Raw genomic sequence first — 57,671 nt, 5'->3', positions numbered from 1 at the left:
TCCCATTATCATCGGCCAGTTGGGCACCATCGTACTCGGTTTTGCCGATACGCTCATGATAGGTCATCACAGCACAGAAGAACTGGCTGCCGCCGGCCTGGTCAACAATATCTTCGGTCTTGTTCTTATCGCCTATATGGGTTTCTCCTACGGACTGACGCCTGTCGTAGGACGACTCTATGGTATGGGGCAAAACGAAGCCGTAGGAGGAAAAGTGAAAAACTCTCTTGTGGCCAACGGTGTTGTCGGCTTGCTGTTTACAGCCGTCATGACCTTCCTCTATTTCAATCTTGAACACATCGGACAACCTGACGAACTGCTGTCGCTCATCCGGCCGTATTTCCTGGTCAATCTGGCGAGCATCCTCTTTGTCGGTCTCTTCAACACGCTGAAACAATTCTTTGACGGTATTGCACAAACCAAAGTGGCGATGTGGACCATGGTGGGCGGTAACCTGCTGAATATTCTCTTCAACTGGCTTCTCATCTATGGCGTGGGCGGTTTTCCTGAAATGGGACTCCTGGGTGCCGGTATTGCCACATTAGGGTCGCGTGTCTTCATGGCTCTCGTCCTCGTTGGCGTGATGCTCTCCTGCCGACGCTACAAGACCTATCGCCTCCACTTCCTCTCCTATCCTATCAACAAAGTGGATTTCATAGAAATGAACCGCTTGGGCTGGCCTGTTGCCTTGCAACTCGGCATGGAGAGTGCTGCGTTCAGTCTGAGTTGTGTGATGGCAGGATGGTTGGGTACGATTCCTTTGGCTGCCCATCAGGTGATGATTACCATCTCGCAACTGTTCTACCTGATTCTGTCGGGATTGGCAGCTGCCATGGCGATACGCGTCAGCCATTTCGTGGGACAACGCGACTTTGCTGCCGTGAAGGCTAATGCGATGGATGGTTTCCGTCTGAACCTCTTTATCTCCTTCGTGCTGAGCATCCCAATCTTGCTGTTCCGCAACCATATCGGCGGTTTGTTCAGCGAGAATATCGAGGTGCAACTGTATGTGTCGGGGTTGATTCTCATCTTGGCGCTCTATCAGTTTGGCGACGGCATGCAATACGCGTTTGCCAATGCCTTACGTGGAATAGCCTGCGTACAACCGATGGTGACCTATGCCTTCATCGCCTATTTCGTGGTCAGCCTGCCCTTGGGATATACCCTCGGCTTTATCTGCGATCTGGGCATCTATGGTATCTGGACGGCTTTCCCCTTTGGTCTGACCATCGCGGGATTCCTATACTACATCAGATTCAAAAAGGAACTCAATAAAATGTCACATGGATGAAATCATCGGAACTTAGATGGATTTTTTTAGTTGCCTACGGCAAGAAATCTTTGGAGGAAATCTTGTTTAAGATGTTGCCTACGGCAAGAAATATTTTAGGAAGATAACAATATTATTAAATAGATTTCTGGACTGTTTAGGTCCTTAGATTTTACATGAAGATTTCCTCTAAGATTTCTTGCGTAAGCAACACAAAACAAAATCTTTAACTAGAATTTTTTCCGTGTGTTCCGTGTAATCCGTGGATAAAAAAATACCGTGTGACCGTGTAAGATAAAACAACGAATATGAAAAAGAATGAACGTGATGCTTTGATTTTTGCGAGATTTCGCGAGAAGATGCCCAATCCAACAACGGAATTGCAGTTTGGCAGCATCTTCCAACTACTTGTGGCGGTAATGCTTAGTGCACAATGTACCGACAAACGCGTTAACCAGGTTACGCCTGCTCTTTTCAAACAATATCCTGATGCACGCAGTCTGGCAGAAGCAGAAGCCGATGAGGTCTATGAGTACATCAGGAGCGTATCGTACCCCAATGCCAAAGCTGCCCATCTGGTTGAGATGGCTCGTGAATTGATGACGCATCACAATGGGGAGGTTCCTGCGACGATGGAAGATCTTCTGACGCTTCCCGGCGTGGGTCGTAAGACGGCTAATGTGCTGTTGAGTGTGGCATTCGGACAGTCTGCCATGGCTGTAGATACCCATGTGTTCCGCGTCAGCCATCGGTTAGGTATCGTCACGCGGTCTGCCTCTACTCCTTTGTTGGTTGAGCGTCAACTCTTGCGCATCATCCCTTCTGCCGATATTCCCCTTGCTCACCATTGGCTGTTGCTCCATGGTCGTTACGTTTGTACGGCTCGCAAGCCCCATTGTGCTGATTGCTTCCTGCGTGACCTCTGCCCTTCTGCCATCCGGTGAAAGGTTGCACACAGATGATGCGGATGCTTCTAATGTCGCACGGAAATCAATCATCGGAATTTAAACGGATGTTAGACGGATGTTTTTTGGGTTGCGCGAGCGCAAGAAATCTTTGGAGGAAATCTTGTTTAAGATATTGCTTCGCAAGAAATCAATCATCGGATCTTAGACGGAGTTTATGCGGAAACAAAATCTTTAACTAGAATCTTTTCCGTGTGATCCGTGTGATCCGTGGATAAAAAAATTCCGTATGTTCCGTGGATAAAAAATTCCGTATGACTTTTTCGGGGGAGATAAAAAAGGAGCGGATTACGGGACTCGAACCCGCGACCCTCGGCTTGGGAAGCCGATGCTCTACCAACTGAGCTAAATCCGCATGGAGAAAAATAATGTGCCTTTTAAGACAACAGGAGTCAGAACATAGGTTCTAACTCCTGTATGAAATGAGCCGATAGCCGGACTCGAACCGGCGACCCACGCATTACGAATGCGTTGCTCTACCAACTGAGCCATATCGGCAACATTCAAAGAACGCCTTTTTGTTTAAGCGGATGCAAAGATACTAATAAAAAACGAAATCACAAAACTTTTCTTTATAAAGTTATACGTGAAAAGGTTCTCCCTACCCCAACTTCCAACCGTTGAAAACGAGGATTACAAACGATATCGTCTCTCGTCGTTCATTCTTTGTTTCAGTCTATCGAGACGGTTGGACCGCCTTGTTATGAACAAACGAGGCTGTAAAGTACGGCACAGAAGGCTGTCAGGACAAGGACAAGGACGGGTATCTCGCAGAAATACATGCCATAGGCTACGGGTTTCGCAACACGGAGATAGAGGCGATAGACGCCATAGCCTACCAGTCCGCCCCAGAGCAGACCGACAAGGATGTCGCCAGGATAATGCACGCCAAGGTATATGCGTGTCCAACAGTTGACCAACGACCAGCCTATCAGAAAATACGATAGGATGCGGTTGCGTGTCAATAACGAGAAGAAGACCGCCAAACTAAACGTATTGGCGGCATGGGCGGAGAAGAAACCGTAGTTGCCTCCTCGATAGTCGTTGACGACATCAACGAGGATACCTATCTGTGGGTCGTGGGTAGGTCGCCATCGGGCTACCAACGGTTTGACAATGGTGTCGTCGATGGTTCCTGCCAATACCACACAGAGGCCTGCTGCGCCTAATACCAAAAGCACCTGTGAAACGCTATTGTTGCATCGCAGCACCATATAGAATAATGCGATATAGAGTGGAATCCACGTACGGGCATTGGTCAGGATTACAGCCAGTTGGTCAACAAACAACGAGTCGCTACCGTTGAGCATCAACAACAATTGCTGGTCAAACTGAATGATTGTTTCCATGTGGGTTGCAGCCTAAATAATCTCTATGGTTTCTACGGCAATCCATCCGCGCTTTCCATCTGCCAAGCGTATCTCGCGCCATCCCTTCATCGTATTGTCTGTGATGGTGACACGTGTTCCTTCGTGGATGGTAAACAGATCGGTACCGTTTTTCGCCGGGGTACTCTTGACCGAAACGGTAGGCGCCACGACGATGGCTCCATCACGATGCAGGAGCTTGTCGCGCTGTTGCCAAGCAAAGAGGTTGGCCAAGAAGAATATCATCAGCAAGGCGAGAGCGCCGAAGAATCCCGTCTTTCGCATCCACACGCGATCTACGAAGAGATAGACCAACGCCAGTATGATGGCAAGCGCCAACGAGACAAGCGCCAACCATGCCCATGCGTCAACACTCATGAGATTGACCAGGGAATGGTACCAGGTGACGAAGAACATCTCCGTTTCCGGTGTGATGCGATCGATGGTTTTTGATTGTGCCATCTGTAGGTTGAAACGAATATCCTCGTCGCCAGGCGAAAGGAGTAGTGCACGCTCATAATTGAGAATAGCCCGTGTGATATTATCGGTACGATACCAGGCATTACCCAGGTTGTAGTAGAGGTCGGCATCCTCCCCTTGCTTGAGCAATTCCTCGTAGATATGGATGGCCTGCTGGTAGCGCTCATGGGTATAGGCGCTATCGGCATCAGCCTTCGTCACCTTTTGCGCTTGTAGCGTCAACGGCATCATCAACATCAGCGTGAGACAGCATCCCAAGGCTATTGTTCCAACAAAGCGTTTGGCAGCTGTGGTATGTTGTATAGCATATTTTATCATGACTTCACCTCTCTTCCTTTTTCGATATATGTAATAGCCTCTATGGCAGCTTCATACACCTTGTTCATATTACCATGCGCATCACCTGGAGCGTAGCGCGCAAACTCACATTCATCAAGGGCTCCGATGAAGAGTTTGATAGTTTCGCCATCTACCTGACGATCGCCAAGGCGCTGGCTGATATTCTCGCGTGAAAGTTCGGCAACAGGAATATTGAGTTTATCGCCCACGTATCCCCAAAGGGCACGCAACACCTCGTCGTAGAACTCATTCTGCTTGTCGGCCTTCAAGAGTTTGGCGGCTGTACGAAGTCGTCGTATGGCCACCTTGTTGGCCCGTTTGCCACGCATCTTCACTACGTTAGCCTGATCGATGGCTCGCTGGCGGAATGCTACAAACAAGGTAACGAAGATGCCCAGCAGGACAACAAGGATAGTCCAGTAGGCTGTTGACGCGAAGAAGGTGTCGCCCAACATTCTGGGATTGACCTCTCCGGTCTTTATAAAGCGGATGTCTTTATTGACTTGTTGCAGTTCTTCGCTAGCAAAGGTTGCCGACGAACTGCCACTACCCTTAGCAACCTTCAAGGTAAAGGGTTGTGAGCGTAACGTCTTATAACTGCCTGTCTTGGTATCGAAATACACAAACTCGATAGGTTTCAGTTCGTAATTGCCTTGATGGCGAGGTACGATGAGGATATCGTAGATCATGCTACCCTCAATACCGTTGGTAGAGAGTTTTGTCTTATCGGTAATCTTCGCATCATACTGGTCGAAATCCTTGGGCAGTTCGACAGCCGGTTGCTTGATGAGCTTCATATTACCCACTCCACTCACGACAATACGCATGGTCACGGGATCGTTGGCCTTGACCTCTTGTTTGTCGAGAGAGGCAGATAGCGAGAACGTTCCTACTCCACCAGAGAAATTGGTAGGACGTGCAGGCAACGGATCTACGGTAATGGTCAGTCCCGGCGCTTTGATAATCTTCTTGACCTCTGTATATCCCGAACCTCCGTTGAAGAAGGCTTCAAAGGGATCGACGTCGCGGTTTTCAAGCATCACCATGCCCTCGTAATCCAAACTTGGAATTTCAAGGCGTCCTGTGGTCTGCGGGAACATCACATACTGTTGCCAGGTAACGGTACGATAAGGACGTCCGTTGAGGGTCTCGACATGGAAACTCTTCTGTTGTGGTAGCGGAACCTCACGGGTATAGAAGCTCTTCAGATCAGGCATCTTACCATTGAGCGAGGTCAGATTGACCAAGGTATAGACCTTATAGGTCAGCAAGATAGGCTCTTGTTCGTGGACGCGTCGCTTGTTGGCGCTAACCTTCATAAAGAGCGTATTACCCGTGATGCGGTTGCTCATGGCAGAACCATGATTCTCCGAGCGTTGTCCACGACCTTGCTGTGAAGACGAGGCAGAGCCCGACACCCTGATGTGTAATACGTTGGAGTGGATCTGCTTTCCTGCTGCCACAGCACGTGCGGCAGGAATGGTATAGTTTCCAGCTTTGTTAGCACAGACGATATAGGTAAAGGTAACCGACGAAGAGCTGGAAGTCTTTCCGTTGATCATCTGAAAACTCGACTGCGTACTGGTACGCGGTCCCATCAGCACCTCCAGGGCTTCCGGGATATTACCTGCACGAAAATCGTTTACATCATCCGTATTGACCGTATAGGTAAGACGGAACTGTTCTCCTACGGCAACTTGCGAGGGAGCACGTCCCACCATGTGCTGTCCGAATGTCGTTACCGACATGAGCAGCATCGCGACCAATGGGATCAGCCATTGTGCATGTTGAATAGTTCTATCTGTGGTATTGTTCTTCATTTCTTTCCTGTTCAATGGGTCTTGACTTTGAAACTGAATAGTTGTTATGTAAATAGCTTGTATCCATTACCAGTTTTTCTGCAACCTGCGTTTCTGCTGATGCTGCTGTTGAGCTTTCTTGATGCGCTGTTGCGTATTCTTTTCTTCCTGCATGGCAGCATTCAACAGTTGTTCTGCATTTTCCTTACTCATCTGTGGTTTCTGCTGTTGCTGTTGTTGCTTCTGCTTGTCTTGCTTCTGCTTGTTATTCTCCTGTTTTTGCTGCTTTTGCTTATCGTCTTTTTTGTCTTTATTGTTTTGTTGAGGTTGCTGCTGTTGCTTCTGCTGTTTCTGTTGACGTTTGCAGAGTTCAAGGTTGTAACGCGTCTCGTTATCGCGAGGATTATTGCGCAAAGCCTCCTTATACGCCTCTATGGCATCGCCATACATCTTGAGCGTCTGACAAACGGTACCTATGTTATGGTAAGCCTGCGCACGACGATACGGGTTTTGTTCCAGTTTGGCAGCACTCTGAAACTGCTGTATGGCAGCCGAGTCTTTGCGTTGCATCAGGAGGGCATTACCCAGATTATATATAGCCTGAGGATTGCGGTCGTTGCGTTCCAATGCCTTGCGATAGCTGGTTTCCGCTTCAGCATAATTGCCAGCCCTGAACTGTCGATTGCCCTTTCTGACATAGTCGCGGTCGGACTGCGCCTGCACGTTGAGCGTAGCCGCAAGAAGCAAGAGCAGGAGCATCATGGGTTTATTTCGGCTGAAGAGGTGAAGCTTGCTGAGATGAGGATTGCGAACCTCAAGGATACAGATTTCTATGATCAGCAAGAGCATGACGAGGATGGCAACCGCCTGAAACTGTTCGTCGAAATCGCTATAGATAGTTACAGCCGTTTCCTTCTTTGAGAGTTTGTCGAGTTCTGCGTTGAGTTGCTCTTGCGCGTTGGAATTGTTTTCCACGTGAATATAGGCTCCGCCTCCAGCTTCAGCCACCTGTTTACACATATCTTCATTCAAAGCCGACATGACGGTCTGCCCTGTTTCGTCTTTGATGTAATCGTTACCGCCGCCGATGGGGATAGGCGCTCCTTTAGGAGATCCTATGCCAAGAACAAACACACGCATGCCTTTGTCTTTTGCCTCACGTGCAGCCTCAAGCGCCCCACCCTCATGGTCTTCTCCATCTGTTATCACGATGATGGCCTTGCCAATACCTTGTTCCTGCGTAAAACTGTTTGTTGCCATTTTAATGGCGGCAGCAAGGTCGGTACCCTGTACATCAATCATCGAGGGATCGATATTGCTCAAAAACATTTTAGCAGAAACGTAGTCGCTCGTAATAGGCAGTTGCACAAAGGCGTCGCCGGCAAATACGATCAGTCCGATCTTGTCGTTGGTGAAATGGTCAACAAGGTTTTCTACCATCATTTTGGCTCTGTCGAGACGACTTGGTACCACATCTTCCGCCAACATAGAATTGGAAATATCCATGGCGATGATGGTTTCAATACCCGTTCGCTTCTCATGGTTGATCTTGGTACCCATCTGCGGACGCGCCAGCATCACGATCATGAGCGCCAAGGCTGCAATCAGCAATATGAATTTCACCCGTGGACGATGGCGAGAAACGTTGGGCATCAACTCGCGTACGAGATTGATATCGCCAAATCGTCTGAGGCGTTTCTTTTGTTGATACACCATCCAGAATTGCATCAACACCAGAATCGGTATCAATATCAGCAAATAGAGATATATGGGGTCTTCAAATCGAAACATAATGCAGTTCTCCGATAATTTTAAGGTAGTTTTCTGAATATGGTAAGTCGTAAGAGCAATTCGAGAAGCAACAGGAGGCATGCTGCCAAGGCAAAGGGCTGATAAGCCTCATAGCGTTTGCTGAACTGCGTCACGTTGAGTTTAGACTTTTCGAGTTTGTCGATTTCTCGATAGATATTCTGCAACTCCCGGTTGTTTGTTGCGCGATAGAAGCCGCCATCTGTTGCTGCGGCAATTTCACTCAAGGTCTTACTATCTATTTCTACAGGGATATTGACATACTGCACACCACCGGCAACAGGCATGGGATAAGGAGCCACCTTATTGGTACCTACACCGATAGTATAAACTCTGATGCCTAGACTTTTGGCAATTTCAGCAGATGTCATGGGCGACAAGTCGCCACGGTTGTTACTACCGTCGGTCAGCAGAATGACAACCTTGCTTTTCGCCTTAGAATCCTTCAAACGGCTGACAGCATTGGCAAGTCCCATTCCGATGGCTGTTCCATCCTCGATAAGTCCTCTCGTTGCCAAGTCGGTTCTGACACCCCGTAGCAGGTTGAGTACCGAAGCGTGGTCGGTCGTCATAGGACATTGTGTAAACGCCTCACCCGCAAATATCGTCAGACCAATATTATCGTTGGGTCTGCCGGCAATAAACTCAGCAGCCACTTGTTTGGCAGCCTCAATACGATTAGGCTTTAGGTCTTCTGCCAGCATAGATCCAGAGACGTCCATCGCCATCATGATATCGATACCCTCCACCGATTTGTTTTTCCAGGAGTTATGGGTTTGAGGTCGTGCCAATATCAATACCAACAGTACGAAAATCGCCAGCCTCAACAACAATTGTATCGGCATCAAAGTCACCTTCCAGCTCCGTGCTGCAAACCTATAGGCATGGGTATCGCTCAACCGCACGGTAGGTTCGGTTTTCTTCCGATACATCAGATACCATATCACATACGGTATCAGCAGTAACAGCAGCAGGAAATATTCTTTATTTGCAAATTCCATTCTAATTCATTATTTATATCCACTCGCCGAGAAGCAACACATGATAAACGGCATAAACGAGCATAGCCACACATGCCACGACAATCAGGCTGATAACGGTTTTGAGCAGTCGTCTTGTTTTCAGAGAGCGTTGGTCAGCTTCTGTCAACTCAGGTTTCTGGACTTCCTCTGTGGCAACCGCCTCCTGTTTCGTCTGGTCGATAAAGGCAATAGCGTTAACCAGGTTGGCATCGTTCTCGTTGATGAGTGTAGAATATTTGGCAAACTTCACCAGATCGGCCGTGATGAACAGCTGGCGGAGTTCGTCGATCATAGCCTGGTCGCCCGAAGACGTCAGGCGTTCTATAATCTCTCCACTTGTCATCTCCATGGCAGAGAAATGGTAGCGCTCCTCTATATATTTACGAAGCGTATCGGTAAGTTTCGTATAGTACTCCTTCGGATTATCCGACGACACCATACGTTCTGCCTTGATCTGCTCTATCTCCTTCATGGCCTTCTGGTGTGGCAACAGTCGCTTCACGATACGCAAAGTCTTGATGATAGGTTTGTTGTCGCGCAGGCGAAGGTAGAGGTAATAAGCCACAGCCATCAGGAGCAAAGAGAGAATGCTCAACCAAAAAGGAAGAGCCCACTCAGCCCATGAGAATGGGTTGTCCTGTACATCCTTCGGACCATAGAACTTATCGAGTTTGGTTGTATCAACCTCAACTTCTATCACCTTTAGTGCCAGACTCTTAGTAGGATATACTTTCCCGTTTACTTTAACGCGAAATGCGGGCAGATAATAGAGTTTACCGTCGAAAGACGTCAAGGTATAGATGCTTTTAACCTGCATGCGTCCATCGCTCACATCTTCAGTCTGTTCGTCGCTTACAGCCAACACCTCCACTCCCGGTACGATATTCTCACGCGGTTTGAAAGTCGGCATGTTGACCTTAGACTGCTGTGGAACTGTTGCGGTCACAGTCACATGCACCTGCTCTCCTATCATCATCTCAAGTGAGTCGATACGAGCTTCTACATCCACCTGCGCCAAGATCGTAGCAGGCAATAATGCAAGGATAAATAATATCAGGTGTTTCATGCTTATCAACTTCTCTTTTTAAATAGCAGCAACAGGTGTTTGACAAAATCATCACCTGTGGAAATGCTTACCATGTCAACATTACTCTTGTTCATGGTCTCTCGCAAATGCTGTTGCATCCGATTCCAATATTGCTCGTGAGCACGTCGCAAGCGCTTGCTGCTGGTATCAATATACTGTTCATAGCCGGTTTCAGCATCAACCACACGCATCAATCCCACATCGGGTAATGACTTGGCAAAACGGTCATAGACCTGAACTGCAACAACATCATGTTTTCTGTTGCAAATCTGAAGGGGATGCAAGAAATCCTTCTGGTCGTAAAAATCGCTCAACACGAATGCGGTACAACGATGTTTAACAACACTTGTAAGAAACTGCAACGCTCCCTCTATGTTCGTTCTCTTGCTTTCGGGGTGAAAGTCGAGCATTTCGCGTATGATATAAAGGATGTGTTTACGTCCTTTCTTCGGAGGGATATACTTCTCGATATGGTCGGAAAAGAATACCACTCCTATCTTATCATTATTCTGAATGGCGCTAAAAGCAATGGTGGCAGCTATTTCTGTCACCATATCGCGCTTCATTTGGCTTTGCGTGCCGAAGTCGAGCGATCCGCTGACGTCTATGAGTAGCATGACGGTGAGTTCGCGCTCTTCTTCAAAGACCTTGACATAAGGGCGATGGAAGCGTGCTGTCACATTCCAGTCGATATCTCTGACATCATCTCCGTACTGGTATTCGCGCACTTCGCTGAAAGCCATTCCACGGCCCTTGAAAGCAGAGTGATACTGGCCTGCAAAGACGTTAACGCTCAGTCCTCTGGCCTTGATTTCTATCTTTCTTACCTTTTTTAGTATTTCAGCGGTTTCCATTTGTTTGATCTGATTCGTTGTTTATAATCACTTCAATAAGACAGGCGACAATCAAGGTACTTCCACCTTATTGATGATCTTTGAAACAATTTCCTCACTTGTCACATTGCTTGCCTCTGCCTCATAGGTCAGACCGATACGATGACGCAATACATCGTGTGCCACGGCGCGTACATCCTCAGGAACAACATATCCGCGACGCTTGATAAAGGCATAAGCGCGGGCAGCCTTCGCCAGATTGATAGACGCACGCGGACTTCCGCCGTATGCTATGAGGTCTTTCATGTCTTTCAGTCCATAGCGATCAGGATAGCGAGTGGCAAATACGATGTCGGCAATATACTGTTCGATCTTCTCGTCGATATAGACCTCGCGTACCACGTTTCTTGCATTAAGGATTTCCTGAGCCGTAGCGACAGGTTTCACTTCAGGAAGTTTTCCTGCGATATTCTCGCGGATGATGCGTTTTTCCTCTTCGAGTGTAGGATAGTCGATCACCACCTTCAGCATGAAACGGTCCATCTGTGCTTCTGGAAGTGGGTAGGTACCTTCTTGTTCGATGGGGTTTTGTGTAGCCATCACAAGGAATGGTGTGGGCAAATCAAATGTTTCTTTGCCAATAGTCACCTGTTTTTCCTGCATGGCTTCGAGCAACGCACTCTGTACCTTGGCAGGAGCGCGGTTGATCTCATCTGCCAATACGAAGTTGGCGAATACCGGACCTTGTTTCACCTGGAAGCGCTCGTCTTTCTGCGAATAGATCATCGTACCTGTCACGTCGGCAGGCAAGAGGTCTGGTGTGAACTGTATGCGGCTGTAAGTTGCATCAATCAGTTGTGAAAGGGTCTTGATGGCAAGTGTCTTTGCCAGACCAGGCACACCTTCGAGCAATATGTTTCCGTCGCTGAGAAGTCCGATGAGCAACGACTCTACGAGATGCTTCTGTCCTACTATTACTTGATCCATTCCTGTCACGAGATTGGTGACAAATCCACTTTGCTGTTCAATCCGGATGTTAAGCTCCCGGATATCAATTGATTCTGCCATAGTTATATTCTATTTTTGTTTATTTCTGTTTTACGTGTTGCAAAAGTAATCAATTCCTATAGGAAAGTTCTCATGCAAGTATCTAAATAATATTAAAAAAGTTTCCTACGTCTTACAATTTAAGAAACTTTTTCATATCATAACATTTTAGCTGTATATTTGAGATTTATACCAAATCAAAAATGCCTGTCGGGCTCTTTCTTTTGAGTACTTCCAGTTGCAGGTCGGCACCCGCCACGATACCATGGCTACGCAAAATGGCCTCAACGGTCTTACGAGCAAGTTCCGGATGGTTGTTCTCTTCACTCAGGTGACAAAGCCAGACATGCTTCAGGTGTTCGCTCATGTTCTCCACAAGTGCTTCTCCACATTCTACATTACTGAGATGTCCGGTATGCGAGAGTATGCGCTCTTTAAGAAAAGCCGGATATGGGCCGTTTTTCACCATTTCAACATCGTGGTTAGCCTCGATGACGAGATAATCTGCTTTGCTGATGTATGCTTTCATTTCATCGGTTACATAACCAGCATCAGTAATCACACAGAATGCGGTTCCTTCCGCTTCTACCATATACCCCACATTATCGCTACTGTCATGTGGAACGCCAAAGGGAGTAATCTTGAAGTCGCCTATGGTAAAAGAAGTGCCCTTTTCTACATAATTTACATAGTCTGAGGGGACTTTCTGTTGGACACAATAATTTTTGGTAATACCTTCGTGCACCACCTTCGTCGTATACACAGGAACGTGTTGGTCTTTGCTGAACGAACCTACCGATTTGATATGGTCAGCATGATCATGGGTCACAAGTACATGATGCACCTGTGAGAAACTTAATCCATAATCTCTGAAGTTCTTTTTCAAACTTCTAAGTCCTACTCCGATATCTATCAATAGTCCATCCGTCGGCGTAGTCAACAGATAACAATTTCCGCTACTGCCGCTTCCAAAGGATATAAATCTTAGCATTTGGTTTTAAATTTATCTGCAAAAGTAATAAAAAAAAGTCACATTTTTCTTATCTTTGCAACGATTTTTGGATATTTTAAACTTATGAAGAAAATTGTATTATACATTTGCACCATGATTATGGCGTCTTGTAGCCTGATAGAAGTGCATCAAAAGGAGTCTGAAGTTGCAGCAAAATCATGGGCTGAAGCCTTTTTCAGCTTCGACCTTGCACGTGCCAACCAACTGACAGTTGAAGAGAGTCGGCCTTGGTTACATTTCATGGCTTCTAACATTACAGACGAAGATTTGGATTTCGCCAATTCAGAGGATGTCTCCACGTCGGCACATATCGACGATGTGACGGAACTTCCGGGTGATACGATGTGCCTGATAAAGTTGGTTGTGGATAATGCCTTTGTTGCCGACTCCATAGGTTCCCGAGCTCATCTCGTTGACGAATACCACACGACCGTTACTGTGGTAAAACGTCATGGCCATTGGATGGTTAGAATGGCAGGCCTACCGCGAAATGAAATGCAAAATCGCGACTAAAATCCGGATGTAACAGAGGGTAATGTTCCTTTGATGTAGTATAAGCAGGATTAACGGCTTTCATACCCATATCAAAGCGAAGGATGAAGTATCCAAAATTCAATCGGAATCCCATTCCGTAGCTTACTGCGAGTTGTTTCAAGAACTCGTCAAACTTGAATTGTCCACCCGGTTGGTCGTCGTAAGAACGGATGGTCCAGATGTTACCGGCATCAACAAAAAGCGCACCTCCTATTTTCCAGAACAGATGTGTGCGATATTCCATGTTGAGGTCCAGCTTCATGTCTCCCGTCTGGTTGATGAAGTCGATACGTCCGTCCTTGCTGATATACGAACCAGGACCAAGTCCGCGAACACTCCATCCGCGCACGCTATTGGCTCCACCCGCGAAATATCGTTTTTCAAACGGCAGGATAGTACTGTTTCCATAGGGATAAGCAATGCCAAATCCGGCATGGAATACGAGTTGGTTGTTGTAGTCCAACTGTATGTTACGTGTGAAGTCAACATCCCCCTTCACGTATTGTGCATAGGCAATATCAAGGAAAGTGTATTGTCCCTGTGCATTTTTATGGAAATTCAACGCATGTGCTGCGCCATGAAGCAGATTGCCTGCTGTTTCTGCATTGGCTTTAATGGCAATACGTCCGTTGTTATAGGTATAACCCATACCTATTTTCATAATGAAAAGGTTCTCGTAATTATAGCGCAGGATGGCATTCTTGCTTTCGGTATCGTTAAGATACTCATTACGAAACGTTTCACTTATCCATGGCATGGAGATATAGTTGAGATCAAGCAGGTCTATGCGATAACGGTCATGATGCCTACTGTCATTCCATTTGTATTTCCATGCTACAGAAAAGACTCGTCGATGGAACTCCGGTCGGTTTTGAAGGTCGTATAGCATCGACACTTCACTTGTGGCATTAATGCGACGTCTGAAGCTGTTGGCAAGAAAAGGTGCGATGAATCTTGGGAATGTCAATTTGGTTTCTACGCTATACTCTTCAAAATTGTCGTTACCATAGCCTTCCAGCCCCTTGATAGCCTCAAACGCGCCACGCAGTTCTATGGTAAGGTTTTCTGCTCCCTTGAAGAGGTTGCGGTTCTGATAGGTTAGCGCAACAGCAGCACCAAAATCTCCTGCTGTATTCGTTCCTTCGGGTTGAAAAGAGATGGTGGAGGGTTTGTTGGTACTCAGATGGATATTACAATCGAGAAGACGTTCTCGCTGGTGTTCTTCCCATGAAATACTGGTGTATTTGACGGCTCCGAGTCTTCCGAAATGTGCATAGGTATCTTGCAATTTCTTTGCCGAATACAATTCTCCCGAACGTATAAAAGTATTGCGTTGCAAGACTCTTTTTCGAAGATGAATGATACTGTCTTCGCTATCTCCACTCAGATGGTTGACTTTCCCTATCCTATAACTGAGGTGTGGTATTTCATTCCCGTCATGGTCGGTATTGGCATGGATGACAAGTGTCAGGTTGATAGCTTTTTCACCCGGCATAGAATCGGCTCGAAAGGTGATGAAATCCTTGTTGAATCTGAAATATCCTCTGTTGGCCAATTCGCCGACTAATCGGTTGCGTTCGTTATCTAAATTCTCAACGCTAAAGCGCATATTCTCTTTCAGCCCTCTATGCTCAGGCAGGTCCAAACGCAACAGATTGGCAATGGCAGTATCCCGTACTTCATAATTCACCTTTCCCAAATAATAAGGCTCACGAGGGTGAACATGGTACGTCACGTTGATCTTACGTTTCTTTTCTTTGAATGTCGCATCTACAGAAGCACGCAGATAACCCATATTCTGCAATCTCATCTGTAAATCCTGCATGGAGCGTGTAGTACTCAACGTGTCGTAAATGACAGGAGCCTCTCCTATGTTTTTTAGGGTACGGTTGATCCATTTCGACGAGTCTTTACCTGCCAACGAGTAGGTTGACAATGGTAGTTTGAACGACGAGAACCATCTTGTATTACCTTTTTGGCGTACATACGATTTGAGATTGGCGGAATTTACATCTCTGTATTTTCCGTCACTTTCCACCTTGACTCTATTGAGCAGGTATTGGCCTTCTGGCACATATTTGGTTTCTGAGCAGCCACAGAGCATCAACCCTATGACTCCTGTTATTATCATGATCGTATGTCGCATTCTGTTTACAAAGGTAGTGCAATTCAGGTGAAATACAAAACAAACCAACAAAATTTTGTCTGTTCAACAACCAACTTGCGTTCTGATTTTACCATAATCAGGCCGTTTGGCTGAACAGACAAATGTATTTGAACGGTTCAAAGAAATATGTCCACTCTCTCTTGTTAATGCGAACCAATATACAGGAATATCATTCCCAGCAGCACCAACGCCAAATCGACAGCCTTGGCGCGAAGGTTCTTCTCATGGAAGAAGGCAGCACCAAAGAGGAACGACACGATAACCGAACCACGACGCACCATCGACACGATAGATATCATGGCATCGGGCAACGAGAGGGAATAGAAATACACGAAATCAGCTGTAGAAAGGAAAATGCTGACTCCGATAATTGACCAATGCCAATGAAATGGCGTGGTCTGCTTGTGTTTGGGCCACCAGAGAATGGCAAGCATGATGAGCATCATACCACATTGATAGATGTTATACCACGACTGTACCATCATACGATCAAGCCCAACGCCTCCGCTTCCTTCGGGAGCCATCAGGTACTTGTCGTAAAGTCCGCTAATCGCTCCAAGAACAGCAGCACCAACTATCATCCAGATCCAATGGTTGTGCTGGAAGTCTATTCCTTCTTTTTTACCACTCCTACTCAACATCATAAACGACATGACGGCCAACAAGACTCCCATCCATTGCCAACCGTTAAGATGTTCTCCAAATACGAGTAACGCTCCTACAAGTACCATGACCGGACGTGTGGCGTTAATCGGACCTACTATCGTCAAGGGCAGATGTTTCATGCCGAAATAGCCTAACACCCAACTGCTCAGCACGATCAAGGATTTGAGGACGATGTATTTATGCATCTCCCATCCGCCTGAAGCAACATGGAATATGGTATTGTCGAGAATTTCTGTCTGACCACTCAGAATGATGAATGGTAAGAAGATTATCGACGAGAACAGGGTGTTGAGAAACAACACAGGAATGACGGCATTTTCGCGTAGAGCTTCTTTCTTGAATGCATCATAGAAGCCCAATAATGTTGCCGACAAAAAAGCCAATAATAACCAAGTCATCTTTTTAACAATCTTTTATGTGTTTATTATTTGAAAAAATGTATCGTTGTTTGAAATACTTAATATTCTACCCGTTCAAGAAACAATGCTTTGGCGGGCATCGACTCGCCTGCTTGGGTACGATGTCCACTCTCAATAACCCGTCGAAACTCCTCAAGGGTCATGCGGCCTCGCCCCACTTCTATGATCGTACCGACAACGGCCCTTACCATATTCCGAAGAAATCTATTGGCACGTATCTCGAAATACCACTCATCTGGAGCGGTTTGATGCCATTGTGCATGGGTTACCTTACAGAGCGTGGTCTTGACGTCGCTTCCGGTTTTGCAAAACGAACCGAAATCGTCATATTCCATCAGTATAGCCCCAGCTTGATTCATGAGTCCGAAATCGAGCTGATAATGCATCTGCAGGCTAAACTGCTGGCAAAAGGGATTCTTGCCGTAGTGGATATAATAATGGTAGGTTCGGGCGGTAGCCGAAAAACGAGCATGTTTATCGGCTGCAACCGCCTCTACCTTAGAAACTCCTATATCGTATGGCAATACGCCATTGAGGCGCTTGACCATGTGTACACAATCGAAAACAACCTCAGTATCGAAATGTGCAGCCATTTGGCGTGCATGAACTCCTGTGTCAGTTCGTCCTGCTCCTGTCACGTGAATATCCTCACGGAGAAGGAGTGAAAGTGCACGTTCCAATTCTTCTTGAACTGTAATACCATTGGGCTGATACTGCCATCCATGATAACGTGTTCCATCATAACCAAACCATACGAAATATCTCATTTTCTTAACTTGTTTGATTGTTTCTTTTCTTTAGCTTAAACCATCTATTTCACCATCTACCAAGCGAATATGTAATGCCTGAGGAGATTTTGGAAGTCCTGGCATTCGAATCATGCTTCCTGCAATAGCCACAATCATCTCGGCTCCGGAATTGATGACGATGTCACGGATTTCAAAATCAAATCCGTCGGTCACTCCGTATGCCTTCGGGTCTTGCGAGAACGAATACTGGGTCTTGGCAATACACACGGGGAAGGTTCTGCAACCTAATTGCTCTGCGCGTTTCATCTTGCGCTGGGCATCTGCTGAGAATGTCACATGCGAGGCGCCATAGATTCTGCGTGCAACAGCTTCAATCTTTGCACTTATGTGACTCTCGTCTGCATACATCAGCTGGAGTGGTTTTGACGGTTTCTGCTCTATCGTCTCGACCACCAGACGGGCAAGGTCTTCAGCACCTGCGCCCCCTTGTGCATAGGCGTTATTTAAGGCAAAGGGTACGTCCTGTTCCTTACAATGGCGACGTACCATTTCTATTTCCTGTGCATCATCATCTGCATATTGATTGAAACAAACGAGTACGGTCTGACCGAATTTCTGGAGGTTGTGAATATGCTTGTCGAGATTGCGCAAGCCGCGACAAACTCCTTCTGTATGAGGCAGACGGATTGCCCTCTCTTCCACTCCACCATGCATTTTCAATCCGCGTAGCGTAGCCACAAGGACCGTCAGTCTGGGTTGAATATGGGCTTTACGACACTTGATATCAAGGAATTTCTCTGCACCCAGATCAGCACCAAATCCTGCTTCTGTCACTACATAGTCGCCATACGTCATCGCCATCTTTGTAGCTATAATAGAATTGCAACCATGTGCGATATTGGCAAATGGTCCTCCATGGATGAAGGCAGGCGTATTTTCTGTGGTCTGAACGAGATTAGGATTGAGTGCATCTTTCAACAATACTGCGATAGCGCTCCCTACTCCCAAATCGCTCACATAAAACGGTTTGTCTTCGAGCGTGTAACCCAGTAGGATGTGATTGATTCTTCGTTCTAAATCTTCAAGGTCAGAGGCAAGACAAAGGATTGCCATAATCTCGCTGGCAGGAGTAATGTCGAATCCGCTTTCCTGCGGACAGCCGTTGACATGAGGTCCAAGTCCTGTTACGATGTGTCGGAGCGATCGGTCGTTCACATCCATGACTCTTCGCCATAGTATCTGTTTCATTCCGAAACCTTCAGTCTGGTGCTGATAGATGTAATTGTCGAGCAAAGCGGCAATCATATTGTTTGCCGTGGTAATGGCATGGAAATCGCCTGTGAAATGCAGGTTGATTCTATCCATGGGCAACACCTGTGCGTAGCCTCCTCCGGCAGCTCCACCCTTTTGTCCGAAACACGGACCGAGTGATGGTTCGCGGAGTGCCAGAACAGCTCTTTTTCCTATACGTGCCAATCCGAGCGAGAGACCGACGGAGACGGTTGTCTTGCCGATTCCTGCCTTTGTAGGAGTAATGGCTGTTACGAGGATGAGGTTACTCTTTTCAACTCGTTCTTCATCAATCAGTTTGCCTGGCACTTTGGCAATAAATTTTCCATACGGTTCAATCAGGTCTTGGTTGATGCCCATCGTGGCAGCAATCACGCTGATTGGCTTCAATGTTGCTTCGCGTGCAATTTCGATGTCTTGTTTCATGCGGTCAGGTGGGTTTTAAATGATTATATATTTGTTGATATAGTCCTGCTGTGTCACCATGTAATCGATTGTTTCTTATTGTTTTTATTGCACCACTTTGAAACGAACCCGGAATACCTTGTTTTCTTCGTCCCAATTCGTTCCAAGTAATTCAAAACGGCCAATCTGACTGGTTGATCGCACGTGTTTGCCGATACACGGACAAACGTCATAATCGCCTATGCGTACGAGTCGGATGGTTTCCGACGCATCTTCTGGCAGTCGGTCTGGCGAAACGCCCTCTGGCAGATTGTTGCGGTCAACAAATTCAAACTCCACAGGCAAATCCTCTTCAATAAGTCGGTTCATCGTCTGTTCTATTTCCTTCTCCTCTTGGCGCGAAGGTTTATGACTCAGATGAAAGCTCATCTTGCTCTTTTTGCGCTCGATATGTGCGTTGAAAGAACGTTCACAACCGAATATGCGCATCATGGTCTGATTGAGCAGGTGTTCGGCTGTATGAGCCGGAGGAAATTCCTCTTTGTGGTGTTCGTTGAGAATGATATTTTCCATTGTTTTATGATTTTCAGATACTGTAACTTTCATCTTCATCACCACGCCCCCATTGGCACCTACCTGCAGTCGAACGGCCTTATCTGGCTGCAGGTCAATGTTGGTTTTTGTTTTGCTCCACAGTTCTGTGGCAATATATTCGCCTGAGGCAACTTGCAAGAAGTCGAAGGCGTGTTTCGGCAGATTGACATCAACATCAACTTCGTGGTCTTCAAAATTGACTACCACCAAGAGCAGGTCATGTCCGATGTGGCGGAGGAACGCATATTGACGGTGCAAATGTGGATTCACATACATCAGGTCGAAGAATGTGCCTTCGCTTATGGCTTTCTCGCGACGAGCAATCTGCATGGTTTGTTCATGTTGTGCATAAACCAGTTTTTCGTCGGCGGTCAATTTTCTGGAGGCTGCCCGACATAGGGTATCGATACTCCAGTAGTCGAATATTGTGGTTCGTCCATCGCATCCGCTAAATCCTTCGTGGTCCATTCCGCGCTCTCCATACTCTTCTCCGAAATAGAGCATAAAAGGATTCTGTTGCATGAGCATGGATGCCATCATAGCAGGGACACCGCGACGGGCTTCGCCTGCAAAGAATGTGCTTGCAATACGTTGTTCGTCGTGGTTTTCCAAGAAGTACAACATGTGTTGACGAATATCGTCTGTTTGTTGCCAGGCAGAAGTAATTGCCGAGGTAGCAGCCTGTCCGGTTATGACGGCGCGCATCGTATCATACATGCCTACTTTGTCGTAGAGTAAGTCAAAGCCGGCTGAAATATAACTACGATATAATGACGGATTATATACCTCACCGATGAACTGTATGTCGGGATATTGTTCTTTGACCGCTTTTGTAGCATAGCTCCAAAATGCTGCCGGCACCATCTCAGCCATGTCGCAACGGAAACCGTCTATACCTTTGGCTGCCCAGAACAAGAGGATGTCGGTCATTTTCTTCCAGGTATTGGGCATGGGATTGTCGTACAATACTCCACCTGCGTAATAGTCAACACCATAATTGAGTTTTACCGTTTCATACCAGTCATTCCTCCCTGGCGCATTGTCAAAATGGTCGTTGCCCGTGGCTTTGGCAGGATATTCTTCGTAAGGTGTTGCTTCGCCGTGATAAAGGTCAAAACAAGGTACGAAAGCTTGTCCTGGACAGTAATAGAAATTGTTATCTACCGGGTCGAAGCCTCTATCCACATGATCGTCTTCTCCAAGGTCGCTAACATTTGCTGGCTTGCAAATGGAATGATACTGGCGTGCAACGTGGTTGGGCACAAAATCGATAATCACTTTGAGACCAGCCTCGTGGGTGCGCTGAAGCAAGGCTTCAAACTCCTCCATTCTGTGGTCAACATCTGTTGCGAGATCTGGATCAACATCATAATAATCGGCAATAGCGTATGGCGAACCGGCACATCCTTTGACAACTGCAGGATGTTGTTTTGGGATTCCATATGCTGAATAATCTGTCCTCGTCGCATGACGAATAACCCCCGTGTACCAGACATGAGTAATGCCCATTCTTGCCCATCGGTTCAATACCTTTGGGGTGAAATCATCCATTTTTCCGCAACCATTCTCTTCAATGGTTCCGTTCATGTGACGGGTGATACTACGATTGCCGTAAAGGCGAGTAAAAACTTGATAGATAACCTGTTTACCTGTCATAAAGATTTAACGAGTAAAGATAATAGGCGCAGGTATAGCCCACGCCTATTATTTATTTAATTCTGTTTTAGTATCATTAGGATTAAGCAATGCCATGAGCACTTACTTCCTTATTGATTTTTGCAATCATACCCTGAAGGGCTTTACCTGGACCGCACTCTGTAAAATCGTCTGCGCCAACGGCAATCATGTTCTGCACAATCTGTGTCCAACGAACCGAACTTGTCAGCTGAGCAATCAGGTTTTGCTTGATTTCAGCAGGATCGGTATGTGGCTTGGCATCTACATTCTGATAAATGGGACATTTGGGAGCGGCAAACTCAGTTTTCTCGATAGCGGCCTGAAGTTCGTCCTTAGCAGGCTGCATCAATGGAGAGTGGAATGCGCCACCCACCTTCAAAGGCAGAGCACGCTTAGCGCCGGCGGCTTTCAGCTGTTCGCAAGCCTCGTTGATGGCTTCGATGTTACCAGAGATGACCAGCTGTCCGGGGTTGTTATAGTTGGCAGGAACCACAACACCCTTACCCATCTTGCTTACTTCTTTGCAAATGGCTTCAATCTTATCGTCGGGCAAACCGATGATGGCTGCCATGGTAGAGGGCTGAGCCTCACAAGCTTTCTGCATAGCCATGGCACGAGCATAAACCAGTTTAAGACCATCTTCAAAGCTCAATGCTCCAGCAGCAACAAGTGCCGAGAATTCGCCAAGAGAGTGTCCTGCAACCATAGCTGGTTGGAATGCGTCTCCCATGCAGATGGCAGAAATAACAGAGTGAAGGAAAACGGCGGGTTGCGTTACCTTGGTCTGTTTGAGGTCTTCGTCAGTACCTTCAAACATAATGTCGGTTATACGATAGCCAAGAATCTCGTTGGCTTTTTCAAAAAGTTCTTTTGCTTTAGGATTGTTGTCGTAGAGGTCTTTGCCCATTCCTACGAATTGAGCTCCCTGACCGGGAAATACAAATGCTTTCATTTTCTTATATATTTTTATTATGGAATTCTTTCCGCGTGCAAAGGTACGAATAAGCGAGGGAAAAACCAAACTTATTTGAGTTTTTCCGAGCGGAAGTACCTAAAATCCGAAGGATTAAAGGTACGAATAAGCGAGGGAAAAACCAAACTTATTTGAGTTTTTCCGAGCGGAAGTACCTAAAATCCGAAGGATTAAAGGTACGAATAAGCGAGCAGAATCCAAAAGAAAAACACATTTTCTTTTGGATTATCGAACGAAAGTACCCAAGAGACAACAGTCTCAGAGGTACGAATAAGCAAACAAAAACTTTTATCTTCGAGTTGCATTCGGGATGCGTTCAGGTAATCGTCCTCAACTTTGTTAAGTCAAATGATCCGTTCGAGATTTTCCGTGAAAAAAGCGAAGAACAGAAATCGCGTAACATGTCCCAAGAAGCTCCCAAGTAAATCCCAAGTAAGTCCCAAAATCATGTCCACAACAATAGGAACATGATAGGACCATATAGGTAAGAACTGCCGATGTGCTAACCTTATTATATTATGAGATAAAAAAAGCAGATAAAAGTCTTTGAACACCAAACATAATTGAATAATTTGAATCTCTATCAGATTATTTTTGTTGAAATAGTTTGGAAATCTCAAATATATTGATTACTTTTGCAGCCGATATTAATCATTCCCTTGTTTCCATTCGAGAAACAATAGTATTGCGACAAATTCCTGTCGCACACATTCATACCAAGAATACTTAGAAATAAATATGTACTTAAAAGAAGATTTGGAAAAAATGGAAATCTCTCAACTTATGGAGATTGCCCATGAAGTAGGTGTAAAAGTGTCACCTGACGATTCTTTGGAAAGCGTAATCTATGCCATACTCGATAAACATGCCATAGATTCTGCTGCGGAGTCTGTGGCTAACACCAAACGCAAACGCACACGTATAGCTAAAAAAGAAAAAGATAAAGTATATACTGTCAGCGGAAAAGACGGAGAAAACCTTGATACAAAGCCTGCAAAACGCGAGAAGAAACCTTCTCTCGACACACTCCTTGCTACTGCCGCACAACAAGCTATTCCCACAGAAGAAAATGACAACAGCGAAACCATTGCACCACAATCTATAGAAACAGCAAAAGATGCTGAAACAGAAACAGCACCTGTGGAAAAGGCAGAAAAAGAAGCTACAGATAAGCCTGCTCCTAAAAAACGAGGAAGGAAATCGAAAAAGGAACTCGAAGCTCTCGAACTGGAAAAGGCTGCAAAAGAAGCGGCCCTTATTCAGCAACAACCCGAAACTAACGAGCCCCAAGAGCAGATTGAAAACGTAGACCCCAATACTGTTGCACAAGAGGAGCCTGTGACAGAACCACAGTCCGAAGCTCAGAACATGGAGCAAAACAATAACACAGACTACAACGAAGGTCCAATGACAGAAGATGATGTTTGGAGTGGAGACCCAGGAGACGGTACTGATTTTATTACCGTTGTCGACCTGCCCATAGAAGACCAAGAGGCACTACCTTCACTCGACATCTTCGACAGACCCATCAGCAGTAACGCCCCAACAGCCAGCACTTTTGTTGCACCACAACAACCTGCACAGGATAAATACGACTTCGACGGTATTATCTCTGGTAACGGAGTACTCGAAATACTACAAGATGGATACGGCTTCCTTCGTTCAAGCGACTACAACTACCTTTCATCACCCGATGATATTTACGTAAGTCCACAACAAGTAAAAGGCTATAGTCTCAAAACAGGCGACGTGGTGGAATGTACTGTAAGACCACCGCACGATAACGAGAAATACTTTGCTTTAACAGAAATAAAAAGCATCAACGGAAGAAACCCACAAGAGGTCAGAGACCGCGTAAGCTTCGAACATCTCACCCCACTCTTCCCTGATGAAAAATTCAACCTCTGCGGCAATAGCGCCACCACAAATCCAAGTGTACGCATCGTTGACCTCTTCTCACCTATAGGAAAAGGACAGCGCGCACTCATAGTGGCACAGCCAAAGACAGGTAAGACAGTACTGATGAAAGACATTGCCAACGCAATAGCAGCCAACCATCCAGAGGCTTACATCATGATGCTCCTCATTGACGAAAGACCTGAGGAAGTCACAGACATGAGCCGTACTGTCAACGCAGAAGTAATTGCATCTACCTTTGACGAACCAGCGGACAGACATGTAAAAATTGCCGGTATCGTACTGGAAAAAGCAAAAAGAATGGTTGAATGTGGACACGACGTGGTAATTTTCCTCGATTCCATCACAAGATTGGCACGTGCCTATAATACCGTAAGTCCTGCATCAGGAAAGGTACTCACAGGTGGTGTTGACGCCAACGCACTACAGAAACCAAAGCGCTTCTTCGGAGCTGCACGTAATATAGAAAACGGAGGTTCACTCACTATTATAGCCACAGCTCTTACAGATACGGGCTCAAAAATGGATGAGGTAATCTTTGAAGAATTCAAAGGAACCGGTAACTCCGAATTACAACTCGACCGCACATTGGCCAACAAACGCATATTCCCTGCTGTCAACCTCGTCCTCTCTTCTACCAGACGCGACGACTTGTTGCAGGATCCAACCACACTCCAGCGTATGTGGATTGTACGCAATTTTATTGCAGACATGAATCCTCTTGAAGCCATGAATACCATGCGAGACCGCATAATTAAAACCATGGACAACGAGGAATTCTTGGCCACAATGAATGGATAACCTTTAAATCATCCCAATAATTACAACTATGCAAAGAGACAACACGATTTTCGAGCTCATCGAAAAAGAGCATCAGCGCCAACTCAAAGGCATCGAACTGATTGCGTCAGAAAATTTCGTCAGCGAACAAGTGATGGAAGCCATGGGCAGCTATCTGACAAACAAATATGCTGAGGGCTACCCTGGACACCGATACTATGGTGGCTGTCAGGTCGTGGATGAAGTAGAACAACTCGCCATCGACCGTGTTTGCAAACTCTTCGGAGCTGAATACGCCAACGTACAACCCCACTCAGGAGCACAAGCAAACGCTGCAGTACTACTCGCCGTACTGAAACCAGGTGATACATTCATGGGCCTTAACCTGGCTCACGGCGGTCACCTCTCACATGGCTCACTCGTCAATACCAGCGGTATTCTATACAAACCCGTAGGATACAATCTTGATGAGAAAACTGGACGTGTAGATTACGATGAAATGGAGCATTTAGCACTCGAGCACAAACCAAAACTCATCATCGGTGGCGGATCAGCATACAGCCGCGAATGGGACTACAAGCGCATGCGCGAAATCGCAGATAAAGTTGGGGCTTTGCTCATGATCGACATGGCACACCCAGCAGGTCTCATCGCCGCAGGACTCCTCGAGAACCCGGTGAAATGGGCTCATATCGTAACCTCTACCACACATAAAACCCTGCGCGGTCCACGCGGAGGTATCATCTTGATGGGTAAAGACTTTGAAAACCCATGGGGACTCAAAACGCCTAAGGGTGTCACCAAAATGATGTCACAACTGCTCAATTCAGCAGTATTCCCTGGACAGCAAGGCGGTCCTCTGGAACACGTTATTGCTGCTAAAGCAGTAGCTTTTGGCGAAGCACTACAGCCAGAGTTCAAAGAGTGGGCCAAACAAGTACAAAAGAATGCCAAGGTATTGGCTGAAGAACTCATCAAGCGTGGTTTCACCATCGTAAGCGGCGGTACAGACAACCACTCTATGCTCGTTGACCTTCGTACAAAATATCCCGATTTGACCGGTAAAGTAGCAGAGAATGCCCTCGTTGCTGCAGATATCACAGTCAACAAGAACATGGTACCATTCGACAGCCGTTCTGCCTTCCAGACATCAGGTATTCGCCTCGGCACTCCTGCCATCACTACACGTGGTGCAAAAGAAGACTTAATGGTAGAAATTGCCGCTTTCATCGAAGAAGTACTCAACGATCCCGAAAATCCAGATGTTATTGCAAGTGTTCGCAAACGCGTCAACGAACGCATGAAGGAATATCCACTCTTTGCCTACTAAACTATTGAAAAGCAAGAGGTTTTAACCCTTCAAACAACTAAATACAAAGCAGTTCTGCTGACAGCAAAAGTCACGCAGAACTGTTTTTTTTATCAGAAACATGAAAAATAATGTTGAGCAAACCTCGTGCTCTCCATTTTTTTTCGTATCTTTGCAAACAGAAAGAGAATGGCCGTATCGGTTCGATAGGGATACTCATCAAATTACTATGAAAACAGGGCGTATTTCCTGTACAATGGCGGGCCACAACTCCTAAGGAGCAGTTTGGCAACAGACCAGTGGATTACAAAGGCAGGAGAACCCCATATCTTCTAAAAAAGGAGTTTTCATCACATCACCGGTGCGGCCTCTTTTTTCTTTTTCATCAAAATAATCAAAGAAATATTAAACCAACATTAATAATATGTTTTCCGGAATAATCGAAGAAACCGCAACAGTTGTTGATATCATACGCGACCGCGACAATATCGACTTAAAATTACGTTGTCCGTTTACTAACGAGTTAGGTATCGACCAAAGTGTAGCACACAACGGAACATGCCTTACCGTAGTAGCCATTGACAACGATTGCTACACGGTAACAGCCATGAAAGAAACGTTAGAGCGCACCAACTTAGGACTACTTCACATAGGCGACAAAGTCAATGTGGAACGATCGATGATGATGAACGGACGTCTCGACGGACATATTGTACAAGGACACGTCGATCAGACCGCTGTGTGCATCGCAAAAGAAGACGCCAACGGCTCTACCTATTTTACTTTTGAATACCAAGAAAACCAAGAAATGGCTCTCAATGGCTATTTTACAGTAGATAAAGGCTCGGTTACCGTCAATGGTGTATCCCTTACCGTTTGCAACCCTACCGCCAACAGCTTTCAGGTAGCCATCATCCCCTACACCTTTGAACATACCAATTTTTGTAATATCGAAAAAGGAAGTGTTGTCAATATTGAGTTTGACATTATAGGCAAATACATCGCACGGCTACAACAGTTGAAATAACAAAATTCACAGCAGAACACACCTATAATATAAGGTGTAAGACCACAAAAATAGCACAAAAAATACTGATTATCAAAAAAAAACGAAAATATATTTCCGTTTCACGCTGAAAATCAGTATCTTTGCACTCCGAAATAAAAATTATAATCACAGAAAGAAAATAAAATCGTTAGAAAACATGACGAAAGCAGAAATTATCAACAAGATTGTCCTTGAAACAGGAATCTCGAAAAAAGATGTTGCAGGCACCATTGAAGCATTCATGGAAGAAATACGCCAGAGCATGTCAGTGAGAAAAGAAAACGTATATCTCAGAGGTTTCGGTACATTTACCGTTAAACACCGTGCCCAGAAAACTGCACGCAACATTTCCAAGAACACCACTCTTGTTATCGATGCACACGACTTCCCTGCATTCAAGCCTGCAAAGAGCTTTATCGCCAAAATGAAATAATTATAACAACAACTTAATTTATACACATTATGCCAAACGGAAAGAAAAAGAAGGGCCACAAGATGGCTACTCACAAGCGTAAGAAAAGACTGCGCAAGAATCGTCACAAGAGCAAGTAAGCCATAAGCATATAAGCTCAACGAGAAAAATGAAAGGAGTGTACCGAGAAAATGTCGAGTGCCGACAATTCTCAGTACACCCCTTTCTGTATTTCAAAATACAAATACAAAAAGTTTTTAAGAATGACAAGTGAAGTTATCATTGACGTACAACAGAAAGAAATCTCCATTGCACTTCTCGAAGACAAGAACTTGGTAGAATACCAAAACGAAAAGCGTGAGATGTCGTTTTCTGTAGGCAATATCTATCTGGGAAAAGTACACAAACTCATGCCCGGACTCAACGCATGCTTTGTCAATGTCGGTTCGGAACGCGACGCTTTCTTGCATTATCTTGACTTAGGAACACATTACTGTTCGTACGAGAAATACCTTAAACAAGTACAAAGCGACAGAAGAAAACTCTTTCCCATCTCTAAAGCTACACGACTGCCAGACTTACCCAAAGAAGGAAGCGTGCAAAATACGCTGAAGCCTGGTCAGGAAATTCTTGTCCAAGTGGTGAAAGAACCCATTTCAACCAAAGGACCACGACTTACCTGCGAGTTAAGTTTCGCGGGACGATATATGGTACTGATGCCTTTCCAAGACAAAGTATCAGTTTCCACAAAAATCAAAAAAGGAGAAGAAAGAGCCAGACTCAAACAATTGGTTCAGAGTATAAAACCAAAAAATTTCGGAGTTATAGTCAGGACATCAGCAGAGGGAAAACGTGTCGCAGAACTTGATGCAGAACTGAAACAACTGTTAAAACGATGGGATGAAGCCATAGAAAATGCACAGAAGGCCACAACATCGCCACAACTCATACACGAAGAAACAGGTCGTGCGGTAGCTTTGCTACGCGACCTGTTTGATCCTACTTACGACGGAATCTACATCAACGACAAAGAGGTATTTAAGCAAATCAAGAACTATGTCGAGATTATTGCCCCAGACAAGATAGACATTGTCAAACTCTACACAGGAAGCGTCCCCATTTTCGACAATTTCAACGTAACCAAACAGTTGAAGTCATCATTCGGCAAAACTGTCAACTACAAACGAGGAGCCTATCTGATTATTCAGCATACAGAAGCCATGCACGTGGTGGATGTAAACAGCGGAAACAGAACAAGGGCTGAAAACGGACAGGAAGCCAATGCACTCGAGGTAAATCTCGGAGCGGCCGATGAATTGGCAAGACAATTGCGACTAAGAGACATGGGAGGTATCATTGTTGTCGATTTCATCGACATGAATTTGGCAGAAGATCGACAATTGCTCTACGAAAGAATGTGTAAGAACATGCAGAAAGATCGTGCAAGACACAACATTCTTCCGCTTAGCAAATTCGGCCTCATGCAAATTACACGACAACGTGTACGCCCTGCTATGGATGTGAATGTGGAAGAGGTGTGCCCAACATGTCTCGGAACAGGCAAAATCAAGTCCTCAATACTCTTTACCGACCAATTGGAAAATAAGATTGACCAGCTGGTCAACAAGATTGGAATCAAGCAATTCACCCTCCATGTCCATCCCTATGTGGCAGCATACATCAATCAAGGAATGATTTCCATGAAGCGTCGCTGGCAAATTAAATATGGACTTGGAGTGCGCATAATCCCTTCGCAGAAACTGGCATTCCTGCAATACGAGTTCTATGACAAAAAAGGCCATTTCATCGACATGCGCGAAGAAGTGGAAAGTAAAAACTAAACAACAGACACAATATCATTTCTTATGCTTTTACTGAAAATCGTATTCTGGTCAGCTATAGCGCTGGTATTTTATACCTACTTCGGATATGGAATCTTACTTTATATCATAGTCGGAGTGAAACGGCTTTTAAGTAAAGGCAAAAAGGAAGAGACGAAACTGCCGGAAGACAACAAGCTTCCTGAAGTGACGCTTATGATATGTGCATACAACGAACAGGATATTGTCAACGACAAAATGAACAATACGTTGGCAATCGATTATCCGAAACTAAAAACCGTATGGGTTACAGACGGATCGGATGACGATACCAACCTAAAGCTGTCTTCCTACGACGTGAAGGTGATATTTTCACCTGAGCGTCGTGGAAAGACCGCAGCACTTAATCATGGCTTGGCATTGGTTGATACAGAACTTGTAGTGATGACAGACGCTAATACCATGCTCAACAGCAATGCCATACGCGAAATCGTGAAATGCTTTCTTGATCCAAAAGTAGGATGCGTAGCAGGAGAAAAGCGTGTTGCTGCCAACGAGCAAGGCCCACAACAAGCAGCAGCTCAAGGTGAAGGCCTCTACTGGAAATATGAAAGCAAACTTAAACAACTTGACAGCGAACTCTATTCAGCCATGGGAGCAGCAGGCGAGCTTTGTGCCATTCGCCGCTCTCTATACGTACCCATGCCAGAGAACGCTTTGCTTGATGATTTTGTCATGTCGTTGAGAATGCTGATGCAAGGCTATCGTATTGCTTATACTCCAAAAGCCTATGCACTTGAGCACGGATCTGCCAATTTAGCAGAAGAAGCCAAAAGAAAAAAACGTATTGCAGCAGGTGGACTACAGAGTATCTGGTGGCTTCGTCAACTCATGAATCCCCTACGCTATCCCATAGCTTCTTTTCAGTTTGTTTCACATCGTGTACTCCGTTGGACCATTACCCCTTTCGCACTTTTCTGTTTGATTCCACTTAACATTGCCCTTGTCTTGATGAAAGCAGGCATGGTTTACAACGTGATTTGGATATTGCAGATAGTTTTCTATCTTGCAGCATTGTGTGGCTATATGCAAGAACTCAATGGAAAGAAGAACAAATTTCTATATATCCCTTGCTACTTTGTATTTATGAACCTGAATGTATTCTACGGAATATCTTATCTTCAATCACATAAGAATAGTGGAAAATGGGAAAAAAGCAAACGCGCTTAAAATATATACTCCCCAGGTTTGGCGGAATAAAAAAAAAATTATATCTTTGCAGAAGTATATTACAAACAAGAACTAATTACATCTTGAAAAATTAAATATTATGAACCAAGATGAACGCAAAGAGCTTATAGCAAAGATAAACGAAGCAAATTCCAGAGCTGATGCTGCTGAAATCAAATTTTTGAGTCTCCAGAAAAAGATAGGCGAATATGAAGCAAAAGCAAAAGAGGCCGAACGGGCAAACCGCATGAAATCGTTGTTTTTGGCCAATATGAGCCATGAAATAAGAACACCGCTCAATGCAATCGAAGGTTTCTCAAGAGTCATGTGTGAAACTGAATCACAGGAAGAACGCATGAAATACATGGAGATTATTGAGAGCAACAATTCGCGTTTGCTGACACTTATCAATGAAATTCTTGACCTTTCACGAGTAGAAGCCGGAGAAGTTTCGATAAAGAAGTCGTTAACAGACCTCAACGAACTTTGTAGAACACTCAACAACACATTCAAGTTTAGATGTCCTGATACTGTCAACATGGTGTGGGAAGAACCTAATATGACTGTCATGCTCAATACTGATGGTAACCGTATTTCGCAGGTATTCTCAAACTTAATCAGCAACGCTCTGAAGCATACCACACAAGGTAGCATTTCTTATGGATACAGACTGATTAACGACGGGCAAGACGTAGAATTTTATGTGAGCGATACCGGTTCAGGTATTGACCCACAAGACATAGACAACATTTTCAAGACCTATGTTTCGAAAGATGCCGACTTTATTCAAAACGGATTTGGCCTCGGTTTGCCTTTAAGCAAAATTATTGTAGAAAAACTTGGAGGAACCATCAGCGTATCTTCCAAGCTCGGCCAAGGTTCGACCTTCCGCTTTACAATACCTTTCGATGGATCAGTTGGAGGACTTGCCAAAAACTCACGCATCACCACTAATTCGCGAACCATACGAGTTAGTACACATGGCAATTTGCAAGATGCTCCACTTATTCTCGTTGCAGAAGATGAAGACAACAACTATGAGCTGGTTAAGGTCGTGCTTTCCAAACGCTATCGCTTGCTACGCGCCCACAATGGAATAGAAGCCGTAACATTTTGTGAAGACGAGCATCCCGACCTTATTCTCATGGACATCAGAATGCCGGAAATGGATGGACTCGATGCCACTCGAATCATCAAAGAAGTAAATCCAGACGTACCCATTATTGCCCTCAGCGCCTATGCCTTTGAGGAAAATATAAGAGAGGCCCAAGCTGCAGGATGCAACGGATTTCTTTCAAAGCCATTCCGCGTGGAAGACTTGTTGGATAAGATTCACAACTATTTGACCGAATAAGTATATTCTAAATCTTTTGACACAAATTATATGGGAAAACTTGCTGTTTATCGCTATGTGGCTATGATGTTTCTTATAATGCAGATTATAGTATCTATCTTCACGATTCTCGGTTTGTTTGGAGGAAACTATTCGCCAGTAGGAAATAATGCAAAGGCAATGATAGTTTATATCTTGCCCCTGCTCATCCTTGCCAACCTACTATTGTTGGTATATTGGTTGATTAAACGGAACTGGCTGTTGACATTTGTACCAATCATCACATTACTTTGTTGCATTCCCTATATTGGTACGCTAGTCCAATTCCGGTCTGACAACACCAAAGCGGTTGCAGCTCAAGACGGTTTAACTATCGCCACATACAACGTTGCCATGTTTGGAAGGGAGACATCAGGTTTCATCTCTCAAGACATCTTGGCAGAAATGAAAAACCAAAAAGTAGATGTGCTTTGTTTTCAGGAGTATCTTGATGCAAGTGGCGATAAGAAAGTGTCTGATTCATATAAGAACTACTTTCCTTACAAAGCTTATGGACGTGATGATATGATCATCTACAGCCGCTATCCAATCCGTAAAACGGATAAGATTCTCTTTGAATATTCCAACAATAGTGCCATGTGGGCAGACATAGAGGTAAACGGAAAAATCATCCGCGTTTATAATGTTCACCTGCAGACAACAGGTATCAACGGCACACTCCATCAAGTTGCCAAAGCTAACTATCACGGAATAAATGTAGATAAAAGTTCTATTTTGCGCGCCATTTATGGCAATTACACTTTAGGTCTGATGATTCGTTCAGGCCAATCGATGACTATAGCTAACAATATGCGACAGACAGAACACCCACGTATCATCTGCGGCGACTTTAACGATGTGCCCTACTCTTATGTATATAAGACACTTTTAGGCAACATGATTGACGGATTCAAAGAATGTGGTTTCGGCTGGATGAGTACCTTCCGTGGTGGAAAGAAAAGTGTCCGCATTGACTACATCTTCCATGATGAGATGCTCAAAGGTCTTACCTATTACAAACGTGAGCTTACATACTCTGATCACTATCCCGTATTTATGAAAATTGCTTTATAGAATAATTTCCTATATACAAACTGGCAGTACTACACAGACAACCCTATAGTACTGCCGGTTTTGTATTTTATCCCTTCATTAAATATTCCACATACTCATTATCGATAATTATAAATCTGCCGGTTCCTCTTCAAAATGACCTTCACGATTGATATGGAATTTACGACTTTCTTTCCATTCAAAATCAGCATCCGGCTTATTGTCCGAACGAAAGAAGCGCATTAATGTCACTTCGTAACGGCTCGTCACAGAATATTCAAGTTTCATACTTCCAATTTCACCATTCAGATCACCATCGGCACGTTCGTAAATGGTCAACCGGTCTTGCATGACGTTATCGTGATCAAAAACACAAAGGTATAAAGTTGGTGGAGTTATAGAATCCATACGCTCTGCCAACAGTACCATATTAAAATGAGGGGTTGGTGGAAGAATCGCAGCTTTGAGTTTCTGGTCTCCCTCACACCCCATACTACTATTGAATAGTTTTGGAACAGGCGTCATCTGGGGAAGATATTCCACAAACTCAGGGGTATAATGCAAAGGTAACGCAATCATAGAAAGACTGTCGAAAAATACAGTCAAAGGTTCACGGTTATCGGGTACAGGCAACATAGCTTTCGTGGTTTCCGCTTTTTTAATACTGTCTATCTTACGCTGATACTCCGCCATTCGATTGTGATTGCGACAACCGAACGCCATCATCAGTAAGACAGCACTTACCCAAATTATAGATTTCTTCATCATGAATGCAAATGTAGCAATTTTTTTTCAATCTATTCTGTTTTCTAACAAGAAATTACTAAATTTGCGCCATTATGATGAAAACGTTCAATTGCAGAAGGAACTTTTTTCTATTGTTCCTATTCCTGATAACAGCAATTTCTACAGTTGCCAATGGTCAGCATTTCCAAACGTCAGGTCCTGGCGAGTGGGTAAATTCTACGCGACTATATGTTTCGCAATTAAAATCCCTTACCGCTATTGTGAATGACAATTGGCAAACGTTGCCCCTACTCCATCTTCATGCAACAAACGAAAGAATGACAGTTGGCTTTGATGAAATGTCTCACGAAGTCCACGACTACATTTGCAGACTGGAACGGTGTGAACCCGACTGGACTACTTCTCAATTTGTTTTTGAAAACGACTGGATGCAAGGATTCTCAGAATTTCCGATATTGGATTACCAACATTCCATCAATACCACCATCGACTATACACACTATACGATTACGATTCCCAACGAACAATGTCAGATTACGATGAGTGGAAACTACCGATTAAGAATATTCGACAGGAATCATCGCCTTGATCAACCCGTAGCAGAAGTTTGCTTCATGGTTGTTGAACCGAAGGCTAAGGTAGCCTTGACTATGACAACCATTACCGATAAGGACGTAAACGGAAAACATCAGCAGATTTCTGCGACCTTAGAATATCCATCACTTAATATTTCCGATCGAGAACGACAGTTATATACCGTTATGATGCAGAACTGGCATTGCCCACGAATCAACGTTCCTCCTACATATCAAATGAAAAGCGGAATGAAATGGGACCACGATGAAAACTACATTTTCTTGGCAGGCAACGAATATCACAAGTTTGAAATACTTGCCACCAGCCACCCAACAATGGGCATAGAACGTATCGAATGGAATGGCCATCAATATGACGCTTATCTCCATCCCGATGTTCCCAGACCGTTCTACCTAACCGATGAAGCCGCTAAAGGTTTTTCACTTGTTCGTAATAGCGACCGACAGGAAGATGATGTAACGTGCGACTATGTTTCTGTAAACTATCAATTACAAGCCCCCTATCATGGCAACAGATACATTTTTGGGCAATGGACCAATTCGTCAGACAGTCGAGACTATTTGATGTACTATGATAATACCACATCATCATATCATGCAACTATCATGCAGAAACAAGGCTATTATTCCTATATCTATGTTGATGATAAAGGTCTTCCGGCAGAAACAGAAGGAAATTTCTTCCAAACAAGCAATAACTACCAGATGCTCGCATATTATCGTCCTATAGGTGGACGAACATGGCTTTTAGTCGGCTTTTGCGAATTATTATCAAGATAGTCTTGTTGTTTTAAGAACATTCTTCCTTTGTTCTGTCCTATAGGCTATTGGAGTACATTGATAGCGATGATAGAAACATGCAATAAAGTAGTTTACCGATACGAAACCACACATTTTGGCAATTTCAGGAATACCCATTGTAGATTCACTCAGCATTTTCTTTGATGTTTCAAGGCGTAGCGATATCAAGAAATGGATTGGGTTTTTATGGCTGTTAGCCATTACCATTTTCGAAAGTTCCACTTCGTCCACTTCAGCCTTTTCAGCCAATCGTCTGAGCGAAAGATGTTCGTTGTGATCGATGAGCAGATGAGGCATGATTTTCAACATCATTTGCTCGAACATATCTTCTCCTACATCCCCCTTGTCATCCGCGCCACCATTATTGTTTAATGGCTCAAGTACAGAGTTCTCATGTTGTTTACAGCGTTGCACAAATGTTTTCAATCGTTTCATTACCTGCGCTTCAACATTAATCCATTTCACGCGCATACGAATATATTTGTTGTACACCATTAGGTTGCCTACAATCAACACACACAGCGTCAATCCTAAAAGGACATATATGATAGTGGTGCGCCACCATGGCTCTTTCACGTAAATATGCCACACGTATGGTTTTTCTGTCCAATACTCAGGACTCATAGATGCTTGTAGCTCCACTTCATAATGTCCGGGGCTTATTCCCGACAAAGGTAAATGCAAAGCGCCTTTCTTATCCACCAATCCCCTTCCGTTGTAGGTTGATAAAACGGTCCATTCGTTATATGGTTCACATCCTTTTACGCGTACTCTATAATAGGTCTGAAACGGACGAAAATAGTTCAGACTGACAAACATCAACGTAATAGAGTTTTGGTCATAATTGAAGTACATATCACGTGTACGCGAGATAGCTACATCGGTTACTACGTTATCATTAAACCGCTCTCCCGGATGCACTTCATGACCATTCATCAAGATTTTGCACATTTGGGGAGTTAACCGGATTTGTTTGATTGCCTGTGTGTGGAACTTGTCAGGATGGAATGTCACCATGTGGTCAAGCGACTTGAAAATGATGGTACCGTCCGCCAGCTTGAGACTTGCTCCTTCTGTAAACGCTTCGTCAGGTACGTTATCTATTCCTGCAAAGTACTCAATATGCTTGACTTTGTTGTTCTTGACATCTATATGTGCTATACCATAACTTGTACTAACCCAAATATTGTGGTTGTTGTCTTCTATCACAGCACGTATTACCTCATTGGCAAGCCCATCCTTGTAGCCATACTCTATAGTCTTTGCATTAGGTCTCATAAGACGTATTCCGCTATAGGTTCCTTGCCAAGTCCATCCTCTGCTATCTACAAACGAGCAAGTGATTGTTGGAGGCAGATTTTTTGTATTGGTTTTAATCGCTTTAGCCATCTGGGACTCGTAGCGTTTAAAAAAATCGGTATTGGTTCCGTATTGTTGTATAGGCGACGCATATGGTTTGCAATAGAGTAATCCTCTGTGTTTACTTCCAAGCCACATACCGCCTTGTTTATCGAAGGTAAGGGCATTAATGTCAGGAACCATTCGTTGACCGTTGTCTAATGTGATTTCAGCATGGTGTTTTGTTTCTTCAGTTGTCAGGTTATATGTCCAATAACCTTCTACGCATGCAATATAGAGCTTGTTATCATGAACGACCATAGAGTTTAGACTGTAAGGAGTTTGGAGAATTGTTTTGGCACTCCGCTTCTTAACATCTAAATAAAGCAAAATTGATTTATTGACTCCTGTACGAATCTGAAAAATACCTTGTTCGGTTTTACACAAGACGCTGGTTGCATTGTAGCGTTTGCCAGCTTCTGCTGTCAAAGTATGTATCGTGTATAGTATTTTTTTTGTGTTAATATCATACACATCTACATCGCCATTGTTATAAAAGAGAAATAGCCGATTTTCAAAACGGGAAATATCCTGCAAAGGGTAACGCTTGATTTTAAGCGTACACTTCGTGTGAATGTTGACCAATTTGTCTCCCAACACCACCCAAACGGTAGCTGTCTCGTCAGCAAATAAGTCATCTACCTTGTTTTTGATACCATAAGAGTTGAACACGCCTTGTACATCATCGATAAACTCTTCTTTTCTTAGATCCACACATGTGACACGATGGGTGTCTTTAACCCAGAGATGCTGATTATTATCAAAATAGACATGCGAATAACCTGTGTATTTTGCCAAGGGATAGACATTAGACGGCTGTGGGTCTATATGTGTGAATGTCACACCATCAAAGAAGTTCACGTGACCAAGTGTGGTGAGGATGATGCGGCCCGTTGTCGTGCAACTAATCGTCTGCGCACTATTATCTATCATGCCGTGTGACGAGGTATAAACCCTGAACACCCGATCTGCTTCGTTTGCTTTGGTATAAAATGGTTCAAAAAACAGCATTAATGCTATTATCACACAGCAAATTATTGTTCGTTTAGTCATTTTCGGTTTAGTAGTCATGTAACTTGTCGCAAAGTTAAGCAAAATGCTTGTGAAAAACAAGTTTTTGAACCGAAAATTGCTTGGTAAGGTACAAAATGCTTGTTATTTTCCACTTCTGTTGATTATTCTACAGATGGCTTTTACCGTTGGGAGCTATTTGGGAGAAACTAGGAAGAAACTAGGGAGGAACTAAGGAGACATTCGGGATGTGCTCGGGATGTGCCCGGAATGTGTTCGGGATGCCCCTTGCCATCGGCTGAGATAAATTCGTTACTCAACTATTTAGAAAGCATTATTCTGCAAGCAAAAAAATCCTATGAATATTAAATTCATAGGATCTTTCTTATGTTTTGTCGAGGTGACAGGACTCGAACCTGCGACAGCCTGGTCCCAAACCAGGAACGCTACCAACTGCGCTACACCTCGTTGCTTTATCTAAGCGGGTGCAAAGGTACAAATAATTTGGCAGACAAAAGACTAAAAACAGAAAAATCTTTCATTTTTAACATTATTTTAAGACTTCAGACCTTTTAGTCTTTCATCTGCCACTTTATTATCCGCTTATTCACTCACTCTACATCGGGTTTACAAAGTGCATCCGACGTAAAAAGTGGTAAAAACTGGCTTTCTCTTTTACTTGATAATGCCTTGCTCGACAAATATCTTCTTCAGAATTTCTACAGAGCGCTCCACCTGCTCTTCAGTATGGGTAGCCATGAGTGCATAGCGCACGAGAGTATCCTGAGGTGCACATGCAGGAGGAATAACAGGATTGATGAATACTCCTGCATTAAAGGCAAGTGCTGTTACAAGGAATGTCTTCTCCACATCACGCACATAAAGTGGAATAATAGGACTCTCTGTTTCTCCAATTTCAAAACCTTCTTCCTGGAAACGCTTCAAAGCATACTTCGTTACTTTCCACAAAGCCTCTATGCGCTCTGGCTCTTTCTGCAAGATGTGCAGAGCCTCAAGAGCTGCGGCTGTAGCTGCTGGAGTGTTAGAAGCCGAGAAGATATAGGTACGACAATTATGACGCAGGAAATTGATGGTATCTTTATCTCCTGCAATAAATCCACCAATAGAAGCCAAAGATTTAGAGAATGTTCCCATAATAAGATCTACCTCATCGGTCAAACCGAAATAGTCACAAACTCCACGTCCATGGTCTCCGAATACTCCAATACCGTGAGCTTCATCAACCATGATAGAACAGTTGTATTTATGCTTCAGCTCTACAATTTCTGGAAGTTTAGCCAAATCACCTTCCATCGAGAATACACCATCCACCACTATAAGTTTCACGGCCTCGTGAGGAAGATTCTGAAGCACACGCTCCAAATCTGCCATATCATTATGCTTGTAATGTAGCTGACGAGCAAACGAGAGACGACGTCCATCAACAATACTAGCATGGTCACGATCATCACAGATAATGTAGTCGTTCTTACCCACTACCATTGCCAACACTCCTTGATTCACACTAAAGCCAGTTGACAAGCAGAGGCAGTCGTCTTTATGAACAAACGCCGAGATTTCTTTTTCCAACTTGACGTGAAGATCAAGAGTACCATTAAGAAAACGGCTTCCTGCACAGCCTGAACCATATTGATCCAAAGCAGCTTTAGCAGCATCAATGATTCGCTGGTCACCAGTCAATCCTGTATAAGCATTAGAGCCAAACATCAAAACTTTGTGGCCGCCCATTTCTACCTCCGTACCCTGTTTTCCTGTAATTTCACGGAAATAGGGATAAACACCAGCCTCCATAAATTTCTGAGGCTCGCGATAGTTTTTGTATCTTTCTTGTAATTGTCCCATGAGAATAGTTATCTACAGCTGAGCTGTTTTTATTCGTTTCGAACTGCAAAGTTACACAAATTTTATCAAAACGTGCAAAAAAAGAAATATTATTCGTTATTAAAATGTAATTTTATCTATTTTTGCATACTTTTTGAACGATTATTAGTACATTTGCATCGTATGAACGAAAAGAAAAGAATAACATTCATAGTCAATCCCATATCGGGAACGCATGGAAAGGATGCTATTCCTGACATGATTGCCAGCGAAATCGATGCACAACGCTTCGATGTTACTATCCGATTGACCGAACATGCCGGCCATGCTGCATCAATCGCACGCGAGTGTGCAGACAATGGTGCCGACATCGTCGTGGCAGTTGGTGGCGACGGGACCGTCAATGAAGTGGCGCGATCACTCACCCACACAGACACGGCTTTGGGAATCGTGCCCTGCGGTTCAGGAAATGGCCTTGCCCGCCATCTTTGCTTGCCGCTCAATCCACGCAAGGCATTAGGAGTCATCAACCGGGGTGTCGTAGAAAGTTTCGACTATGGAGTCATCAACGGACTGCCGTTTTTCTGCACCTGTGGCATGGGATTCGACGCGTTCATCTCACTCAAGTTCGCAGAAGCCGGCAAGCGTGGACCGCTCACCTATATAGAAAATGTGCTAAAAGAAGGTCTGAAATACAAGCCAGAAACCTATGAAGTCACCGACGATACCGGTGCACGAAGCTACAAAGCATTCCTCATTGCCTGTGCCAATGCATCACAATATGGCAACAATGCCTATATTGCACCAAATGCAACCATGAAAGACGGTATGATGGACGTCATCATCATGGAGCCGTTTACAGCATTGGAAGCACCACAGATCAGCATCGACCTGATGAACAAGACGCTGACCAACAATTCTAAAATCAAAACCTTTAAGACGCGGTCCATTCATATCCACCGTTCCCAACCTGGCGCCATCCATTACGATGGAGACCCGATCATGACAAGTTCCGATGTCGATGTGCATATCGAACCGGCAGGAATCCGTATCGTCACCAACCCCAATGCCATGGAAGACCCCTGTCAACCCAATCCTTTCCTCAACGCATTCAGCGATTTCTTCAATAATATAAATAATGTTCGCGAGGATATTGAGAAAAGCGGCAGACGTATTCAAGCCATGAACAAACTAATGCTGCGTAAACTATCCAAATTATAAAAAACATGCAATACACCCTAGTCTTCATAGTCCTTGTCTTATGCGTGGGATATATTGCTTGGCGCATTTACCGTCAGCTTTCTGACCACGAAAATCCATGTCAAGGCTGCAAAGGATGCGAATTAAGCAAAAAAAACAGGAAAAAATTTGGTTGTTCAAAAAAATAGTATTACCTTTGCACTCGCTTAACAACAAGGTGCCTTGGATGAGTGGCTTAGTCAACGGTCTGCAAAACCGTCTACGGCGGTTCGAATCCGCCAGGCACCTCAAGAGTAAGGTTAACAGAAAGAGAGTCCACACGACTCTCTTTTTCTATATCATAAAATACTGCACAAGCCACATAGCTTCCACCAGGACATAATCAACCAGTCCACAAAAAAAATGTGTGGCTTATTTTCCTCTTCAGTTTTTACGGGTACAACGAAAATAAACGAAAGAACACAGAAGATTTGCTTTTTAGAAATATTATGCGTATCTTTGTGTATCATTTTGAAAACCACCTGCCCATGAACGGATATTCCATCATCAACGACCCGGTTTTCGGTTTTATAAAAATCGGAAAAGGACTGCACTACGATATCGTGCAACACCAGTTGTTCCAACGCTTGAATCGCATCAACCAACTCGGACTCGCATCTGTGGTATATCCAGGAGCACGACATACACGCTTCCAGCATTCCATCGGCGCCTACCACTTGATGTCAGAAGCAATCAAGTCGTTACTTGAGAAAGGCGTATATATCTTCGACATGGAAGCGGAAGCTGTTCTTGCAGCCATCCTCATGCACGACATCGGTCATGGCCCTTTCTCACATGCCCTGGAGAATACGCTCATCCACGACATATCGCACGAAGAGATTTCCATGATGATGATGGAACGCATGAATGAAGACTTTCATGGCGCTCTCAACCTCGCCATTTCTATCTTCAAAGACGAATACCACAACAAGATATTCCACCAACTCATTTCCAGCCAATTGGACATGGACCGTCTCGACTACCTGCGTCGCGATTCATTCTTTACCGGAGTGACTGAAGGAAACATTGGCAGCGATAGAATCATCAAGATGCTCAACGTGGTGGATGAACAACTCGTGGTGGAGTCGAAAGGTATATATTCAATAGAAAACTACCTGACAACGAGACGTCTGATGTACTGGCAGGTCTATCTGCACAAAACCGCCGTAGGATACGAAAAAGTATTGATCAACACACTACGAAGAGCAAAAGACCTCGTAAGAAAAGGAAATTCCCTTTTCGCCCCTCCCGCCCTCGCCTATTTTCTGAACAACGACATCAGCGCAGAAGACTTCCGGACCCAAAGTGCTGCATTACGCCATTATGCCGACCTTGACGATTGCGATATATGGAGTACACTCAAGGTATGGAGATACAACGAAGACAAAATTCTTTCCACTCTTGCCACAGACATGCTCGACAGAAGACTATTTAAAGTAGAAGTTCTTGAAAACGCTCCTGACAAGCATACTATCAACGAGATACGCAAGAATATTGCAGACACATTAGACATCTCTCTCGAAGAAACTGAATACATGGTATCCGTCGCTGAAATAGGCAAAGATATGTACAATCCAGAAGACGACAGCATCGGTATTCTTTACAAAGACGGTACCGTTAAGGATATTTCAGAGGCTTCAGAAATTCTCAATGTACAACTACTTTCCAAAAAAATACGCAAATATTACCTTTGTTACCAAAGAGTTTGAGAAAAAAATTGTAACTTTGCACCAATTTAATAATATTACAAACAAAAATATGGAGTTTACAGCCAAACAAATAGCCGATTTTATCGGTGGTCGTGTAGAAGGTGACGATAACGCCACTGTACACACTTTTTCGAAAATTGAAGAAGGCACAAAAGGTTCCATTACCTTCTTGTCAAATCCAAAATACACACAGTATATTTACGACACCAAGGCAAGTATTGTTCTTGTCAACAACGATGTGGTACTGGACCACCCTGTAGAAGCCACACTCATCCGTGTGGAAAATGCTTATGAGTGTGTGGCTAAATTGTTGCAACTCTATGCCGCAAGCATGCCCAAGAAGAAAGGCATCGATCCACTGGCATTCGTTAGCCCAACCGCAAAAATCGGCGCAGATGTATATATTGGGGCCTTTGCATACATTGGAGACGGCACAACAGTTGGCGACAACACTCAGATTTACCCCCATACTGTAGTAGGCGACGGCGTGAGCATAGGCAACGATTGCCTGCTCTATCCCAACGTCACCATTTATCAGGGTTGCCGCCTGGGTAACGACGTGACAATCCATGCTGGTAGCGTGATTGGTGCAGACGGATTCGGTTTTGCCCCCAGCCAAGAGGGTTATGATAAGATACCACAAATTGGTATCGTGGTCATCGAAGATCATGTAGAAATTGGTGCCAACACATGTGTTGACCGTTCTACCATGGGACAGACCGTACTTCATAAGGGTGTGAAGATAGACAACCTCATCCAGGTGGCTCACAACTGTGAGATTGGTGAGAACACGGTAATGTCTGCCCAGGTTGGCCTTGCTGGTTCTACTAAGATAGGCGCTTGGTGTATGGTAGGTGGACAGGCAGGATTCTCTGGTCATATCCACGTGGCAGACAAGACATTCATCGGTGCACAGGCTGGCGTAATCAGTAACACAAAAGGCAATGGTGAGCAATTGATTGGTTCTCCTGCCATTGAACCAAAGGGATTCTTCAAATCCTCTGCCATTTTCCGTAAGTTGCCCGATATGTATCGTGAACTCAACATGCTTCGTAAAGAACTCGATGAATTGAAAAAACAAAAATAAATATGAAACAGAAAACTTTGAAAGGCAGTTTCTCCCTCTTCGGAAAAGGACTGCACACCGGTCTGAACCTCACCGTGACTTTCAATCCTGCTCCAGAGAATACAGGATATAAAATCCAGCGTATCGACCTTGAAGGGGAGCCTGTCATCGATGCCATTGCAGAGAATGTCGTTGACACCCAGCGTGGCACGGTTCTTGCTAAAGGAGAAGCCCGCGTAAGTACCGTAGAGCATGGTCTTGCCGCCCTTTACGCCTTAGGCATCGACAACTGTCGTATTCAGGTGAATGGTCCTGAATTTCCTATTCTCGACGGAAGTGCTATACAGTATGTCAACAAAATCAACGAAGTGGGCATTGAGGAACAGAATGCGCCGAAAGACTATTACATCATCCGCAAGAAGATTGAGGTAAAAGATGAGCAAAGCGGCTCTACCATCACCATTCTGCCTGACGAAGAATTTTCACTCACAGCCATGTGCTCGTTTGAGTCGAAGTTCATCAACTCTCAGTTTGCAACCCTCGAAAAGATTGAAGCTTTCCCCACAGAGATTGCTGCAGCACGTACCTTCGTCTTTGTAAGAGACATACAGCCCCTGCTTCAAGCTAATCTGATTAAAGGCGGCGACATGGACAATGCCATCGTTATCTATGAGAGAAAGATTAGTCAAGAGCAACTCGACCAACTGGCAGACATGCTTCAGGTGCCCCACCTTAACGCAGAGGATTTAGGATATATTCAGCACAAGCCATTGGTATGGGAGAATGAATGTACACGCCACAAATTGCTTGACATCATCGGCGATATGGCTCTCATCGGCAAACCCATCAAGGGACGTATCATCGCCACTCGTCCAGGCCATACCATCAACAACAAGTTTGCCCGTCAGATGCGCAAGGAGATTCGCAAGCACGAAATCCAAGCTCCTATCTACGATCCCAACGACGAACCGGTGATGGACATCAACAAAATTCGTGAATTGCTGCCCCATCGTTATCCCATGCAACTGGTTGATAAGGTTATCGCCTTAGGAGCCAGCAGCATTGTCGGAGTGAAAAATGTGACAAGCAACGAACCTTTCTTCCAAGGCCACTTCCCCGAAGAACCCGTCATGCCTGGCGTGTTACAGATTGAAGCCATGGCACAATGTGGCGGTCTGCTAGTACTCAACACACTGGAAGAACCTGAGCGCTGGTCCACATATTTCATGCGTATTGACGATGTAAAATTCCGCCAGAAGGTAGTACCGGGCGACACGTTGCTGTTCAAAGTTGACCTGTTGGCACCTGTACGCCACGGTATTTCCAGCATGAAGGGATACATCTTCGTGGGTGATCACGTGGTAGCAGAAGCCACCTTTACCGCACAAATAGTAAAAAACAAATAATAACATCACGGTGTCTGCATACACAAACATATGCAGACCCTCTTAATTTTATAATATATGAATCAGATTCATCCTATGGCTATCGTTGATCCCGAGGCAAAACTCGGTGACAACAATGTGATTGGACCTTTCTGTGTCATTGACAAGAATGTTATCATTGGCGATAACAACAAGCTCTACAACGGAGTCACACTACACTATGGTACACGTTTGGGCAACGGTAATGAGATTTTCCCTGGCGCATCAATCTCCACCAAACCTCAGGATTTGAAATTCAAAGGTGAAGATACAACCTGTGAGATTGGCGACAACAACTCTATCCGCGAGAACGTTACCATCAGCCGTGGTACTGCCTCAAAAGGCAAGACCGTTGTAGGCAACGGCAATCTGTTGATGGAGAATATGCATATCGGTCATGACTGTGAGATTGGCAACGGTTGCATCATTGGTAACTCTACCAAATTTGCAGGCGAAGTCATCGTTGACGACTTTGCCATCATCTCTGCATGCTGCCTGTTCCACCAGTTTATCCATATCGGAAGCTATATCATGTTCCAAGGCGGCTCACGTACCAGCCAGGATATTCCTCCTTTCGTGATTGCAGGTAAGGAACCTGTACGCTATGCTGGCGTCAATCTGATCGGCCTGCGTCGTCGTGGATTCTCCAACGAGACCATCGAGGCCATTCACGACAGCTATCGCATCATCTACTCTAAAGGAATCCTCAAAGAGGGTGTTGCAGAGGCACGTGCCAAATATCCCGACTCAAAAGAGGTCGATTATATCTGCTCATTCATAGAGAACTCCAAGCGTGGAGTAATCCGCTAATATGCATACGTTGATTGTCGTCACCGGTCCTACGGCAGTGGGAAAAACCGCATTGACCATACGTTTGGCCAATCATTTAGGTATTCCCATCATCAATGCCGACTCCCGTCAGATATACCGGGAGATGAGAATCGGTACAGCGTCACCGAGCATAGAGCAGCAACAACAAGCACATCATTATTTTGTAGGCACCAAGAGTATTGCAGACTATTATAATGCCTCTATGTATGAGCAGGAAGTGATGCAATTACTCCAAGACGACCATCATCCTTATGCACTCCTATCGGGAGGAAGCATGATGTATATAGATGCTGTCTGCAATGGTATTGACGATATTCCTACCATACGTGATGACGTCAGAAAGGAGATGAAACGTCGTTATACAGAAGAAGGTCTTGAGGCTTTATGTGAAGACCTCAAACGTCTGGACCCAGAACACTATGAGATAGTAGATAAGCAAAACTATCGACGCGTGATACACGCATTAGAAATCTGCTATCAGACAGGGAAGACCTACACATCATTTAGAACACAAGAAAAAAAACAAAGACCCTTCCGTATTATCAAGATAGGACTGAACAGAGACCGTGAACAACTCTATCAACGGATCAACGCGAGAGTTGACGAAATGATGCAGCAAGGATTTTTAGAAGAAGTTGCTGCACTCCGTGAATACCGACATCTCAACGCACTCAATACCGTTGGCTATAAAGAACTGTTTGACTATATGGACGGGCGCTGGTCATTAGAAGAAGCCATAGAGCGTATCAAGGGGAGCACCCGTCGTTATGCTCGTAAGCAATTGACCTGGTATAAACGTGACGAAGCCATGAGATGGTTTCATCCTGAAGAAGAAAAAGACATTTTGAAGTATATTGATAATCTATGAAAGAGAGAATCGTTGAGTTTACAGCAAAAGCACGTCAGTGGCTCAAGAAATCATGGCTATGGTATAAAAGCTTGTATCAGGGACGTGCCTGGTACGTGAAAGGTGGTGTAGGATTTGCCTCGTTAATTATAGCCTTCATCTTCTACCTCATCATGGTAGATGTCAATTTTCTGTGGCTCTTCGGCAAGTCACCGTCCTTGAGAGCTATTATGCACCCAAAAACCATACAAGCATCAGAACTATATAGTGCTGACGGTGTCATGATTGGTAAGTATTTCAGCGAAAACAGAACCCCTGTTGCCTACGAAGAGATTAACCCTGTATTCTGGAAAGCTTTGATAGACACAGAAGACGAACGTTTCTACCATCATTTCGGTATTGACTTCCAGGGCGTTTTTGCAGCAGCAAAAGACTTTGTGGTTCACCATGATGCTCGTGGTGCCTCAACCATCACCCAACAGTTGGTGAAAAATATGTTCCGTGTTCGTACTGAGTATTCCACAGGTCTGTTGGGCAACATCCCTGGTGTAAAAATGCTCATCATGAAAAGTAAGGAATGGATTACCGCTGTGAAGATTGAGATGTTTTTCGATAAAAAAGACATCCTCACCATGTATGCTAATACAGTGGATTTTGGGTCCAATGCATACGGCATCAAAACTGCAGCAAAAACATATTTCGGTACCACACCAAAGGAATTGACCCCTGAACAGGCTGCTATTCTTGTCGGTCTGCTCAAGGCTACAACCTATTATAATCCCCGAACCAATCCCGACAATTCCTTCAAACGTCGTAATGTGGTACTCGACAACATGCGTCGACACAAGGATCTGACACGTGAAGCTTACGACACCCTTTCCAAGAAACCTATCCAACTCGACTATAGTGTGGAGAACAATTACGATGGACAGGCACAGTATTTCCGTGAGGCCGTTGCTGATGAACTTCACGACTGGTGTAAGGACAATGATATTGATCTCTACAGAGACGGTTTGAAGATTTACACCACTATTGATACGCGTATGCAGAAATACGCAGAACAGGCTGCAAAGCGACAGATGCGTATCATCCAACGTAACTTCAACAACCACTGGTCTGGCCAGAACCCATGGCAGGATGAGCGCCATCAGGAAATTCCTAATTTCATTGAAGATCTTGCCAAAAAATTGCCTTATTACAAATATCTGAGTCAACGATACGACAATAATACCGATTCTATCAACTACTATCTGAACCTTCCACACCCTGTGAAGTTGTTTGATTACGACGAAGGCATCATCGAGAAAAATATCTCAACGCTCGACTCCATCCGTTATATGGAACATTTCATGCACTGTGGATTCGTTGCAATGGAACCCGAGACGGGTCACGTAAAAGCATGGGTCGGTGACCTCGATTTCAGAACATGGAAGTACGACAAGGTGAAGTCGATGCGTCAACCAGGTTCTACGTTTAAGCTCTTTGTCTATGCTGAGGCCATGAACCAAGGTATTACTCCTTGTGACACACGTGAGGACTCCTATTTCTCTATGAAAGTCTTCGACAGCAAGAAAAACGAAGAAGTATTATGGGCCCCAACCAATGCCAACGGACGTTTCTCCGGTGCTAATGTCACGCTGAAACAGGCTTTCGCCATGAGTATCAACTCTATTGCTGTCAAACTCGGCCAAGAATGTGGTATTCCCAATATTGTAAAAACCGCACACGATATGGGTATAAAAAGTAAGTTGGATGCTACCCCTGCACTCGCCTTGGGTAGTAGCGATGTCAACCTCCTTGAACTCGTCAATGCATATTGTACACCGGTCAATGACGGTAAAACACACAACCCCGTCCTTGTCACCCGTATCGTAGATCGCGACGGCAAAGAAATCTATACTGCTCCTGAAGAGGAGAAACAAGTATTGACCTACAAGAGTGCTTTTCTCCTCCAACAATTGCTGCAGGGCGGTATGCAAGGAACAAGTTCTGCATTGGGACGCTGGACCAACCAATTTGCTCGTGATACAGATTTCGGCGGTAAGACTGGTACTTCTAACAACCATTCCGACGCATGGTTTGTTGGTGTTTCCCCACATCTCGTTGTCGGAGCATGGGTAGGCGGTGAATACCGTTGTATCCACTTCCGTACTGGAGCATTAGGTCAAGGGTCCAAGACAGCTCTTCCCATCTGTGGAGACTTCTTAGAACAGGTTCTTGGAGACCCTGCATTCAAAATGTATCGTGCTAAATTCGACAAACCACACGATACAGACATCACCATGCAAATGTATAGTTGCGGTGGCTATTTCAAAGAGCCTGCCGATTCAGACTCTATTGCCAGCGATAGTATCCAGCATATCGAACTGGAACAGCCCAATGAGAATGCTGTTGATCCTGCTGCTCCTGTTACGCCATCACCTGATGGTAACCAACACGGAACGCCCTCCCAACCGAAGGCTGCAGAGGAGCCCAAACATACGGAAATTTAATTTTGCAAGACCTTTAACAGACCTTCTGTATTGAAATCGTCTATAGACACTACCAATGCGGAGTGGCAATCGGCACTCCAGATTGTCAACTTTACCCGTCGCTCGCTTTTCCTTACTGGGAAGGCAGGCACGGGTAAATCTACTTTTCTGCGTTATGTGTCTGAACATACAAAGAAGAAACACGTCATCCTCGCACCAACAGGTATTGCTGCCATCAACGCAGGAGGACAGACAATCCATAGTTTCTTCAAACTTCCTTTCCACCCGCTTCTTCCTAACGACAGCCGGTATGATGCACGCCATATCCGCAAAAGTTTGAAATATAGCGGAGACACAATCAAGATGTTGCGTGAGTTGGAACTCATCATCATCGATGAAATATCGATGGTTCGTTCTGATATCATCGACTTCATTGACAAAGTATTGCGCATCTACTGCCACAATATGCGTGAGCCATTCGGAGGCAAACAACTCTTACTCGTTGGCGATATCTTCCAGTTACAGCCTGTGGTGAAGTCTGACGAATGGCAACTCATGCAACCATTCTATGCTTCTGCCTATTTCTTCTCTGCCTCCGTTTGGCAAAAGATGGATCTCGTTAGTATAGAATTACGGAAAGTATATCGGCAAAAGGATGAAGATTTCATCCACATACTGGACCGAATCAGAAGCAATACCACAACGGATCATGACCTGCGAATCATCAATCAACGACTGGGGGTTTCTTTCCATAACAGCCAAGACGAGATGGCTATTACCTTGGCTACCCGTCGAGATACAGCAGAACATATCAACAACGAACAACTGGCAGCTCTTGAAGGCAAAGCTACCGTCTTCAACGGAAAAGTCCTTGGAGAATTTCCTGAGAGTTCCTACCCTGCCCCTATTGCGCTAGAGGTGAAACCTGGCGCACAGGTGATCTTTATCAAGAACGACAAAGAACACCGATGGGTCAATGGTACCTTAGGGGTTGTCGTCGCCCTTGACGAAGAAGAAGGTATCATCACCATTTGCGACGAGACTGGTCATGAGCACGACGTAGAACGTGCCATTTGGGAAAATATGCGCTATACCTTCAATGAGAAGGAACAGAAGATAGAAGAGGAATTGCTCGGTTCATTCATCCAGTTTCCAATCCGACTGGCATGGGCCATTACCGTTCATAAGAGTCAAGGACTTACCTTCCGTCATGTGCGTATCGATTTCACAGGAGGCGCCTTTGCCGGCGGACAAGCCTATGTGGCATTAAGCCGATGCACCTCCCTGCAAGGCATTTGTTTAGAGTCGCCACTTCGTCGCAGCGACATCTTTGTCAAACCCGAAGTAATCGCGTTCGCTCAGCGATACAATAACAGCAGCCTCATCAACAAAGCCCTCCATGAGAGTAAAGCCGACTACGAATACAGGGAGGCCATGAGTGCTTTCGACGAACGCGATTTTCAAGCATTTCTGAAACATTTCTTCATCGCCATCCATAGTCGTTACGACATCGAACGGCCTGCTGCACAACGACTCATCCGCAGAAAACTCGCTGTCATCACCCAACTGGAAGAACAACGGCAGGAGGCTATCAACAAACTACATGATCGTGATGAGATGCTCAAACGCTTGGCTGTAGAATATGTCTCATTGGGACGTGAATGTGAGAAAGAACACATGACAGATGCCGCCATCCGTAACTATGAGAAAGCGCTTGAACTATACCCTGAGGCTCATGAAGCTAGCCGACGTATCAAAGTATTGAAGAAGAAGAAATAAAATAACGTGGACCGGTAAGTGTGATACAAAAAAAAACAAATGAACTATGCTACATACAGACATCATATTCCCTTTAGCAAAAATCAATCTCGGCCTCAATGTCGTAGAGCGCAGACCTGATGGATATCACAACCTTCAGACCGTGTTCTATCCTGTCCCTATCATGGATGCTCTTGAAGTGTCTGAGATGAACGATGCCTTTCCATCTACCGTTGACTGCGACCTGAAGGTGACTGGTATTGACGTAGAAGGTGACGAACAACGCAATCTGGTGGTGCGCGCCTACCATCTGTTGAAAGATGAGTTTCCAACATTGCCACGACTGCACACCCACCTCTACAAAGGCATTCCTACACAGGCTGGAATGGGTGGAGGATCAAGTGACTGTGCTGCCATGCTGACTCTGCTGAACAGAATGGGAAATCTCAACCTCACAGCGTCACAACTCATAGAACGGGCTGCAAGACTTGGAGCCGACTGTCCGTTTTTCATTCTCAACAAACCTGCTTATGCGGAAGGGATTGGCGAACGGTTACGTCCTATCTCATTGGATTTGAAAGGATGGTATCTCTGTGTGGTACGCCCCAATATCCCTGTCCCCACACGTGAAGCCTTTGCTCATATCACCCCACGTCATCCTGAACATTGTTGCCTTGATATCGTTTCGCAACCTGTGGAAACATGGCGCGACCTACTGGTCAACGATTTCGAATATAGTGTCTTTCGTGCACACCCACAGTTGGCTGCCGTCAAAAAGCAACTCTACAACCTTGGTGCAGTCTATGCAGCAATGAGCGGCAGCGGTAGCGCCCTTTTCGGTCTTTTCCGTAGGCCTGTCAGTTTTCCATGCACCTCACCCGATACATTCACCACTTGTCTGCAACTCTAAAATGAATAAACAATAATACAAAGCTTATGATTGATACCATTAGACAAAACGAGATTCTCGAACTGATGAAACGAGAGATTGTACCCGCCGTTGGATGCACAGAACCTATGGCAGTAGCCCTTTGTGTGGCACGTGCCACAGAACTCCTTGGTAGAACTCCCGACCATATCAATGTCCTACTCAGTGCTAACATTCTAAAAAATGCTATGGGAGTAGGAATTCCCGGCACGGGTATGATAGGTTTGCCCATTGCCATTGCTTTGGGTGCGCTGATTGGCTGTTCTGACTATCAACTCGAGGTCTTGAAAGACCTTGATGCACAGTCTCTTGAACTCGGCAAACAATATGTCAAGGACAACCATATCAACATCGGTCTCAAGGCTGACGCTTGCGATAAACTATACATCGAGGTAGAATGTAGTTCCGACGATTCTTCCCTACCTCATCATGCCACAGCCATCATCTCAGGCGACCATACCAATATCGACTATCAGGCAACGGATGACAAAGTCCTTGTTGACCACCGCAAGCCTGCTACATCGGAAGAGGGTGAAGAACACGTCTCCTTGACCATGCAGACAGTCTATGACTTTTCCATCTCTGCTCCCATAGACGAACTCCGTTTTATTCTACAAACAAAAGAGTATAACATGCGTGCGGCTGCCGAAGCTGTCAAAGGCAATTATGGTCATTGTTTAGGTAAGACGATGGACCGTCCACTCAGCCATGGCATTTTTGGCAATACCATGTTTTCCCATATCATCTCCAAGACAGCCTCTGCTTGTGACGCTCGTATGGGAGGTGCTATGATTCCCGTAATGAGTAACAGCGGTTCGGGCAATCAGGGAATCTGTGCCACCAATCCTGTTGTAGTATTTGCTGAGGAGAATGAGAATACCGAGGAAGAACTCATCCGTGCCTTAACGTTAAGTCACCTCACCGCCATCTATATCAAACAAAGTCTCGGCAGACTGAGTGCCCTCTGCGGTTGTGTTGTGGCCAGTATCGGTTCCAGTTGCGGTATTACTTACCTCATGGGCGGCCAATATGCGGATATCTGCCACTCCGTGAAGAATATGATAGCCAACTTAACAGGAATGATTTGCGACGGAGCAAAACCCAGTTGTTCATTAAAGATCTGCTCTGGTGTTTCCACAGCATTACTCTCTGCCCTATTGGCTCGCGAAGGCAAGCATGTCACCGAAGCAGAAGGTATTATAGACCATGATGTGGATTGTTCTATCCGCAATCTGACGAGTATCGGCAAGGAAGCGATGTGTGCTACCGATGAAATGGTATTGACTATCATGACCAACAAATCATAACGTACGATACGACGATTGTCGCTTATCAGTCGGTATAAAACCCAACAAGACTGGCCTATCATGAAGGTCAGTCTTGTTGTTTTATTGATATCGCATGAGACTGGTTGTCAGATATATCTTCATCTGCAATCAGTCGTCAGAATGGGACATCAACTATGTTTGATTTCTATGTCACGTCGCACGTTGTCTCTGATTTTTGTTAGATACGCTTTCATGCCCACAGCATCACGATTGTCGATAATCTCTAGCAACTCTTTCAACTCTGTGCGAATCTGAGCCACCTGATCATGGGTATAGGGATTGAAAAGGATTTCCTGCAATAGGTAATCATCTTCGTTGAGAACCCCTTGAGCAATCTTCATGTGACGCTTGAACGTTGTTCCTGGCGCATCCTGATGTTTCATAACGGCAGCAAAGACGAAGGTTGAAACAAATGGGATAGAGAGGGAGTAAGCAACTGTTCTGTCGTGTTCGTCAAATGAATACTCATAGATATTCAGTCCCAGTTTCTGATAGAGGTCCTTGAAGAAGATGCGTCCCATATAGTCACCTTCGTTGATGATAATGGCATTTTCCTCTGACAACTGCTGCAGATTGGCAAATGTAGGTCCAAACATCGGGTGTGTAGAAACATAAGGATGACCTGTCTTTTCATAGAAATCTTTCAGACCTGTTTTAACCGATGAAATATCGCTGATAATACAGTCCTTCGGGAGGAAAGGCATCACCTCTTCAAATGCCGCGATAGTATATTTCACGGTAACGGCATTGATGACGAGCTCTGGTTTAAACTGTCTGATTTCCTCTAAATCAGCAAAGCGCTGACAGTTATAGGTAAACCGCATTCGCTTGGCATCTTTTTCATAGACCGCCACTTCATGGTCAAAGCTAAGCAGGTCTATGAAGAAGCTCCCCATCTTTCCTGCCCCTAATACGAGTATTTTCATTTGTTGATGATTTCTATCTGTTGTCTTACTGATTCTTCGTGAATGTTTTCAAATACCTTGGCAACAAACTCTGGTGCCATGCCGCAGAGTGCACCTTGTGCACCTCGTTTGTCGAGGATTTCGTTATAACGTGATGTCTGAAGTACGGTCATGTTGTGTTCTTTCTTGTAGTGACCTATCTCACGGCAGACACGCATACGTTTTGAGAGCATTTCCATGAGCTGGTTGTCTATCTCGTCAATCTGCTTGCGGAGTTGTACGATACCCTCTGTGGTGACAGTTTCATCACGTATAACGAGCAACGAGAGGATGTAGTCAAGAACATCGGGAGTCACCTGCTGTTTAGCGTCGCTCCATGCCTTGTCTGGATCGCAATGGCTTTCTACAATCAGTCCGTCAAAACCAAGGTCCATGGCTTGTTGACAGAGCGGAGCAATCAGTTCGCGTCGTCCTCCTATATGACTGGGGTCGTTGATGATAGGAAGATCGGGAATGCGTCTGTGCAGCTCGATAGGAATCTGCCACGTGGGCAAGTTACGGTAAATCTTATTGTCGTAGCTTGAGAATCCGCGATGAATGGCTCCGAGCCTCTTGATGCCTGCAAGATTGAGGCGTTCCAGTGCTCCTATCCATAATTCGAGATCTGGGTTGGTTGGATTTTTCACCAATACGGGCACGTCTGTACCTTTCAACGCATCTGCGAGGGCTTGCATGGCAAAGGGGTTTGCTGTGGTTCTTGCTCCTACCCACAACACGTCGATACCATATTTCAGAGCGAGTTCCACATGTTCTGGCGTTGCAACTTCTGTGGCTGTCAACATGCCTGTTTCCTTTTTCACCTGTTGCATCCATGGCAACGCTTTTTCTCCGTTACCCTCAAATCCTCCTGGCTTTGTTCTGGGTTTCCATATTCCTGCACGAAACATGTGGCATCCGTAATTGGCCAGTTGTCGTGCTGTGGTCATCACCTGCTCTTCTGTCTCTGCACTACAAGGTCCTGCAATGACGAAGGGACGTTCGTTGTCACTCGGAAGTCTCAAAGGTTCTAATTCCAATTCCATAATATCTTGTTTTTGTTTTTATCTGTTATTTATTATTTACTGCTAAATAGCTTATTTTCTCATCATATCTGCAATACGTGTTAGTGCCTCCTGTAGCTTTTCCTCTTTGGCACAGAGGGAGATGCGAATATAACGTTTGCCGTTGGATCCAAAGATGAATCCTGGTGTAATGAATACCCGTGCATCATGGAGTACCTTTTCTGTCAACTGTTCCACATCATCATACTGATCAGGAATTTTTCCCCACAGAAACATTCCTACCTGATGGGGATCGTAACTGCAATGGAGCGTTTCCATAATCTGCTCTGCATAGTGTCGGCGACGGCGATAGGTGTCGATATTTGCCTCTTGATGCCATTCGTCGCTATTGTCGTAGGCTGTTGCGGCAGCCAGTTGCAGTCCTCTGAATGTTCCACTGTCTACATTACTCTTCACCTTCAGAATCCATGATATAAACTGAGCGTTGGTAGCACAGAGTCCTACGCGCCATCCTGGCATATTGTGTGATTTCGACATGGAGTTGAACTCGATACAACAGTCTTTTGCTCCCTCTACCTGAAGAATGGAGAGGTGTTCTTCATTAAGGATAAAGGAATAGGGATTGTCGTTGACCACTACGATATGGTGTTTCTTGGCAAAGTCAACCAGTCTTTCATAGGTTTCGCGCCTTGCATTTCCTCCTGTGGGCATATTGGGATAATTGGTCCACATGAGTTTCACCTTGCTGAGGTCCATCTGCTCCAGTTCGTCGAAATCCGGTTGCCATCCATTGGCCTCCACAAGATTGTAGTTGACCACCTTTGCTCCAAGGAGTTTGCTCAGCGAGGTATAGGTAGGATAACCTGGATTGGGTACGAGGACTTCATCGCCAGGATTGACGAAAGCGAGCGTCACATGGAGAATGCCCTCTTTCGAACCGATGAGTGGCAATACTTCAGTTTGAGGATTGAGTTGCACTCCATACCATCTATTATAGAATCCTGCCATCGCCTGTCTTAGTTCTGGCGTTCCCATGGTCGGTTGATAGCCATGCGCGTCTGGCTGTTTGGCCACCTCACAGAGCTTGTCAATAGTCTGTGGTGACGGGGGCATATCCGGACTTCCAATGGCAAGGCTGATAATATCCATACCTTGTGCGTTGAGTGCAGCCACTTCTTTGAGTTTTCGGCTGAAATAGTATTCACTAACGAGTGTAAGTCTGTCTGCTGGTTGTATCATGACGTGTTATTGTTATTGTTCAAGTAAATTTCTGTCTGTCAATTCTCTCGATATTCGCCCAGTACGGTGAGTTCCTTGGTCAAAGGCATAATAGCGTCAACGGCCTGTCTATACCGTGTAAGACTGTTGTAGGTCACATCCACATAGAACAGGTATTCCCATTCGTGTCCGATGACCGGGAGCGACTGTATCTTCGTGAGGTTGATCTTATAGAACGACAGTATGCTGAGCACCTGAGAGAGCGAACCTTCCTCGTGAGGTAATGAGAATACCAGACTTGCCTTGTTGGCTTTCTCCAAGGGTCTGAGGAAGTCTGCTTTCTGTGGCTGACAAGTGACCAGGAAACGTGTGAAGTTATGCTTGTTGTCTTCAATATGGTCTTCCAGTATCTTCAGTCCGTAGAGTTTGGCAGCCTCAGCACTACAGATGGCTGCCCATCCGTGATATTGATGTTCCTTGATATCCTTGGCACTTCCTGCTGTATCTTCGCCTTCCACATTTTTGATGTTAGGATGTTGTGCCAAAAACTGTCTGCATTGCATTAATGCAACGGGATGTGAGTGTACCTCGGTAATGGTGTCCCACGAATCATCAGGCAGACAGCAGATGCAATGTGAGATATGCAGTTTGTATTCCCCTACTACGGTTGCTCCCGACGAACGTAACAGTTCGTAATTATGGAGTAGCGAACCGGCAATAGTATTTTCTATAGCTGTCATTCCTATCATGGTAGGATCCTGCTTCATATGCTCAAACACCTCCTCGAAGGTGGCGCAGCAAACGAGTTGTATCTGTTCTCCTTCAAAATACAGGTGTGCTGCCATATCATGAAACGATCCTATGATTCCTTGTATTGCGATTCTTTTCATTATCTTTTTTATCTTTATATTAAAAGAAATCCCGCTTTCACATGTAAGTGAAGCGGGACCTTATTATCGTTCGTTGTTAGTTCATTTCAAGTTACGGCCAACCGCTTCACAGTATCCTGTAAAGTAAAAGTAATAACCGTAAAAGAATGCCTTGTT

Annotated in this window: 44 protein-coding genes and 4 tRNA genes (1 of these 48 running past the window's edge); 23 read left to right on the top strand and 25 right to left on the bottom strand. The window is 44.9% G+C overall.

Features of this window, described 5'->3' with window-relative positions:
• Together CIK90_RS10240 and nth are read left to right on the top strand one after the other, a co-directional pair.
• A protein-coding gene (locus CIK90_RS10240) for an MATE family efflux transporter (protein WP_094436257.1) crosses the window boundary here: on the top strand, positions 1–1,291 show its 3' portion. 59 nt of this gene lie to the left of the window's left edge; the window shows 1,291 of its 1,350 coding nt (coding positions 60–1,350); its start codon lies off the left edge, out of view; the stop codon is at positions 1,289–1,291.
• 287 nt (positions 1,292–1,578) lie between these two features.
• Complete coding sequence (gene nth / locus CIK90_RS10235; RefSeq protein WP_094465208.1) at positions 1,579–2,214, top strand: endonuclease III; 636 nt, start codon at positions 1,579–1,581, stop codon at positions 2,212–2,214.
• A 303-nt stretch (positions 2,215–2,517) separates the two neighbouring features.
• On the opposite strand, the gene CIK90_RS10230 is transcribed toward nth, so the two are convergent.
• From CIK90_RS10230 to CIK90_RS10180, 11 genes are all read right to left on the bottom strand, one after another.
• A tRNA-Gly gene (locus tag CIK90_RS10230) sits at positions 2,518–2,590 on the bottom strand.
• A 70-nt stretch (positions 2,591–2,660) separates the two neighbouring features.
• Positions 2,661–2,733, bottom strand: a tRNA-Thr gene (locus tag CIK90_RS10225).
• Positions 2,734–2,936: 203 nt separating this feature from the next.
• On the bottom strand, positions 2,937–3,584 hold the full coding sequence (locus CIK90_RS10220; RefSeq protein ID WP_094391690.1) for a phosphatase PAP2 family protein: 648 nt from the start codon (positions 3,582–3,584) through the stop codon (positions 2,937–2,939).
• Between the two features lie 12 nt (positions 3,585–3,596).
• Entirely contained in the window at positions 3,597–4,400 is an 804-nt protein-coding gene (locus tag CIK90_RS14485) for an SH3 domain-containing protein (RefSeq protein WP_094391689.1), read from the bottom strand.
• Positions 4,397–6,241, bottom strand: a complete 1,845-nt coding sequence (locus CIK90_RS10210) for a BatD family protein (RefSeq protein ID WP_094465206.1) — start codon at positions 6,239–6,241, stop codon at positions 4,397–4,399. Before CIK90_RS10210 ends, CIK90_RS14485 begins: the two co-directional genes overlap by 4 nt.
• A 66-nt stretch (positions 6,242–6,307) precedes the next feature.
• On the bottom strand, positions 6,308–8,011 hold the full coding sequence (locus CIK90_RS10205) for a VWA domain-containing protein (protein ID WP_094465204.1): 1,704 nt from the start codon (positions 8,009–8,011) through the stop codon (positions 6,308–6,310).
• Positions 8,012–8,031: 20 nt separating this feature from the next.
• A complete protein-coding gene (locus tag CIK90_RS10200) occupies positions 8,032–9,030 on the bottom strand; it encodes a VWA domain-containing protein (RefSeq protein ID WP_094391686.1) in 999 nt (332 codons plus the stop codon).
• Between the two features lie 13 nt (positions 9,031–9,043).
• Positions 9,044–10,117, bottom strand: a complete 1,074-nt coding sequence (locus CIK90_RS10195) for a BatD family protein (RefSeq protein ID WP_173849335.1) — start codon at positions 10,115–10,117, stop codon at positions 9,044–9,046.
• Between the two features lie 5 nt (positions 10,118–10,122).
• Positions 10,123–10,992, bottom strand: coding sequence for a DUF58 domain-containing protein (locus CIK90_RS10190; protein ID WP_094391685.1), 870 nt, complete (start codon positions 10,990–10,992; stop codon positions 10,123–10,125).
• Positions 10,993–11,043: 51 nt separating this feature from the next.
• On the bottom strand, positions 11,044–12,039 hold the full coding sequence (locus CIK90_RS10185; protein ID WP_094391684.1) for a MoxR family ATPase: 996 nt from the start codon (positions 12,037–12,039) through the stop codon (positions 11,044–11,046).
• A 166-nt stretch (positions 12,040–12,205) separates the two neighbouring features.
• A complete protein-coding gene (locus tag CIK90_RS10180; RefSeq protein ID WP_094465202.1) occupies positions 12,206–13,009 on the bottom strand; it encodes an MBL fold metallo-hydrolase in 804 nt (267 codons plus the stop codon).
• Positions 13,010–13,093: 84 nt separating this feature from the next.
• Here CIK90_RS10180 and CIK90_RS10175 point away from each other — a divergent pair, with 84 nt between their 5' ends.
• Positions 13,094–13,543 carry a hypothetical protein gene (locus CIK90_RS10175; protein WP_094465200.1) on the top strand — a complete coding sequence of 150 codons (450 nt, stop codon included), beginning with the start codon at positions 13,094–13,096 and terminating at the stop codon, positions 13,541–13,543.
• Here the strand turns inward: CIK90_RS10175 and CIK90_RS10170 are convergent.
• From CIK90_RS10170 to fabD, 6 genes are all read right to left on the bottom strand, one after another.
• Positions 13,497–15,710, bottom strand: a complete 2,214-nt coding sequence (locus CIK90_RS10170; RefSeq protein WP_254046329.1) for a BamA/TamA family outer membrane protein — start codon at positions 15,708–15,710, stop codon at positions 13,497–13,499. The two genes, CIK90_RS10175 and CIK90_RS10170, sit on opposite strands and share 47 nt — an antisense overlap.
• A 164-nt stretch (positions 15,711–15,874) precedes the next feature.
• Entirely contained in the window at positions 15,875–16,795 is a 921-nt protein-coding gene (locus CIK90_RS10165; RefSeq protein WP_094465196.1) for a DMT family transporter, read from the bottom strand.
• Positions 16,796–16,854: 59 nt separating this feature from the next.
• On the bottom strand, positions 16,855–17,583 hold the full coding sequence (gene truA / locus CIK90_RS10160) for a tRNA pseudouridine(38-40) synthase TruA (RefSeq protein ID WP_094465195.1): 729 nt from the start codon (positions 17,581–17,583) through the stop codon (positions 16,855–16,857).
• A gap of 30 nt (positions 17,584–17,613) precedes the next feature.
• A complete protein-coding gene (locus CIK90_RS10155; protein WP_094465193.1) occupies positions 17,614–19,281 on the bottom strand; it encodes a formate--tetrahydrofolate ligase in 1,668 nt (555 codons plus the stop codon).
• A gap of 84 nt (positions 19,282–19,365) precedes the next feature.
• A complete protein-coding gene (locus tag CIK90_RS10150; protein WP_094465192.1) occupies positions 19,366–21,510 on the bottom strand; it encodes an alpha-amylase family glycosyl hydrolase in 2,145 nt (714 codons plus the stop codon).
• Positions 21,511–21,592: 82 nt separating this feature from the next.
• Positions 21,593–22,483, bottom strand: a complete 891-nt coding sequence (gene fabD / locus CIK90_RS10145; RefSeq protein ID WP_094391676.1) for an ACP S-malonyltransferase — start codon at positions 22,481–22,483, stop codon at positions 21,593–21,595.
• Positions 22,484–23,242: 759 nt separating this feature from the next.
• Between fabD and rho the strand changes: the two genes are divergently transcribed.
• From rho to CIK90_RS10100, 8 genes are all read left to right on the top strand, one after another.
• Entirely contained in the window at positions 23,243–25,222 is a 1,980-nt protein-coding gene (gene rho / locus CIK90_RS10135) for a transcription termination factor Rho (protein ID WP_094440749.1), read from the top strand.
• 28 nt (positions 25,223–25,250) lie between these two features.
• A complete protein-coding gene (glyA, locus tag CIK90_RS10130; protein ID WP_094465188.1) occupies positions 25,251–26,531 on the top strand; it encodes a serine hydroxymethyltransferase in 1,281 nt (426 codons plus the stop codon).
• A gap of 403 nt (positions 26,532–26,934) precedes the next feature.
• Positions 26,935–27,537, top strand: a complete 603-nt coding sequence (locus CIK90_RS10125; RefSeq protein WP_094391673.1) for a riboflavin synthase — start codon at positions 26,935–26,937, stop codon at positions 27,535–27,537.
• A 178-nt stretch (positions 27,538–27,715) separates the two neighbouring features.
• Positions 27,716–27,991 carry an HU family DNA-binding protein gene (locus tag CIK90_RS10120; RefSeq protein ID WP_094391672.1) on the top strand — a complete coding sequence of 92 codons (276 nt, stop codon included), beginning with the start codon at positions 27,716–27,718 and terminating at the stop codon, positions 27,989–27,991.
• A gap of 242 nt (positions 27,992–28,233) precedes the next feature.
• Positions 28,234–29,811, top strand: a complete 1,578-nt coding sequence (locus CIK90_RS10115) for an Rne/Rng family ribonuclease (RefSeq protein WP_094391671.1) — start codon at positions 28,234–28,236, stop codon at positions 29,809–29,811.
• Positions 29,812–29,835: 24 nt separating this feature from the next.
• Positions 29,836–31,020, top strand: a complete 1,185-nt coding sequence (locus CIK90_RS10110; RefSeq protein WP_094391670.1) for a glycosyltransferase family 2 protein — start codon at positions 29,836–29,838, stop codon at positions 31,018–31,020.
• Between the two features lie 100 nt (positions 31,021–31,120).
• A complete protein-coding gene (locus tag CIK90_RS14595) occupies positions 31,121–32,374 on the top strand; it encodes an ATP-binding protein (protein WP_094391669.1) in 1,254 nt (417 codons plus the stop codon).
• A gap of 30 nt (positions 32,375–32,404) precedes the next feature.
• Positions 32,405–33,466, top strand: coding sequence for an endonuclease/exonuclease/phosphatase family protein (locus CIK90_RS10100; protein ID WP_094391668.1), 1,062 nt, complete (start codon positions 32,405–32,407; stop codon positions 33,464–33,466).
• A gap of 108 nt (positions 33,467–33,574) precedes the next feature.
• Here the strand turns inward: CIK90_RS10100 and CIK90_RS10095 are convergent, their stop codons facing one another.
• Positions 33,575–34,213: a hypothetical protein gene (locus CIK90_RS10095; protein WP_094391667.1), complete on the bottom strand. Its 639-nt coding sequence runs from the start codon at positions 34,211–34,213 to the stop codon at positions 33,575–33,577.
• Positions 34,214–34,284: 71 nt separating this feature from the next.
• Here CIK90_RS10095 and CIK90_RS10090 point away from each other — a divergent pair, with 71 nt between their 5' ends.
• Positions 34,285–35,568, top strand: a complete 1,284-nt coding sequence (locus tag CIK90_RS10090) for a DUF5103 domain-containing protein (protein ID WP_094391666.1) — start codon at positions 34,285–34,287, stop codon at positions 35,566–35,568.
• Here the strand turns inward: CIK90_RS10090 and CIK90_RS10085 are convergent.
• The 3 genes from CIK90_RS10085 to CIK90_RS10075 all read right to left on the bottom strand — a co-directional run bounded on the left by CIK90_RS10085 (position 35,560) and on the right by CIK90_RS10075 (position 39,861).
• The gene (locus CIK90_RS10085) at positions 35,560–38,013 is read right to left on the bottom strand and encodes a helix-turn-helix domain-containing protein (RefSeq protein WP_158216059.1); all 2,454 of its coding nucleotides are present in this window, start codon (positions 38,011–38,013) and stop codon (positions 35,560–35,562) included. The genes CIK90_RS10090 and CIK90_RS10085 overlap by 9 nt on opposite strands.
• A gap of 380 nt (positions 38,014–38,393) precedes the next feature.
• Positions 38,394–38,466: transfer RNA gene (locus tag CIK90_RS10080), tRNA-Pro, on the bottom strand.
• A gap of 207 nt (positions 38,467–38,673) precedes the next feature.
• Positions 38,674–39,861 carry an aminotransferase class I/II-fold pyridoxal phosphate-dependent enzyme gene (locus CIK90_RS10075; RefSeq protein WP_094391663.1) on the bottom strand — a complete coding sequence of 396 codons (1,188 nt, stop codon included), beginning with the start codon at positions 39,859–39,861 and terminating at the stop codon, positions 38,674–38,676.
• 162 nt (positions 39,862–40,023) lie between these two features.
• Here CIK90_RS10075 and CIK90_RS10070 point away from each other — a divergent pair, with 162 nt between their 5' ends.
• The 11 genes from CIK90_RS10070 (at position 40,024) to CIK90_RS10020 (ending at position 53,420) form a co-directional block, all read left to right on the top strand.
• Positions 40,024–41,061: a diacylglycerol kinase family protein gene (locus CIK90_RS10070; protein ID WP_094391662.1), complete on the top strand. Its 1,038-nt coding sequence runs from the start codon at positions 40,024–40,026 to the stop codon at positions 41,059–41,061.
• A gap of 195 nt (positions 41,062–41,256) precedes the next feature.
• Positions 41,257–41,328 (top strand) — tRNA-Cys (locus CIK90_RS10065).
• Between the two features lie 239 nt (positions 41,329–41,567).
• On the top strand, positions 41,568–42,788 hold the full coding sequence (locus tag CIK90_RS10060) for an HD domain-containing protein (protein WP_094391699.1): 1,221 nt from the start codon (positions 41,568–41,570) through the stop codon (positions 42,786–42,788).
• 49 nt (positions 42,789–42,837) lie between these two features.
• Positions 42,838–43,875: a UDP-3-O-(3-hydroxymyristoyl)glucosamine N-acyltransferase gene (lpxD, locus tag CIK90_RS10055; protein ID WP_094391661.1), complete on the top strand. Its 1,038-nt coding sequence runs from the start codon at positions 42,838–42,840 to the stop codon at positions 43,873–43,875.
• 2 nt (positions 43,876–43,877) lie between these two features.
• Positions 43,878–45,260, top strand: a complete 1,383-nt coding sequence (locus CIK90_RS10050) for a bifunctional UDP-3-O-[3-hydroxymyristoyl] N-acetylglucosamine deacetylase/3-hydroxyacyl-ACP dehydratase (RefSeq protein WP_094391660.1) — start codon at positions 43,878–43,880, stop codon at positions 45,258–45,260.
• A 57-nt stretch (positions 45,261–45,317) separates the two neighbouring features.
• On the top strand, positions 45,318–46,088 hold the full coding sequence (lpxA, locus tag CIK90_RS10045) for an acyl-ACP--UDP-N-acetylglucosamine O-acyltransferase (RefSeq protein ID WP_094391659.1): 771 nt from the start codon (positions 45,318–45,320) through the stop codon (positions 46,086–46,088).
• Position 46,089: 1 nt separating this feature from the next.
• Complete coding sequence (gene miaA, locus CIK90_RS10040) at positions 46,090–46,977, top strand: tRNA (adenosine(37)-N6)-dimethylallyltransferase MiaA (protein ID WP_094436291.1); 888 nt, start codon at positions 46,090–46,092, stop codon at positions 46,975–46,977.
• Positions 46,974–49,448 (top strand): transglycosylase domain-containing protein, encoded by a 2,475-nt coding sequence (locus tag CIK90_RS10035; protein ID WP_094465184.1) that lies wholly within the window; start codon positions 46,974–46,976, stop codon positions 49,446–49,448. Before miaA ends, CIK90_RS10035 begins: the two co-directional genes overlap by 4 nt.
• 30 nt (positions 49,449–49,478) lie before the next feature.
• On the top strand, positions 49,479–51,206 hold the full coding sequence (locus CIK90_RS10030) for an AAA family ATPase (protein WP_094446917.1): 1,728 nt from the start codon (positions 49,479–49,481) through the stop codon (positions 51,204–51,206).
• Positions 51,207–51,252: 46 nt separating this feature from the next.
• A complete protein-coding gene (gene ispE / locus CIK90_RS10025) occupies positions 51,253–52,095 on the top strand; it encodes a 4-(cytidine 5'-diphospho)-2-C-methyl-D-erythritol kinase (protein WP_094465182.1) in 843 nt (280 codons plus the stop codon).
• 26 nt (positions 52,096–52,121) lie between these two features.
• Positions 52,122–53,420: a serine dehydratase subunit alpha family protein gene (locus CIK90_RS10020; protein WP_094440762.1), complete on the top strand. Its 1,299-nt coding sequence runs from the start codon at positions 52,122–52,124 to the stop codon at positions 53,418–53,420.
• Between the two features lie 149 nt (positions 53,421–53,569).
• Here the strand turns inward: CIK90_RS10020 and CIK90_RS10015 are convergent, their stop codons facing one another.
• From CIK90_RS10015 to CIK90_RS10000, 4 genes are read right to left on the bottom strand one after another with little or no spacing between them, the layout of a single operon-like run.
• Positions 53,570–54,367: a prephenate dehydrogenase/arogenate dehydrogenase family protein gene (locus CIK90_RS10015; RefSeq protein WP_094446916.1), complete on the bottom strand. Its 798-nt coding sequence runs from the start codon at positions 54,365–54,367 to the stop codon at positions 53,570–53,572.
• Complete coding sequence (locus CIK90_RS10010; RefSeq protein ID WP_094440764.1) at positions 54,364–55,428, bottom strand: bifunctional 3-deoxy-7-phosphoheptulonate synthase/chorismate mutase type II; 1,065 nt, start codon at positions 55,426–55,428, stop codon at positions 54,364–54,366. The genes CIK90_RS10015 and CIK90_RS10010 overlap by 4 nt, the downstream gene beginning before the upstream one ends.
• Positions 55,429–55,479: 51 nt before the next feature.
• Positions 55,480–56,646 carry a pyridoxal phosphate-dependent aminotransferase gene (locus CIK90_RS10005; protein ID WP_094391651.1) on the bottom strand — a complete coding sequence of 389 codons (1,167 nt, stop codon included), beginning with the start codon at positions 56,644–56,646 and terminating at the stop codon, positions 55,480–55,482.
• A 38-nt stretch (positions 56,647–56,684) separates the two neighbouring features.
• Complete coding sequence (locus CIK90_RS10000; protein ID WP_094465180.1) at positions 56,685–57,515, bottom strand: prephenate dehydratase; 831 nt, start codon at positions 57,513–57,515, stop codon at positions 56,685–56,687.
• Between the last annotated feature and the right edge of the window lie 156 nt (positions 57,516–57,671).

The sequence above is a fragment of the Prevotella sp. P5-126 genome, assembly GCF_002251185.1.
Classification (GTDB): Bacteria; Bacteroidota; Bacteroidia; order Bacteroidales; family Bacteroidaceae; genus Prevotella.
This window is presented reverse-complemented; position numbering and strand designations above follow the sequence as displayed.

Bases quoted from the DNA above. Each gene is read 5' to 3' on its own strand.
- CIK90_RS10150 (WP_094465192.1), bottom strand. From the start codon at position 21,510: ATGACAGGTAAACAGGTTATCTATCAAGTTTTTACTCGCCTTTACGGC.
- glyA (WP_094465188.1), top strand. From the start codon at position 25,251: ATGCAAAGAGACAACACGATTTTCGAGCTCATCGAAAAAGAGCATCAG.
- miaA (WP_094436291.1), top strand. From the start codon at position 46,090: ATGCATACGTTGATTGTCGTCACCGGTCCTACGGCAGTGGGAAAAACC.
- CIK90_RS10185 (WP_094391684.1), bottom strand. From the start codon at position 12,039: ATGGCAGAATCAATTGATATCCGGGAGCTTAACATCCGGATTGAACAG.
- lpxD (WP_094391661.1), top strand. From the start codon at position 42,838: ATGGAGTTTACAGCCAAACAAATAGCCGATTTTATCGGTGGTCGTGTA.
- CIK90_RS14595 (WP_094391669.1), top strand. From the start codon at position 31,121: ATGAACCAAGATGAACGCAAAGAGCTTATAGCAAAGATAAACGAAGCA.
- CIK90_RS10035 (WP_094465184.1), top strand. From the start codon at position 46,974: ATGAAAGAGAGAATCGTTGAGTTTACAGCAAAAGCACGTCAGTGGCTC.
- CIK90_RS10095 (WP_094391667.1), bottom strand. From the start codon at position 34,213: ATGATGAAGAAATCTATAATTTGGGTAAGTGCTGTCTTACTGATGATG.
- lpxA (WP_094391659.1), top strand. From the start codon at position 45,318: ATGAATCAGATTCATCCTATGGCTATCGTTGATCCCGAGGCAAAACTC.
- CIK90_RS10205 (WP_094465204.1), bottom strand. From the start codon at position 8,011: ATGTTTCGATTTGAAGACCCCATATATCTCTATTTGCTGATATTGATA.
- ispE (WP_094465182.1), top strand. From the start codon at position 51,253: ATGCTACATACAGACATCATATTCCCTTTAGCAAAAATCAATCTCGGC.
- CIK90_RS10000 (WP_094465180.1), bottom strand. From the start codon at position 57,515: ATGAAAAGAATCGCAATACAAGGAATCATAGGATCGTTTCATGATATG.
- CIK90_RS10190 (WP_094391685.1), bottom strand. From the start codon at position 10,992: ATGGAAACCGCTGAAATACTAAAAAAGGTAAGAAAGATAGAAATCAAG.
- CIK90_RS10070 (WP_094391662.1), top strand. From the start codon at position 40,024: ATGAACGAAAAGAAAAGAATAACATTCATAGTCAATCCCATATCGGGA.
- CIK90_RS10090 (WP_094391666.1), top strand. From the start codon at position 34,285: ATGATGAAAACGTTCAATTGCAGAAGGAACTTTTTTCTATTGTTCCTA.
- CIK90_RS10210 (WP_094465206.1), bottom strand. From the start codon at position 6,241: ATGAAGAACAATACCACAGATAGAACTATTCAACATGCACAATGGCTG.
- CIK90_RS10220 (WP_094391690.1), bottom strand. From the start codon at position 3,584: ATGGAAACAATCATTCAGTTTGACCAGCAATTGTTGTTGATGCTCAAC.
- CIK90_RS10200 (WP_094391686.1), bottom strand. From the start codon at position 9,030: ATGGAATTTGCAAATAAAGAATATTTCCTGCTGCTGTTACTGCTGATA.
- CIK90_RS10015 (WP_094446916.1), bottom strand. From the start codon at position 54,367: ATGAAAATACTCGTATTAGGGGCAGGAAAGATGGGGAGCTTCTTCATA.
- CIK90_RS10115 (WP_094391671.1), top strand. From the start codon at position 28,234: ATGACAAGTGAAGTTATCATTGACGTACAACAGAAAGAAATCTCCATT.
- CIK90_RS10075 (WP_094391663.1), bottom strand. From the start codon at position 39,861: ATGGGACAATTACAAGAAAGATACAAAAACTATCGCGAGCCTCAGAAA.
- CIK90_RS10165 (WP_094465196.1), bottom strand. From the start codon at position 16,795: ATGACTTGGTTATTATTGGCTTTTTTGTCGGCAACATTATTGGGCTTC.
- CIK90_RS10110 (WP_094391670.1), top strand. From the start codon at position 29,836: ATGCTTTTACTGAAAATCGTATTCTGGTCAGCTATAGCGCTGGTATTT.
- CIK90_RS10155 (WP_094465193.1), bottom strand. From the start codon at position 19,281: ATGAAACAAGACATCGAAATTGCACGCGAAGCAACATTGAAGCCAATC.
- CIK90_RS10020 (WP_094440762.1), top strand. From the start codon at position 52,122: ATGATTGATACCATTAGACAAAACGAGATTCTCGAACTGATGAAACGA.
- fabD (WP_094391676.1), bottom strand. From the start codon at position 22,483: ATGAAAGCATTTGTATTTCCCGGTCAGGGAGCTCAATTCGTAGGAATG.
- CIK90_RS10050 (WP_094391660.1), top strand. From the start codon at position 43,878: ATGAAACAGAAAACTTTGAAAGGCAGTTTCTCCCTCTTCGGAAAAGGA.
- CIK90_RS10170 (WP_254046329.1), bottom strand. From the start codon at position 15,710: ATGCGACATACGATCATGATAATAACAGGAGTCATAGGGTTGATGCTC.
- CIK90_RS10060 (WP_094391699.1), top strand. From the start codon at position 41,568: ATGAACGGATATTCCATCATCAACGACCCGGTTTTCGGTTTTATAAAA.
- CIK90_RS10010 (WP_094440764.1), bottom strand. From the start codon at position 55,428: ATGGAATTGGAATTAGAACCTTTGAGACTTCCGAGTGACAACGAACGT.
- CIK90_RS10100 (WP_094391668.1), top strand. From the start codon at position 32,405: ATGGGAAAACTTGCTGTTTATCGCTATGTGGCTATGATGTTTCTTATA.
- CIK90_RS10175 (WP_094465200.1), top strand. From the start codon at position 13,094: ATGAAGAAAATTGTATTATACATTTGCACCATGATTATGGCGTCTTGT.
- CIK90_RS10125 (WP_094391673.1), top strand. From the start codon at position 26,935: ATGTTTTCCGGAATAATCGAAGAAACCGCAACAGTTGTTGATATCATA.
- CIK90_RS10180 (WP_094465202.1), bottom strand. From the start codon at position 13,009: ATGCTAAGATTTATATCCTTTGGAAGCGGCAGTAGCGGAAATTGTTAT.
- CIK90_RS10195 (WP_173849335.1), bottom strand. From the start codon at position 10,117: ATGAAACACCTGATATTATTTATCCTTGCATTATTGCCTGCTACGATC.
- CIK90_RS10005 (WP_094391651.1), bottom strand. From the start codon at position 56,646: ATGATACAACCAGCAGACAGACTTACACTCGTTAGTGAATACTATTTC.
- truA (WP_094465195.1), bottom strand. From the start codon at position 17,583: ATGAGATATTTCGTATGGTTTGGTTATGATGGAACACGTTATCATGGA.
- CIK90_RS14485 (WP_094391689.1), bottom strand. From the start codon at position 4,400: ATGATAAAATATGCTATACAACATACCACAGCTGCCAAACGCTTTGTT.
- nth (WP_094465208.1), top strand. From the start codon at position 1,579: ATGAAAAAGAATGAACGTGATGCTTTGATTTTTGCGAGATTTCGCGAG.
- CIK90_RS10120 (WP_094391672.1), top strand. From the start codon at position 27,716: ATGACGAAAGCAGAAATTATCAACAAGATTGTCCTTGAAACAGGAATC.
- rho (WP_094440749.1), top strand. From the start codon at position 23,243: ATGTACTTAAAAGAAGATTTGGAAAAAATGGAAATCTCTCAACTTATG.